Source organism: Methylotenera sp. G11 (assembly GCF_000799735.1).
Classification (GTDB): domain Bacteria; phylum Pseudomonadota; class Gammaproteobacteria; order Burkholderiales; family Methylophilaceae; genus Methylotenera.
Window position 1 is genome coordinate 1,555,577 of the sequence record NZ_JUHH01000001.1, and the last position, 57,671, is coordinate 1,613,247.

A 57,671-nucleotide genomic window follows, 5' to 3' on the forward strand; every position below is an offset into this window, starting at 1 on the left:
TAAATCCTAGCAACAAGTTTAAACCCTGTAAAGCAATTTCTTGTTTAATAAATTTAGTCATTTATACGCCACATTAAATTCACATGGAGGCTTCAGGCAATTTATAATGGCCGGATTGTATTTATTTAAATCCAGGAAACACGGAATTAAATCGGCGAGCAGGATGAACTACAGCCGTACCGGGCGTGTCCGTAGAGCATATATGCAAAAAGCGCGCACAACGCAGCAATCTGCCCGCATGGATAGCTAATTCCGCACTTCCTCAATGAAGAAATAAAACGACTCATGATACTGAACAAATGGTGGCACTATCTCGTAATGACCGCGATTGTCGGCAGCTTGTCCGTGCTGGCACTGATAGGCCTTGCCGCTGCGCTGATCTATCCTACCCTGCCTTCACTGGAAGCGCTGACCGACTACCAGCCGAAACTGCCGCTGCGGGTTTATTCCGAAGATGGCTACCTGATTGACGAATTTGGCGAAGAGCGCCGCGCTTACATCAAGATAGAACAGGTGCCGCAGAATATGAAAGATGCCGTGCTGGCGATTGAGGACCGACGCTTCTACCAGCATAGCGGTGTTGATTTCAAAGGCATCCTGCGTGCGATCAGGAACAACATCACCGGCAGGAGCCATGAAGGCGCCAGCACCATTACCATGCAGGTAGCCAAGAACTTTTTCACCACCCCCAATGGCAAGCGCACCATCATTACCAAGATCAACGAGGCGATGCTCGCTTTAAAAATCGAGCATACCTTGAATAAAGATAAAATCCTGGAGCTCTACATCAACCAGATTTATCTTGGCCAGCGCGCTTATGGATTTGCCGCAGCAGCACAGGTGTACTATGGAAAGCCATTGGATAAACTCAACCTTGCCGAATCTGCATTGCTTGCAGGTTTGCCTAAAGCACCTTCCGGCTACAATCCTTTCGTCAACCCCAAGCGCGCGATCACGCGTCAGCAGGAAGTCCTGCGCGATATGTACCGCTTCGGGTTCATCAAAGAACCGGTTTACCAGGCAGCCTTGAAGCAACCGTTGCGGTTTAAGGCATCAAAACAGGCGCGCGACCTGGCGGCAGACTATGTTGCGGAAATTGTACGCGAAAGCCTGTATGCACAATATCAGGATGACATCTACAGCAGCGGCCTGCGCGTTTACACTACGATACGCAAAGCCAACCAGGAGGCCGCCAATGCCGCCATCAGGGAAGGCGTTCTAGACTACGATTCACGCCACGGTTTCCGCGGCCCCGAAAAAACACTCAATCTTGCCAAGATTCTTGCTGAGAACCCATCCGACGGCCTGAACGAGGCGCTGGATGATTTTGATGAATCCAACGGTTTCATCCCGGCAATTGTGACCAGCCTGTCAGCCAAATCCGTGCATGTTCACACAAAATACGGTGATGATATTGAAATCAAAGGCAAGGGGCTGGCACTGGTTGCAAGGACGCTGAGCCAGAAAGACCCTGAGAAGGTTTTATTAAAAGCCGGTTCCGTGATCCGGGTCACCAGAAGCGCCGGCCAGAAAGACAGCGACGGCTGGAGGATCGTGCAGATGCCGCAGGTTGAGTCTGCCCTGATTGCATTAGACCCTGAATCCGGCGCAGTCCGCGCCTTGGTGGGCGGGTTCGACTTCAACCGCAACAAGTTCAACCATGTCACTCAGGCATGGCGCCAGCCAGGCTCAAGTTTCAAACCTTTCATCTACTCCGCAGCACTGGAAAAAGGTTTTACGCCGGCCTCCATCGTGGAGGACAGCCCACTGAACTTCTCAGCAAAAGAAACCGGCGAAAAAGCCTGGTCACCGCGTAATTTCGACAACACATTCGAGGGCCCGATACGTTTGAGGCAAGCCCTGACCAAATCAAAGAACCTGGTTTCGATCCGGGTGATACAGGCAATAGGACCAAGTTACGCACAGGACTACATCACCCGCTTCGGCTTTGCGGCCAAAGACCATCCGGCTTATCTCACCATGGCACTGGGCGCAGGTTCGGTAACCCCCTGGCAGATGGCAACAGCCTACGCCGTGTTTGCAAACGGGGGCTACCGCGTCAAACCCAACCTGATCACTAAAATCGTAGACCAGCAAGGCAAAGTCCTGGCAGAAACCAAATTCGTTAAAGCCGGCCAAGGCGCCCCCCGAGTCATTGATGCCCGCAACGCCTTTATCATGAATTCCATGATGCAGGATGTCATCAGGCGCGGCACTGCGACCCGGGCACTGCAACTGGGCCGCAATGACCTGGCCGGCAAGACCGGTACCACCAATGACCATTATGACGCCTGGTTTGCCGGATACAACCCGAAACAGGTGGCGATCGCCTGGGTCGGCTATGACAAGCCGCGCGCACTGGGCGGCAGCGAGACCGGCGGCGCTGCCGCACTGCCTATCTGGATCAAGTACATGGCAACCGCCTTAAGAGGCATGCCGGATGTGGAGCCGGTGGTTCCCGATGGCATCATGGCGCTCAGGGTCGACCCGGTGACCGGCGTACGTGCAGACAATGACGAAAACGGCATTTACGAATACTTCTATCATGAAAATCCACCGCCCGAAATCGAAGAACAGCTGCCGTCATTGTTTGATGGCCTGGAAAACCCGGAAGACACCTCCTTGAGTCAGGCACAGAAGTTATTGCAGCCTGAAATCGTATTGCCGCCTAAACCGGCAGCGGCCAAACCAGCGGAAAGCCAATCAAGAACTACGGAAATTGCACCCAGAAACCCACTGAATGCACATTAAGGTGCGCACTAAGGAATCAGTTGCAGCACTACCGGCGTATGGTCAGACGGGCGCTCGAGCTTGCGTGGCGCCTTGTCTATATATGCCTCGGCACAGCGTGATCTAAGCGCGTCGCTGACCAGGATATGGTCGATGCGCATTCCCAGGTCACGCCGGAAACCTGCCATGCGGTAATCCCACCAGCTGAAGCTCTTTTCCGGCTGGTCGAACAAACGAAAACTATCATGCAGGCCAAGCTGGATCAGCTGCCGGAATGCCTCGCGCTCCGGCGGGGATACCAGCACCTGCCCCACCCACGCGGCCGGGTCATGGCAGTCACGGTCTTCCGGTGCGATATTATAGTCGCCCAGCAGCAATAGCCTGGGGTGTGCAAGCAGCTCGGCTTTCAGCCAGTCATGCAGGGCATCCAGCCAGCGCAGCTTGTATTGATATTTTTCGGAGTCCAGCGCCTGCCCATTCGGGATATAAGCGCAGACCACACGCACATCACCGATGTCTGCGGCAATCACACGCTGCTGGTCATCGGCAAAACCCGGAATATTGCGCTGAACATTGGTGAGGGGATGTCGGCTGAGAATCGCTACCCCGTTATAGGTTTTCTGCCCGATATGCACCGCCTCGTAACCGGCTTCTTTTAATGCAGTGTAAGGAAACTTGCCATCTTCCTGCTTGGTTTCCTGCAGGCAAAGCACATCCGGCTGGGCTGCCTTCAGCCAATCCAGCACGTGCGGCAACCTCACGTTTAAAGAGTTAACATTCCAGGTAGCAAATTTCAAAACGGAAACCTCGGTAATTAATTATTCGTTAAAAATATTTTTTAGCCACAGATAAACACAGATCAACACGGATAAAAAAACCTAATTCAACGCTAGTAAGCCCTAATTTCGCCTTGCTTCTCAAAGTGAATCTCTGGGTTTTATCTGTGTGTATCTGTGTTTATCTGCGGCTAAATCAGGTTTTGATTTTTAACACTTTAAGCAATCATGCCACTGTGTCTCAGCAGGGCATCAATGCTTGGCTCGCGGCCACGGAATGCGGCAAACGATTCCATCGCGGAACGGGAGCCGCCTTTTGCCAGGATTTCCTGCCAGTAGCGCTGACCGGCCTCCCTCGATAGCACGCCGTCTTCCTCAAACATGCTGTAAACATCGGCAGACAGCACCTCGGCCCATTTATAGCTGTAGTAACCGGCAGCATAACCGCCCGAAAACACATGCGTGAAGTTATGCGGAAAGCGGTTCCATTTAGGCGGACGCACCACAGCGACTTCATCGCGCACAGACTCAATCAGGTCAAGCGCAGTCGTTGCCCCATGCGGGTCAAACTCGCTGTGCAGGCGAATATCAAACAGGGAGAACTCGATCTGGCGCACAGTCTGCATACCGGCCTGGAAGTTCTTTGCTGCCACCATCTTGTCAAAAAGCGAACGCGGCAATTGCTCACCGGTATCCACATGCGCCGTCATGTTGCGCAGCACTTCCCATTCCCAGCAGAAGTTTTCCATGAACTGGCTTGGCAACTCTACCGCATCCCACTCCACACCCTTAATGCCGGATACGCTGTAATCATCCACTTCCGTGAGCATGTGGTGCAGGCCGTGGCCAAACTCATGGAACATGGTCAGCACTTCATCATGCGTGAACAAGGCAGGTTTGCCGCCGACCGGCGCAGAGAAGTTACAGGTCAGATAGGCAACCGGCCTGGTCAGGCCGCCGGCTGATTTACGGCGCGTGATGGCTTCATCCATCCAGGCGCCGCCACGCTTGTTGTTGCGCGCATACAAATCCAGATAGAACTGGCCGATCAACTCGCCCTGCTCATCCTTGATATCGTAAAAACTTGCATCTTCGTGCCACACCGGCGCATCAGAACGGCTCACATGAATGCCGAAAATGGTTTCCACGACCTTGAACAAACCTGCCAGCACTTTATGCTCAGGAAAATACTGCTTCACTTCCTGGTCTGAAAACGCATATTTATCTTCACGCAGCTTCTCGGAAACATAGGACACATCCCAGGCTTGCATGTCAGTGATGCCAAGTTTGGCAGCGTATTCATCCAGCTCTATTTTATCCCGCAGCGCAAACGGCTTCGCCCTGGCGGCCAGGTCCTTGAGGAAAGACTCCACATGCTGCGCCGAGTCAGCCATTTTTGTCGCGATGGAAAGCTCTGCATAGTTATCAAAGCCGAGCAATTGTGCAGCTTCGTGCCGCAACTTGAGTATCTGCGCAATGACAGGCGTGTTATCCCACTCCGGTTTTGCGAACTCGGAAGCCCGGGTAGCGTAGGCACGGTAAAGCGTTTCACGTAATTCACGGTTATCTGCATATTGCAGTACCGGCAAATAGGACGGGAAATGCAAGGTGAATTTCCAGCCGGTCTTATCTTCCGCTTTTGCCGCATCGGCAGCGGCCTGCAGCACATCCTGTGGTATACCTTGCAAGGTTTTTGCGTCGTGTACGTACAAAGCATAATCATTGGTGGCATCCAGCACGTTTTCCTCGAATTTGGAGGAAAGTTTGGACAGCTCTTCCTGAATCTCCTTGAAACGCGCTTTCTGGCCGGCTGGCAACTCCGCACCGCCCAGACGGAAATCGCGCAATTCATTCTCAACGATTTTTTTCTGCGCCACCGTCAGCGTTTCAAACGCCTGGCTATTGCGCAAAGTGCGGAATTTGGCGTACAGGCGCTCATCCTGCCCCAGGTCCGCGTAAAAGTCCGTGAGTTTCGACAGGTTCTCATTGTAGGCCTCACGCAGCTCCGGGCTGTTCACGACCGCATTGATATGACCGACCTGCGACCATGCACGCGACAGGCGTTCTTCCATATCTTCCAGCTTGCTGGCGAAGTTATCCCAGGTCACGGCACCGTCACCCACGCTGCCATCAGCCGTGGCAAGCGCTTCGACTGTTTTTCTGGCATCTGCCAGCAGGCTGTCGATCGCCGGGGAAACATGCTCGGCTTTTACCTCATTGAATTTGGGTAAACCTGCAAAATGCAGAAGCGGATTATTTTCTGATTGTGAAATAGACACTGCGCGGAATCTTTCTGTTTAAAAACAAATGGGTCAAAGGTCTGGTGGGTTAAACGTCTAGTTGATTAAACGCAAGGTGAGCGGGTAACGGTAATACTCACCTTTACTGCTTGATATGGCGGCAATAATGCAGAAAACAATATTGAATACCCAAATCAGCCCCAATAATAAAAATCCGACCAATATGAAAACCAGCACATAAGCTGCAAACTGCGCCAGCAGCAGCGTGATCTGGAAGTTCAGGGCTTCTTTGGCCTGCGCTGCAATGTATTCACTGTCATTTTTCTTCAATAGCCACACCACTAATGACGGGATGAACGAAAACAATATGCCGCCCAGGTGGGTAATCGTCACAATGTTTTTATCGTCGTTGCTGGGCACAGTAATTTCAGTGGACATGTTTAAACCTTTTAAAGTCTGCAGTTAATAGCGAATGATGGGTTCAGCAAGCCGCAACGGCCATGAACCAGCTGCTATAAAGCCAGTGGTTAGTTGAGATTGATTTTATTGACTACAAGTTCAATTTTGTCAGAATCCGTCAAGCCAAGCACCTTGCGCGCCTGTCCGGACAGCTCGCTCAACTGGCTATGCAGAACCTGCTGCTTGATGCTTAGCACATGTGACGGGTGCATGGAGAACTGGCGCAAGCCCATTCCCAGCAACAGCTTGGTCAGCTTGGCATCACCCGCCATTTCACCGCATACGGAAACGGCTTTGCCCTGCTTTGCACCTGCTTTGATCGTCATGGAGATCAGCTTCAGCACTGATGGATGCATAGGGTTATACAGATGTGCTACAGCATCATCGGTACGGTCTATCGCCAATGTATATTGAATCAGGTCGTTAGTACCGATGGACAGGAAATCCAGCTCGTCGGCAAAAGCTTCGGCATTGATCGCCGCAGCCGGGATTTCGATCATGCCGCCAAGCTCGACGTTTTCATCGAACGGGATGTTTTCCTTACGCAGGCTTGCCTTGGCACGTTCAAGAAATACTTTCGTCTGGCGCAATTCCGAAAGCATGCACAGCATCGGGATCAGGATCTTGATTTTTCCGTAATGAGATGCCCGCAGCAATGCACGCAGCTGGGTATGGAAAATCTGCGGCTCGGACAGGCACAGGCGGATCGCCCGCAGCCCCAGTGCCGGGTTGGGTGAGTTCACCACCGTATCGGCATTCATCTGCTTATCCGCCCCCAGGTCCAGGGTGCGGATAGTGACTGGCGCGCCTTTCATGGCTTCTGCCACTGATTTATAAGCCTCGAACTGCTCTTCTTCATTCGGCATATCATGCCGGTTCATGAACAGGAACTCGGTACGGTACAGCCCGATGCCGGTCGCGCCGGAAGCCTTGACCGCTGCCACGTCTTCCGGCAGTTCGATATTGGCCATCAGCTCTATGGCCGTGCCGTCTATGGTCAGCGCTTTGGTGGTTTTGATGCGTTGCAGCTTTTGCTGCTCAAGTTCCCACTGTTCCTGCTTTAATTTGTACTCATCCAGAATCTCTTTGGATGGATTAACGATGACAACGCCCAGGTCACCATCAACAATGATGAGTTCACCATCATTGATCAGGTCACGCGCACGCTGCAACGCGACAATAGAAGGGATATTGAGGCTGCGTGCCAGGATCGCCGTATGCGAGGTTGCGCCGCCCACATCCGTGATGAACGCCGCGAACTGGTGCTGCTTGAATTGAATGGCATCCGCAGGGGAAACATCATGCGCAACCAGGATCAGTTTACGCTCCTGATGCAAGGCGCTGTTCTGCTGCTCGGTACTGAGCTGCGCCTGATGGCCAAGCAGCACCTTGATGATACGCTCAACAACCTGAATGACATCCTGCTTGCGTTCACGCAGGTAGCTGTCTTCAATCTGCTCGAACTGGTCGACAATGTCGTCCATCTGCAGCTTGATGGCCCACTCGGCATTGCATTGTTCATTCCTGATGATATTTTTAGGCACTTCAGACAGTGACTTGTCTTCCAGCATCAGCAAGTGTGTACCGATGAACGCAGCCAGCTCTGCCGGCGCATTCTTGCGCAGGCTGCCCTTGATCTGCGCCAGATCCTGCTTAACGGTGGTGATTGCGTTGCTGAAACGCTTTACTTCATCGTCAATCAAATGTTTGGGCAGCTGGTAATGCACCACTTCCAGCAATGCATTGGAAAGCAGGTGCGCATGGCCGATCGCAATGCCGCTGGAAACGCCTACACCATGAATACTGAAACTGGTCATTCGCCTTCGCCGAAGTAATTTTCAATCAACGCCGTCAATGCCTCGATCGCCTCAGCTTCATCGGCACCGCTGGCCTCCAGGGTAACAATCGCGCCTTTTGCCGCCGCCAGCATCATCACGCCCATGATGCTCTTGGCATTGACGCGGCGCCCATTGCGCTCAATCCACACCTCACTGGCAAACTTGCTGGCAGTTTGCGTGAGCTTGGTCGAGGCGCGGGCATGCAGACCCAGTTTGTTAATAATTTCCAGTTGCTTGCTAATCATATCAATCTGAATCCTGTTATTTAACGGAGCCTTGCTCGAAGCGCTCACAGCTTTCACGGTCAAACGCCACGACGCCTTCACGGCCTCCGCTCAAGGCTTTATCAACCAGCACCGGCAAAGGCTCCTGCCGATAGTTCATGACCCTGACCAGCATGGGCAGATTCACGCCAGCCACGCCTTCAACTACTCCCGGCTGCAGTATTTTAGTCACGATATTGCAAGGGGTGGCGCCATACATATCAGACAATACAAGCACGCCATCGCCGCTATTCACGCTCGCAACCAGTTCCATCGCCTTCGGAACGACACTGCCGGGGTCATCTTTACTGCTGACCGCGAGCGAGGCTATCTGCGGAGGGGTCTTGCCCAACATGTGGTTTGCACACTCCAGCAGGCTATCACCGAGCGTACCATGCGTAATCATTAAAATACCGATCATTGTTTATAAGTACCTAAATTTTATGGGCATCCCAATCCTGGGGACATCGCCAGGAAGAATCGGAAAACGCCCGGTTTGCTTTACTATTTGAGCTCCCGGTGCCTGGTCAGTACTTTCTGCTGCGACTGAAAATACTGGCTTAGCTGCTCGACCATGTAAACCGAGCGATGCTGGCCGCCGGTACATCCGATGGCGACGGTCAGGTAACCGCGGTTATCCATAATAAAACACGGCAGCCATTTTTCGACAAAAGCACGGATATCCGAAAGCATCTCCTGCACTGAATCATGCACTTCCAGATAAGCCTTGATCTGCTCGTCCTTACCCGTCAGCTCACGCAGGTTCGGGTCGTAATGCGGGTTAGGCAGGCAGCGCACATCGAATACGAAATCGGCATCCAGCGGTATGCCATGCTTGAACCCAAACGAAGTAAACAGCAAGGTCAGCCCCGCATGCTCGCTGGACACGACATCCTTGACCCAGCCGCGCAAGGTATTGGCACTCAGGTTGCTGGTATCAATCACATGCCCCAGGCTGCCGAGATTGCCCAGCAGTTCCCGCTCATAAGCAATACTCTCAGCCAGCGTAGTCGTATCTTTGCTTAACGGATGCTTGCGCCGTGTCTCACTGAATCGCTTTACCAGCGTTTCCACGTTAGACTCCAGATACAAAACGCGTGTGTCGACATTCTGCGATTTCAGCAGGGCGATATTATCCGGCAGCGATTCAATCGCGGCACTCCGACTGTCGATACTGATCGCGACCAGATGATGATGCACGGTCGTGAGGTGGTCTGACAGGCTGGGCAGCATGGTTGCCGGCAGGTTGTCGATACAGTAATAACCGCTATCTTCAAGCGCACGCAATGCGATACTCTTACCTGAGCCGGAAAGACCCGTCACAATGATCAGTTGCTTCATGTTATTAACTTAAAGTCGCTATCTGTTTTTTTTCATTTCACGCTGCTGGCGCTGGGTAAATTGCTTGGTTGCATTAATACCGCGCAATAATAACACGTGGTTGCGGATTGCAACTTCTACCAGTACCGCAATGTTGCGCCCGGCCGCGATCGGAATCTGCACCTTAGGCACTTTGACGCCCAGCACCTCTTCGTGCAGGGTTTTGATATTCAGCCTGTCAAGCAGCTGCGGTGCCAGTTTATCTGCCATTTCCAGCTGGATAATCAGGTCAAGCGGCTTGGTCGGCTTGACTGAATTATCGCCAAAGATGGCGCGGATATTCAGGATACCCAGGCCGCGCACCTCCAGAAAGTCCTGCAGCAAAGCCGGGCAGCGCCCTTCAACCCGCTCAGGTGAAATCCGGAAGAAATCTACGACGTCATCTGCAACCAGGCGATGCCCGCGTGAAATAAGCTCCAGAGCGAGCTCACTTTTACCGATAGCCGCCTCACCTTTAATCAGCGCACCAAAACCCTGCACCTCCATGAATACGCCATGCAGGCTGACAGATTCTGCCACTGCCTGCGCCAGGTAATGGCTCAGGAAATCCATCAGCGCAGGGCTGCGTAAAGTGGAGGTAAACAAGGGCGCGGCGTGCGCATCGGCAGCCGCCATAAGTGATTCCGGCACTTTTTCGCCGTTGGCAACGATCACGGCCGCCAGGTCGGTTGAGTACAGGTTCTCGATTGCACGTACTGCCTCGGTGGTCGGCAAGCTGCGTAAATAATCCATCTCGGCACAGCCCAGCACCTGGACACGGTTAGGATGCACGAAATTAAGATGGCCGATGAGTGCCAGTGATGGTTTTGTGACGGTTTCGCTAGTGAGAGTATTTGACCCGCCGTTCAGCCCTGCGATCCAATTGAGTTTGAGCTTGCGGCGGGTTTGTTTGAATAGCTCAGCGACGTTTATTTGAGCCATAAATGATGATTAAAACAAGACGTTAATTATTCAACATTCTGATGCTTAACGGCACCATTCGCTTTGTGGTGATCTGAATTCTTCTCTTTATGCCTCAACACCTGGCGGTCAAGTTTGTCAGTCAGCATATCAATTGCGCTGTACATATTCTCATCCTGACATTCCGCGTGTAAATCATTACCAGGAACATGCAGTGTAGCTTCTACCTTTTGGGCGAGCTTTTCAACACTCATGGTCACTTTGACATCGATCACATGATCAAAGTGATTACTAACTTTAGCCAGTTTGCTTGTAAGATAATCGCGCAATGCTGGGGTTATTTCTAAATGGTGACCAGTTAATTGTAAATTCATGACTTGCTCCTTTTGAAAATATTCTCAGGGCCTGAGCCGATCTGCTGAACCCGGAACCCATCGAACAATTTCAGTTTACTACGTTCATTTGCTTCTGTGGGATTGAAACAAAGAATTTTTTTATTTACGCTTTGAAGCGGTAAATTTATAGCGATTTTCTTAAACTGGCAGGCGCGATATTCAGTGATTCACGGTATTTCGCAATGGTACGGCGCGCCACCACGATACCCTGCTTTGCGAGCAAATCAGTGATCTGGTTATCGGAGTAAGGCTTTTTAGGATTTTCCTGTTCGACCAGTTTCCTGATCAGCGCACGAATCGCCGTGGCTGAACAGGTGCCGCCGCTGTCGGTCGCGACCGAGCTGCCGAAAAAATATTTAAGCTCGAAGATGCCGCGTGGCGTGAGCATGTATTTATTCGTCGTTACGCGGGAAATCGTCGACTCATGCAAACCCAGCTCATCCGCGATTTCGCGCAGCACCAGGGGCTTCATCGCCACCTCGCCATACTCCAGGAAATTACGCTGGCGGTCGACAATGGCCTGCGAAACACGCAGGATGGTTGAAAAGCGCTGCTGGATATTTTTGATCATCCATTTTGCTTCCTGCATCTGGCTTTGCAGGTACTGGCTGGAGCTATCGCGGTTACGTTTCAATATGCCGGCATAGAGCTGGTTGATCCTGAGCTTGGGAATCACGCTCTCATTCAGGCTCGCAATCCAGATGCCTTTGACTTTTTTCACGACCACTTCATGCTGGATATAATGCTCGGAACCGATGTGGCTGAAATCGGCTCCAGGCCTCGGATTCAGGCTGGTGATGACCAGCTGCACCTGCTTCAGCGTCTGTTCGTCACAGCCCAGCTCTTTACGCAGTTTGGCAAAATCGCGCGCGCCCAATGCCGGCAGGTGCTTTTCTGCCACCAGGCGCGCCAACGCCAGGTGCGGCGTATTTTCAGGCAAGGCATCAAGCTGCAGCAGCAGGCATTCGCTTAAATTGCGTGCACCGACACCCGCCGGATCAAGGTGCTGGATATGGCGCAGCGCCGTTTGCAGTTCCAGCGCGTCGATCTCCAGCTCCAGCGGCATTTCTTCTACGATCTCTTCCAAGGATTGTTCCAGGTAGCCATCATCATTGATGCTATCCACCAGCAGCAAGGTCAGCGTCTGGTCACGATCCGACAGCGGCATCAGCTTCAGCTGCGATAACAGGTGTTCGCGCAGGCTGATCTGCAATGTATCCTGCTGCTTGAAATCGCTGTCGTCATCCGCCGGCATATTATTCTCATCCCAGCGGCTACCATTGGAAAACACGTCAAATTCTTCATCGAATTCAGCAGAAAATGTATCGGAGAAATCTGCAGCACCCGGCTCGAAGTCGGAGGCTTCATCAAACTGCCCCGCTTCCGTAGTGCCGGACTCGCTGACGCCGGGCTGGAAGTCCTGGCCATTGAAACCGGCATCAAAATCACCTGCATCCGCATTGCCGGCAGCATCCTGCGCTGAAGCTGTCTGGCTGTCTGCGCCATTATTCAATGGCGAATCTTCCGCAGCCTGGTCTACAGGGTTGCCGTACTCGTCTTCGCTATCGTCACCACGCTCCAGCAGCGGGTTGGTTTGCATCAGAACGTCGATTTCCTGATTCAGCTCCAGCGTCGAAAGCTGCAACAGGCGAATGGCCTGCTGCAGTTGTGGTGTAAGGGATAAATTCTGGGAGAATTTGAGTTGTAAACCTTGCTTCATAAACGAAAATCTTTACCCAGATAAACTTCCCTGACGCTTTCACTTGCCACAATCTCGCTCGGGATACCGGAAGCGAACACATGCCCCTGATTGACGATATAAGCGCGATCGCAGATACCCAGGGTCTCACGCACGTTGTGGTCGGTGATTAATACGCCGATATTGCGTGAGCTCAAAAAACGGACAATCTGCTGAATATCAATCACCGCAATCGGGTCAATACCGGCAAACGGCTCATCCAGCAACACAAAGCTGGGGTCGGAAGCCAGGCAGCGTGCAATCTCCACACGGCGCCGTTCACCGCCGGACAGGCTGATCGCGATACTGTCACGGATATGCGTGATATGCAGCTCTTCCAGAAGTGATTCGAGCCTCTCCTGCATTGCTTCTTCAGAAATTTCCTGTAACTGCAGAATCGCCATGATGTTTTCAGACACGGTCAGCTTGCGGAAAATAGAGGCTTCCTGCGGCAGGTAGGACAAGCCCATTCTTGCACGCATATGAATAGGCATGCGGCTTAAATCCACGCCGTCCAGCAAAATCCTGCCTTCATCCAGGGGCACCAGCCCTACCATCATATAAAAGCTGGTGGTTTTGCCGGCACCGTTAGGCCCCAGCAGCCCGATCACTTCTCCGCTTTTTATCGTCAAAGAAATATCCTGCACCACGGTACGTGCCTTATAAGACTTGCGCAGATTCTCTACAACGAGTTCACTCATCACATGCTCTCTTTTATTTAAGCTGGGGGCTGACTTCTAAATTACGGCTCAAACGCATGTTTTTTACCGCCGGCGTCGCTGCACTGCCGTCTATCGAACTGACCTTGGCGCCAGGCTCCGCTGGTTTAGCAGGCGCAATGGTTTTTTTACCTTTAGGCTGGATAATGGCACGCACACGGCCGCCGGTACCGCCTGGCGTGCCAGCCTGTGAACCGCCGCCAATCACTTCTGCATATTCTGCATTGGCGTCATACATGATGTAATCGCCATGCACGATATCGGCACCGCGCTTGACCCAGGCCTTGGTGTAAAGCTGCACTTTATCCATGCGCCCATCGTATTCGATACGCTGCGCGCTGCCTTCCATATATTCGTTTTTACCTTCCATTTTCTGCTTGAAAGTGGTCGGGTTACCTAAAGACGTGCTGTGCTGGAACCCCTGGCTATCCTCACGCACGATCAGTTTATCTGCATGGATCACCAGCGTGCCCTGCGTCAGGATCACATTACCGCTGTAAGTACTGATCTGCTTGGAATCATCGACCTTGACGGTATCTGCTTCCAGGTCGATAGGTTTATCCCGGTCGGCCGCTTCAGCCATGGCGCGGCCTGACATACCTGACAATGACAGGCTCAGTACCGCGATTCCTATCATTAAATCTGGCCTTACTGAAAAATACGGCTTATTCATAGTGTCTCCGAATGCGCACATTGTTAGTGTTGGATTTATCCTGTTTAAGGGTTTTCTGCCCTGTATTCAACGGCTTGTTTTCACCGTTATGGTTTTTTTCCTGCTTGCCGGCCGCTGTTTTCTTGCCCGCATTGTCTGTTTGTGTCGATGTTGCCGCGCCCTTATCCATGACTGGCCTTTCATAATGCGCACGCACTTTATGCAGCAAAGTCACGGTATGCTGTTTCTTTTCATAAATCATGCCTGTCGCATAAATCACGGTTTTGGGAGCCTGCCGGATAACGACCGGCCGGTCTGTCGTCACCAATTCATCATTGGGCCTGATATTGAGGTAATCCGTTTCAACCGTCATTTCCCCTTTACCGGCATATGCCTGGCGCGTTACTTTCACATTATCAAGCAACTTGATTTCTTCACCATCGGTCGACACAAAACCGCGCAGCCCCTGCACCTCGGTGTATGGTTTGCCTATCGCGAACTGCGTATAGCGCGGCCGCTGCAGCTCTGTCGTATCATTGTCCGGGAAGTGCCGCATTTCCACCGCCGCCAGTTTGTAGCGCAGGTCGCCATTAATATCAGTCTGCGTAGTCACAAAATTGCTCATGATATAGTCAGGGTCATGGCGGCTACTGCCATCGAGCCTGGGTGCCGGCGGCTGCACTGACCGATTGATCCAGAACGTCAGCAACGCTAGCAGCATCAGCAATGCCAATGGAAATGTGATCGCAGCCTTGGTACCGAAATGCATCGTTATGCACCCGCTTCAATACAGCTGCGCATGTTGCAAAGGCACGCTACAAAACAACATTTTGAAAAAATCACTGGCATTGACATCTGCTTAACCTAATTGCTGATGTTTGCCTGTGTCAGGAATTGCGCCATCTGCGCATCAAACGTACCCTGCGCCTGCATGAGCAATTCACACACTTCACGCACCGCGCCGCGTCCACCTGACTTGTAAGTCACATAGTGCGCATGTTTCAGCAGCAGGGCCGGCGAATCCGGCACCGCAATTGCCAGCCCGCATTGCAGCATGGGCGGCAGATCCACGACGTCATCCCCCATGAAAGCACACTGGTCCGGCTGCAAACCGCTGGATTTCACCAGGTCGTGAAATGCCAGCAGCTTATCTTCAACACCCTGATAGAAATGAGCGACGCCGGTGGTCTCTGCGCGCTTCTTGACTACATTTGAAGTGCGCCCGGTAATAATGGCCAGTGAAACCCCGCTAGCCTTGAGCAGCTTCATCCCCAGGCCATCATGGGAATGAAAAGTCTTATACTCCTGCCCATCGTCGCCTATCGTCAGGCCGCCATCGGTCATTACACCGTCCACATCCAGGATCAGCAACCTGATTTTCTGTAACCGCTGGTTCAAATCAATATTATTATCTGTAACGCTCATCAAACCACCTTTGCCAGTAACAGGTCATGCATATTCAACGCGCCGACCAGGACACCCGCCCCGTCAACCACCAGGAGCCCGTTGACCTTGCATTGCTCCATCATTTCTACGGCAACCATCGCCAGCTCATCACTCAGAATCGTTTTAGGTTGCTGATGCATCACATCCTTGATGCTTGCAGCGGCAACATCAATGTTCTGCTCAAAGGCACGCCTCAGGTCGCCATCGGTAAATATGCCGACCGCTGCGCCGCGCTCGTCCACCACAGCCGTCAAACCCAGCCCCTTGCGCGACATTTCAAGCAGGCCTTCCGGCAGGGTTGCAGTGACGGGCACCTGCGGCACATCGGCACCGGCGCGCATCACATCGCTGACACGAACCAGCAACCGGCGCCCCAGGCTGCCGCCGGGATGGGAACGGGCAAAGTCTTCTGCGGTAAAATCACGCAGGTCCAGCACACACAATGCCAGCGCATCACCAAGCGCCAAGGCGACCGTAGTGCTTGAAGTAGGCGCCAATCCAAGCGGACAGGCTTCCTTCGCGACATGGGCGCTCAAATGTATATCAGCCGCTTTCGCCAGCGTAGAAGCATCATTGCCGGTGATGGCTATAATGGTTGCCCCCAGCCTTTTCAGCGGCGGCACGATCGCCAGTATCTCGTCGCTTTCTCCTGAGTTTGAAAGCGCGATCACGACATCACCGGCTGTAATCATGCCAAGGTCGCCATGGCTGGCTTCGGCCGGATGCATGAAAAACGCAGGAGTACCGGTACTGGCAAGCGTAGAGGCGATCTTACCGCCGACATGTCCGGACTTACCCATACCGCTCACAACCACGCGTCCCCGGCATTGCAGCACACACGCCACCGCATCGGCAAAACTCTGATCCAGCCGTTCTGCCAGCAGCTCAACCTCACGCGCTTCCAGCAGCAGAACCTCTTTCGCCAGTTGGAGCGTTTTATTCCGGTCTACAGCCTGATTCATCGTTTGCAGCGCTTCAGGCTGCCGGTCAGGCATGATGTGGTTACTTGATAATGGCATTCGCTATGTTTTATTAAAAGCTAAAGGGTTGCTGCTGACACTTTATAAGGATTCAAATCGAAGAAAGTTAACGGCTATTTACGGCTAGTATAAAAGGGAATTATCAAGTTATAAAGCCTCACAGCGCATTAATAACAATTTTTTTAGGCAAAATGCACAAAAAATCCCCGGATGGGCACAGATTTTGCTAACGATCTTTGCCGGCAGGCCGTGCCAGCGGTAAAGGCGCAACCCCAAACCGCCTGATAAAAAAATTTCTATGTCGTGCGCCGATATGAAACAATATGGGAATATCTTTATTCATTCATACTGCAAAACGGAACGAGACACCCATGATGCAAGACGCCGACGACGCCGTTAATGACCATGCAGGCAACACGGCACAGGCCGAATGATCAAAGCGACCCAATAAGAAAAATAATTAATTAATCCTGTAGCGCCATAAGAATATGTTCAACACATTACCGTTAATTCTGATACTGCTGATTAGCTCGGTATTTGCCGTGGCATTATTCCGTGCATTCAACTTGCCGGCAATGCTTGCCTATTTCCTGGTGGGATTGGCATTAGGCCCGCATACTTTCGGCCTGCTGCCGGATAGCGAGGCCAACCGCGAATTTGCAGAATTCGGCATCGTATTTTTAATGTTCAGCATTGGCCTGGAGTTCAGCCTGCCGCAGCTGTATGCGATGCGAAAGAAAGTATTGGGGCTGGGCGGCGGCCAGGTGCTGATTACGCTCATGCTCACCATGGTCATTTCCAAACTGGCGGGGCTAAGCTGGGCAACGGCATTCGTGATCGGCGCCGCTTTAGCCATGTCATCCACGGCCATTGTTTCCAAGATCCTGGCCGAACGCATCGACCTGAACTCCCGCCACGGCCGGCTGAGTATCGGCGTACTGCTGTTCCAGGACATTGCAGTCGTTCCCATGCTGGTACTCATCCCGGCGCTGGGCATCGCCAATGCGAACCTGATGGATGTGCTGGGCCTGGCGTTACTGAAGGCGATTGCAATGCTATTACTGCTGTTCACTATCGGCAAATGGCTGATTAACCCGTGGTTCAACCTGGTTGCCAGCCAGCGCTCGCGCGAACTGTTTGTCATGAACGTGCTCATGGTGACTTTGCTGCTGGCGTTTGCGACCAAACTCGCCGGCCTGTCCTATGCGCTCGGCGCCTTTATCGCCGGCATGCTGATTTCAGAAACCAAGTTCAGGTACCAGGTGGAATCCGACATTTCGCCATTTCGCGATATTCTGCTGGGTCTGTTCTTTATCAGCGTCGGCATGCTCATCAATATGCAGCAGATTTATGACCATGCCGGACTGATCGTGCTGATCCTGTTCGGCTTCATCCTGTTTAAGGCGCTCATCGTGGCTGCGGTCGTACGCTTCTTCAAATACGAGGCTGGCGTAGCCATCCGCACCGCACTGATCCTGGCGCAGGCAGGTGAATTCAGCTTTGTGATTCTGGCACTGGGTGCCGAACATAAACTGATCAGCGGCGTGGCACTGCAAGCCGTGCTTGCTGCATCGCTGCTATCGATGGTGATCGCACCTTTCCTGATCCAATACAACGGCAGGATAACAAGGCGGCTGGTCGGCAGCTACACACGCAACAGCGGCAAAGTGGTAGAGGAGATTGAAGAAGCAGGCCGGCATCTGCATGACCACGTCGTGATTTGCGGCTATGGCCGCAGCGGCCAGTACCTTGGGCGCTTTCTGCGTGAGGAAAAAATCCCTTACATCGCACTGGATATTGACCCGGCACGGGTTCTGGAAGCCGCCGCAGCTGGTGAAAACGTGATGTTTGGCGACGCCGCAAGACGGGTTGTGCTTTCAGCTGCCGGCTGCGCGCGCGCCAAAGCACTGATCATCAGTTATGCCGACAATCGTGCCGCGATGAAGATCCTGCATATCGCTCAGGAAAGCTACCCGCATGTACCCGTCATCGTGCGCACCGTGGATGATTCGCACATGGAACAACTGCGTGCGGCCGGGGCAGCCGAAGTGGTGCCGGAAATACTCGAAGGCAGCCTCATGCTGGCCTCACACGCGCTGATGCTGCTGGGTGTGCCGCTCAACCGCGTAGTGAAGCGCATTCGCTTATTCCGTGAGGAACGCTACAAACTGTTCAAAGGCTATTTCCACGGCGCTTCGGATACCGACAATGAAGACCTCGAAAAACAGCAGGTGCGCCTGCATTCAGTGATTATCACCAACAGTGCGTTTGCGATTGGCAGAAGCCTTGCCGATATGCAGCTGGATGTTTTTGATGTTGAAGTCAAAGCCATTCGCCGCCCCAATTCAAATGGCGCAGAGCTATCGACCAATAGCCTGCTTGCCGAAGGCGATGTCATTGTATTGCTGGGCCAGACCACCGGCCTGGCCAATGCCGAGAATGCCTTGCTGATCGGGCGTGTAGCAACCAAGTAGATCCCAATTATGACTAAACATGTAATGATTATCGGCGGCGGCATCGTAGGCTGCATGACCGCCATTGAACTTGTAAACCGTGGCCATCGCGTCACGATCGTGGAGCGCAACCAGATAGCCAGCCAGACCTCGGGTGAGTCTTCATGGGCTGGCGGCGGCATTATTTTCCCGCTGTTGCCCTGGCAATACTCTGATCCGGTCAACGCGCTGACGCGCCATGGTGCTGATTTTTACCGCGAGTTCACCCAGAAACTGCTGCGCGAAACAGGCCTGGATGCAGACTTTGCACAGTCAGGCTTTCTGCTGCTACCGGAATTTGATACCAACGCCGCACTGGCCTGGTGTAAAAAATACGGGGTTGAAGCCCGGCCAGCCAAGGCTGCCGATTACAGCGTACAGTCGCCGAGCGGCAATTATGCACTGTGGCTGCCAGGGGTATGCCAGATCCGCCCACCATACCTGATGCAGGCAATGCGCAAATGGCTGGAGCAGAACAACGTAACCATGCTGGAACATACGCAGCTGGTGCCGCTGCAGGAAACCGGAGAACTCAATGAATGGCAGACCACTAGCGGCGAAAAACTGAGCGCGGACCAGTTCGTCGTGACCTCAGGCGCCTGGAGCTTTGACCTTTTAAAAGAAACCTCGTCCAAACTCAATATCAAGCCGATGCGCGGCCAGATACTGCTTTACAAACCAGAGCAGAATCTCAGGCAAATGGTTTATCGCGAAGGCTTTTACATGATACCGCGCCTTGACGGCCACCTGCTCGCCGGCAGCACACTGGAAGATGTAGGTTTTGATAACGGCGTGACTGAAGCCGTGCGTGAAGAATTGCGCATCAAAGCCGAAGCCATCATGCCGGAGCTGAAGCGGCAGCCGATCATCAAGCACTGGAGCGGGCTGCGCCCCGGCACGCCGGAGAACCTGCCGACAATCAGCGCGCACCCGTCCATTAAAAACCTGTACCTGAATACGGGACATTTCAGGTATGGCCTGACCATGGCACCTGCCAGCGCCAAGCTGATTACCGCGCTGATGGCCGGAGAGACGCCGCAGATTGACCCGGCACCATACACCTGCGCCAGCTGAATCCTGCACCGACAGTACCGGGCATCGCCATATTGATAAAGGTGAATGCAATCTTTTTATGCATTTACCTGTACGTGGATTTTAACCATTGGTAAAATGGTATGTTGACTCAATTATTTCCAGGAATTCAAGGCTTTCCAAGCCCGGGAAGCCCAAGTTCGGAAAGCCGGCACATAGATTAGGATGTTACATGCTGTTAATGATAGATAACTACGATTCGTTCACCTATAACTTGGTGCAGTACCTGGGTGAACTCGGCCAGGACGTGCTGGTATACCGTAACGATGAAATTGACCTCGCCAAAGTGGCGGAACTCAAACCTGACCATATCGTGATCTCTCCCGGGCCATGCACACCGAATGAGGCCGGTATCAGCGTGCCCCTCATCAAAGAATTCGCGGGCAAAATCCCATTATTAGGCGTATGCCTGGGCCACCAGAGCATAGGCCAGGCATTTGGCGGCAATATCGTTCATGCAAAACAGCTCATGCACGGTAAAACCTCGCTGATCTACCACAACGATGTCGGCGTATTCAAAGGGCTGCCCAACCCTTACACCGCAACACGCTATCACTCACTGGTCATCGAAAAGGAGTCGTTGCCGGACTGCCTCGAAATCACAGCATGGACAGAAGATGGCGAGATCATGGGTGTGCGCCACAAAACGCTGGCGGTGGAAGGCGTGCAATTTCACCCCGAATCCATACTGACTGAATATGGCCATGAGCTTTTGAATAATTTCTTGCAATCCAATTAATTTCCGAAAGCTATCGTCAAAGTGAATTACCCGCAAATCCTCAATCGGCTTATCGACGGCCAGAACCTGAGTTTTGAAGTCATGCAGGATGTGATGCATCAGGTCATGTCCGGCGCACTGACGCCGTCGCAGATTTCCGCCCTGCTGATAGCGCTGCGCATCAAAGGTGAATCTGTCGATGAAATCGCGGCGGCGGCCAGCGTCATGCGCGAACTCTCAACCAAAGTGAACGTAGAAGCATCAAGGCACCTGATCGATACCTGCGGTACCGGCGGCGACGGCATCCAGACTTTCAATGTTTCAACCACCAGTGCCTTTGTCGCGGCAGCTGCCGGTGCAAAAGTCGCAAAACATGGCGGGCGTTCCGTTTCCTCGGTCTGCGGCAGCGCAGACGTACTTGAATCGCTGGGCGTCAGCGTCAGCCAGACACCGGAACAGGTAGCCGGCTGCATTAACAGCATCGGCCTGGGCTTCATGTTCGCCCCCAACCACCATAGCGCAATGAAACACTCAGCCCCGGTGCGTAAAGAACTCGGGGTGCGCACCATGTTTAACCTGCTGGGGCCATTGACCAACCCCGCGCGCGCCAAAAACCAGCTGCTGGGCGTATTTTCGGCCAGCCTCACCGGCAAGCTCGCGCACGTCCTGAAGCAACTGGGCAGTGAGCATGTCATGGTAGTGTGCGGTGCTGACGGCATGGATGAAATCTCATTCACCGGCGATACCTATGTCGCTGAACTGAAAAACGGCACTGTGCAGGAATATGTAATCAATCCGCAGCAGTTCGGCATGCGCTTGCATGAATTAAGCAGCATCAAGGTCGCTGATGCCCAGCAATCCAAAGCCATGGTGCTGGAAGTACTGTCGGGGAAAGCCGGCGCTGCCAGGGATATCGTGCTGCTGAATGCGGGCGCAGCCATTTACGTGGCAGGTCTGGCGCCATCGTTGCAAGACGGCATCGCCACTGCGGCAAGCATGATCGATAGCGGCAAAGCGATGCAGAAACTACAGGAACTGGTGTCGCTGACCAAGGCATGAGCGCATACCTGAAACACTTCCTTGCGGCACTCTATCTGGCATTGGCGCTGTGCGCCTGCAGCCAGCCGGATGCCAGTAACGCACAACAGCCCACGCGTGCCGATGCAGTAGCCGTTGCCGAAACCAGCAACGCCGCACTGGAACAGGCGTTCGAGGCCAGGAAAAGCAATGTCCAGCTTGGTGGACACGGTGTTGTAGTCAAGCTGCTGAAAGATGACGACAAAGGCTCACGGCACCAGAAGTTTCTGGTAAAAATCAACGCGCAGCAGACATTGCTGTTTGCGCATAACATCGACCTGGCGCCACGCGTACCGTTACAAGCCGGCGATGAAATCAGCTTTTACGGTGAATATGTATACAATCCCAAAGGCGGCATCATGCACTGGACACATCACGCGCCGCGAGGTGACCACATAGCGGGCTGGATTATGCACAATGGCCAGAAATACCAGTAAAAGTCCTCCAGCAACTGAAACAGTATTTATCAATAGTGAAACCAAACCATGTCAGACATACTGAATAAAATCATTGCCACCAAGGCCGTTGAAGTTGCGGCGGCAAAAGCACAGAAGCCGCTTGCCGAAATGCAGGCAGCAGCCCTCTCCGCGCCTGCGCCGCGTGACTTTGTGGGCAGCATCCGCAGCAAGATTGCCGGCAATCAGTCTGCCGTGATTGCAGAAATTAAAAAGGCGAGCCCGTCCAAAGGCATCATCCGTGAGGATTTCAGGCCGGCAGACATTGCAAAGAGCTATGAACAGGGTGGCGCAGCCTGTTTGTCAGTACTTACTGACATTGAATATTTCCAGGGCTCTCCGGAATATCTGAAACAGGCACGCGCGGCTTGCAGCCTGCCGGTATTACGCAAAGATTTCATGATAGACCCATACCAAGTCTATGAAGCCCGTGCAATGGGTGCCGACTGCATCCTGCTGATTGCCGCCGCGCTTGACCTGGCGACTATGCAGCAACTGGAAAAAGTCGCCCACGCATTAGGCATGGCGGTACTGGTGGAAGTGCATAATGGAGAAGAACTGGATCTTGCCTTGCAGCTGGAAACACCGCTATTAGGCATTAACAACCGAAACCTGCGTACTTTTGAAGTCACGCTGGACACCACCCTGGGCTTGCTGGCACGTATCCCGAACAACAAGATCGTGGTGACGGAATCCGGTATTTTCACTGCTGAGGACGTAGCGCTGATGCGTAAAAATAACGTACATACCTTCCTGGTGGGCGAAGCGTTCATGCGCCAGCCGGAACCAGGTGCTGAATTAGCGAAAGTGTTTGCCTAACACAACTCAGGCAATCTAGAAAATAAGGAATCGATTATGAGCTACCCATATTCACGTCCGCGCCGCATGCGTAAAAACGAGTTCTCACGCCGCCTGATGCGTGAACATGTGCTTACCAGCAACGACCTGATCTATCCGGTATTCGTACTGGATGGCGAAAACCGCACTGAAGAAGTGGCATCCATGCCAGGCGTAAAACGCCAGAGCATCGATGTACTGCTGAAAACTGCCGCCGAGTGCGTGCAGCTTGGCATCCCGGCGATTGCACTGTTCCCGGTAGTGGATAGCCAGTACAAAAGCCTGGACGCTGCCGAAGCATTCAACCCGGATGGCCTGGTACAGCGCACCGTTACCGCATTAAAGGCCGCCTACCCCGAACTGGGCGTGATTACGGATGTGGCACTTGACCCGTACACAACGCATGGCCAGGATGGCCTGATTGATGAATCCGGCTATGTACTCAATGATGAAACCATCGAAGTGCTGGTCAAACAGGCCATCTCCCACGCCAATGCAGGCGCTGACATTGTCGCCCCTAGTGACATGATGGACGGGCGCGTAGGCCAGATTCGCGAGGCGCTGGAAAGCACCCGCAACATCCACACCAGGATCCTCGCTTATTCGGCAAAATACGCCTCAGCATTTTATGGACCTTTTCGTGACGCTGTCGGTTCTGCCGGCAACCTGGGCAAAGGCAATAAATACACCTACCAGATGGACCCTGCCAACAGTGATGAAGCCATGCAGGAAGTGGCACTGGACATTTCCGAAGGCGCTGACATGGTCATGGTGAAACCGGGCATGCCATACCTGGATATTGTACGCCGCGTTAAAGACGAATTCGGTGTACCGACTTATGCCTACCAGGTGAGCGGTGAGTATGCCATGCTGAAAGCAGCCGCACAGAACGGCTGGCTGGATGAAAAATCCTGCGTAATGGAAAGCCTGCTTGCCTTTAAACGCGCCGGTGCAGACGGTATCCTGACCTATTTTGCCATGGACGTGGCACGCTGGCTAAAAGCCGCCTGATGCATACTGCTTGCCGCCAGGGGTTCTGACAGCAGAGTCCCCTGGCAGCTCGCCCTGGCAACTATAGTTCAATATAGTTCAATCCTGTCGCCCCAGCAGGGCCTTTACCCCTTCAATATCCATCCTGTCGGCATTACTGCCATCGGCAGCGCGCTTGGTTGCGACCCGGATATCATCAACATCAAACACACTGAGCCTGATTAAACCTTTTTCGGTTTCCAGCGTAAACACAGGCACCGTCTTGCGGCTATCCCCTTTTTTATCGCGTTTGCCGTCATTCATGATGCGGTAGGATTTTTCATTCACATCAAACGGGATTTTCTGGTTGAGCAGAAACATTTCCACATCTTTCACGCTATCTGCAAACAGGTGGATATGGGTTTCAGACATTAATCCGGCGGTGCCATCCAGCACGGCTCCGGTTAAATGCGGATTGAATCTTGCCAGCAGCTGCATGGTGAACAAGGCATTCATTCTCAGGTCGTACAGGTTTTCGGGCTGCGCTTCACTCAGAAACAAAGCATGATAGAGCTTGAGCTCTTCTTCAACCTCTGCATTGGACGGCATGATGCTGTTATCAACAGCGCCCAGCTGCCGCCCTGCTTTCTTTTTCGCATAGCCAAAGTCAGAAACACCGTCTTCTGCCATCATACGTGCTGCCTGCTGGGCGATAAGCTGTCGCAAGTGCTGCATATTTTCTCTTGCCATTTTGATTACACTCTTTTTAACGTACCTGGCAGTTCATAGCCCGGCTGGTAAGCCTCCGGCAATATCACTGCAGACAGTTGCATCCAGTTTGCCGCCGGCGCTGAAAGCTGAACACCCTCTGCCGCTAATTTTAAGACTAACCCTTGATCTTGATATCAAGCTGTTTAAGTTTTCGATATAAATGCGTGCGCTCTAAACCGGCAACTTCTGCAAGTTTACTCATGTTTCCGGCAACATTTTTGATATGGTAGCTGAAATAAAGGCGTTCGAACTCATCGCGGGCTTCACGCAAAGGCTTATCAAAGGCACTTTCCATGATTGCCGGCAGCGCATTCGGCGCTGTCGTTTCAAGCTTGGCCTGCAAATGCGCTTCCCCGAACTGGGTCAGCACACGCGTGACGTCATCCAGCGTTATTTTGTCACCCAGGCTGGTTTGTATCAGGTTGCGGATAACCGTATCCAGCTGGGCAATATCGCCCGGCCACGCTGCATTACGCAATGCATTCAAAGCGGCGACATCAAATTCGCAATAGGGTACGCCGGCAAGCTCGAATTGCAGGTTGGCAATCGCCACGGCCAGGTCAGGAATATCCTCCTTATGCTCCTCCAGTGCCGGCACCCGCAGCGAAACCGCTGACAGCAACTGCAGCAGATTGTGGTCAAACAAGCCTTCGGCCTGCTGTTTCGGAAGGTTCTCACTGGTGGCGCACACCACACGCACATTGTATTTTTCGGATTTGGTAATGAGCAGCAGCAGGCCTTTCTGCTCGGTTTTGTTTAGCTCGGAGACTTCACTGATATACAGCACGCCATCGCGCACCTGTTCAAGGATATCCAGCGGGGCTAATACCAGCTGGCCAAATTCCGTCAGGTGCAGCCACGGGGTGTTGGCCATCTGCAGGAAGCGCGCGCATAACTCGGCACCGCAGCCTTTGGAGCCGATCAGCAGCACCGGGCTTGGCCCATGATTGACGCTGGATGCGATCTTTTCGAGGCGCTCTTTCAGGGCGGTAATAATCTGGCTTTTGCCCAGATTAGCCAGGCTCATTTCAGATTTAGGCAGCTGCTCGCTGTGTTTCAGTGCATTGGCTACGGTCTTGAGCAGCTTTTGCAGCGCGATGGGCTTTTCCAGGAAATCAAATGCACCGATGCGCGTTGCCTCAACAGCTGTATCAATCGTACCGTGGCCTGACATCATGACCACCGGCATCGTCAGCAGCCCGCCGTTAGCCCACTCTTTAAGCAAAGTGATCCCGTCACAATCAGGCATCCAGATGTCCAGCAGGACGACATCCGGGCGATCGTGCAGACGCATGGCACGTGCCGCCGCCGCATTCTCCGCCAGATCAACCCGATAACCCTCATCCTGCAGAATATCCCGCAATAGCTCACGAATACCGATCTCGTCATCTACGACTAATATATGTTTTGATGCCATGTTGTATATCTATCTAGCTCTCAAGTTAAATCAAATTTTCTGCTGTTTCGATCAATAACGGAATGCTTATCGTCACAGCTGCCCCCGTTGCCGTACCATCATTAGCGCCTACATTCTCTACCCTGATACTGCCTTTGTGTTCCTCGACGATCTTTTTCACGATCGCCAGGCCCAGGCCGGTACCATGCGGCTTGCTGGTCATATACGGCTCAAAAATATGCGGCATCATATCGGCCGCAAATCCGCCGCCATTGTCCTGTATCGTCAACACCAGCATGCCATTCACATTCTCCGTAGAAACATAAATAACAGGGGATTGCTTATCCGCCAATGCATCCTGTGCATTCTGCAGCAGATTATGCAATACCTGTCGCAACATTGTGCTATCCCCTTTAATAGTGCATGCCTGCGTTGTTAAATGCTGCTCCATTTTGATTTTAGGCAGGTCGTAAAGTGACATCACTTCACGGATCAGCATATTCAAATCCAGTTTATCCAGATGCGGCGCCGGTGAACGTGCGTACTCACTGAATTCATTCACCATTTTCTTCAATGCATCCACCTGGTTCACGATCGTTTCCGTAGAGCGTTTCAGCATTTTCGCGTCATCATCTTCCAGCTTATCGTGCAGTTTGTGCGCCATGCGCTCTGCCGAGAGCTGAATCGGCGTCAGCGGATTCTTGATTTCGTGTGCCAGGCGCCTGGCCACCTCACCCCAGGCCGCATCACGCTGCGCCTGCACCATCGCGGTTGCATCATCGAACACTGCGACATAACCGCCATCCGGCAAGCGCGTACCGCGCAGTGTAATGATCTGCTTGCCCTGTGCCGTCGCTATCTCGATCTGCGTTTGCGAATCTTCTTTCTGTGCGTTTTTCTGGCTGGCATCCTGCTGGCTGTTCAATGCGATCGCCTGGAAAAAATTCGCCAGCTGTGCCTGCTTCGCAATAATCATATCCGGGGTGAAGCCGACGTAGCTCTCAAGGGAAACACCCAATATATGGACTGTCGCTTCATTAAAAGTACGCAGCTCGCCGCGTTCGTTCAATGCCAGCACACCGGATGACAGGTGTGCCAATATCGTTTCAAGATACCCACGCGCCGCCTCAACCCGCGCACGGTTCCTGTCAGCAGCTTTTCTTGCATCGCCGAGCTGCTGGGTCATACTGTTGAATGACTGTACCAATACCCCAAGCTCATCTTTACCATGCGCCGGCAGGATAATATTGTAATCCCCGCTCGCAAGCGCCCGGGTACCTTCCGCCAGCACCGTCAGGGGCGCCGACAGCCGGCGGCTTAACACAAACGCGATCGCTACCGCCGTAAACATTGCCAGCATCATGACCAGCGTCAGCGTCAGCGCAAATACTTCCCTCAAGGCAGTACGGCTATAGGATAACTGCTGATAATCCTGATAGACATCCTGCACGGCTTCAGCCGTGGTAGCGAGCGATTTCGGCACGGGCTGCAGCAATTGCAGGATACGAGTCTCACCCGCAATATCCTGTACGCTGATCGGCACCAGGACCCGCAGATACAAACCTTTTCCCGCAATCGGCTCGATATTGCCGTAAATACGCTGCCGCGCCTGCCTGAGCTGCGTTACGCTCGGCAGCTCAGGCAGGAAACTGCTTGAATCACTGCTGGACACCGACAGGATGCGGCCTTGCGGCGTCAGTAAGGTCGCATCCTGAATGCCGCTCTTTTCACGCAGATCATTGAGCAATGTGAAATGCGTGGTCGCCGGCTGAAAAGCAAGGCTGGCAGCCATGCCCTCGCCTTTTTCCTTCACATCCGCCAGCATGATATCGAGTGCCGTGCGCCCCAGGTTCAAGCCACCTTCCAGCGCCGACTCTACCTTGACGTTGAACCATGACTCGATCGAGCGCGTCAGGAAATTGACCGACACCATGTATACAATCAATCCCGGAATAATCGCCATCAGTGCAAATGATCCTAGCAGGCGCAGCGTGAAACGGCTGCCGATCACACGCTCGCGGATATTGCGATACAGGCTGAAAAGCTGATAACCGATCAGAACCAGCAGCAGCAGCGCCAATGCAATATTCAAAGAAACCAGCAGGGTGTAATACTCACCCGACGCGGCAGTATTGGCGCTGGCATTCGAAAGCAAATACAGCAGCACCGCACCTAGTAATGCACTGATATATACGATGTATTTCATTTAAATATATTCGGTGACCATTCAAAACGCTGCGAACTCATTTTCCAGTCACTTGACCCCATACCTTCCACTTGCAACGCTTTAGGCAACTTCTTGTGATCAAGGCGCATCAGCAGCACCGCTGTATACGGCTCATTTTTCTCCACATCGTTTTTTTCAAATACTTTCATATCCTGGATGATGGACAGATCTTCTATTGCCGCATCCAGGCTGGCATATGTTCGCTGCTGCTCGTTACGGATCACGATGTACTGCCGTGATAAAGCGTGATAACTCAGACTCACCTGCTGCACCGTGGTGGCCACTTCATCATCAAACCAATATTTGCGCGGTGAAAGCAGCTGGAATTCGATCAGGAAATTAAAGGTAAATCCTTTGAGAATCGCTTTTTCCATCTCGGGGCTGAAATTGATCTCGACATCGGCATTCAGCAATACCTCATCTTCGTATGTGATCAGGTTCGCACTCCTGATCTGCAGGCTATTGCCTGCTGCCTGCGCAACGTCTACGAACAGCAGCAGGCCAAGGGCAAAAAACAGGTGCTTAATTTTTTTGCAGTAGTGCATAGAAAAAGCCGTCATGCGCGGTTGAAGGAATCAGCTGACCATTCAGCTGACTGAGGTTTGCGAAAGAGTCTACAGGCAAGGGCAGCTGCTTTGCATCAGGATGCTGTAATAAGAAATTATCCACTTGTTTTTGATTTTCTTCATTAAATACAGAGCATGTCACATAAAGCAATTTACCGCCTTTTGCCAACAATTGCCATAAATTAGGCAAAATTTTAGCTTGCTGCGCAGCAAAAGAAGCCACATCAGCTTCGCGGCGCAGCCATTTGATATCGACATGCCTGCGCACAATGCCTGATGCAGTGCATGGCACATCAGCCAGAATCCTGTCGAAGGGCTTGCCGTCATACCAATCGGCAGATGAGGCGTCCGCCGCCAGCAGATCAGCATTCAATTTCAGGCGGCCAAGATTTTCCTGCACACGCTGCAGCCGCCCGGCGTCACTATCCATAGCGGTCAGGTGCACATCCGCCAGTTCCAGGATATGTCCGGTTTTACCCCCGGGCGCGCAGCACGCGTCCAGCACACGCAAACCGGGCGTAATATCAAGCAGGCTTGCAGCCAGCTGTGCACCATAATCCTGCACGGAGACAATACCGTCACTAAACCCCGGTATCTTATCCACGCCTGACGGCCTGGCCAGCACTACGGCCTGGCCTCCGATATGGCTGGCCTCGATGTCCTGGCGTTCCAACAGCTGTAAATACTCTTCGATACCAATCTTTCCGGTATTGACACGCAGCGTCATGGGCGGATGCTGATTGCCGGCAAGCAGCATGGCCTGCCAATGGTCAGGATATTGTGTCCTGAGTTTGTTGATCCACCATTGCGGATATGAATAAACCGCTACTTCAGTTTTGGCGAGGCGGGCTGCGAGTTCATCTTTTTTACGCAGGAAATTACGCAGAATGGCATTGACCAGCCCCTTTGCCCAGTGCTTGGGCGCCGGTTTCCTTAACTGACTTACTGCATGTACAGCCTGGTTCACCACAGTGAACGCATCGGCTTTATCATGCAATAACTGGTAAATTGCAACCAGCAGTAAAGTATAGATGCGGTCATCGCTTAACGGCTTCTCAAGCAGGCAGGTCAAATATGCATTGGCTTCCCCATAAAAGCGCAATGTGCCATAGCTTAAATCTGCCGCAGCGCCCCGCTGCTGCGGAGTAGCGTCCGGAAAAAGCGTCAATGCCGCCGGTAGCGCGAGTGTTAGGTTGCGGCCGGACAAAACCTGGTTGACTGCATCAGCAGCGATTTGTTGGGAAATATACAAAATAGATTCTGACCATAAACGCTAAAGCCCGATTTTACTTGATAACGGTCATAATAGGGATAAGCTGTTAAGCACCTGTCATCGCAATCATCATTACAATCGTTAAATCACATTCAATCAACAAGGAGTTTGTCATGAATAGCACGCATGTTTTAAAACGTTTAGTGTTTTCTGGGTTATTACTTGCGGCCACCGGTTCAGCACTGGCTGCTGATGTCGGCGTTTCGATCAGCGTCGGCCAGCCCGGATTCTACGGCCGCATCGACATTGGCGATTACCCCTACCCTCAGCCTCGCCTGATATACAGCAACCCGATTATCGTACATCGCCATGCTGATGTATATTACGAACCGCTTTATTTACGCGTACCGCCCGGCCATGCCAAGAACTGGAAACGTTATTGCGGCCGCTACAACGCCTGTGGCCATCCGGCCTATTTTGTCCAGGATAGCTGGTACCGCAATGAATATGCACCTATGTACCGTGAACGGCACGGCGGCTACTACGGCCGGGATAACGACCGTTATGGACGTGACCATGACCGCTATGACCGCGACCACGATCGTTACGACCGGAGAGATGACCGCCGAGACCGCAATGACGACCGCCGCGGAGACCGCGGCCACGGCAACGATAACGGAAGAGGCGATAACGGCAGACGCTAATAACGGCAGAGCTAGCAACGCCTTATGACGCAGATGGCCTCCGGGTTTCCCTGGAGGCCATCTGTTTATATCTGTATTCTGAATTAGGATATCTTGAATACTTTAACTTGAAATACTCTAATAGAGATTTGCCAACTGCATCAACTTGGCTATACGCTCCTCGGTTCTCGGGTGCGTACTGAACAGGCTGTCAAACGAACGTCCGGATAATGGATTGATAATCATCATCTGTGCAGTTTCCGGGTGAGCCTCTGCTGTTTCATTCGGGATCCGGTGTGCATAATTATGGATTTTTTCAAGCGCGCTTGCCAGTGCCTGAGGGTCACGGCAAATTTCAGCCCCGCCCCTGTCGGCTTCAAACTCGCGCGAGCGGGAAATCGCCATCTGAATCAGGGATGCCGCCAATGGTGCAAGCAGCATCACCAGGATACCGATCACAGGATTCACGTTACGCTCGCCGTTTTCATGATGTCCACCGCCAAACAGCATGCCAAACTGCGCAATAGATGCAATGGCACCGGCCACCGTTGCCGAAATGGTGGAAATCAGGGTATCCCTGTTTTTAACATGCGCCAGCTCATGCGCCATCACGCCGCGCAGCTCTCGCTCGCTCAGGATCTGCATGATGCCTAGCGTGGCAGCTACCGCCGCATTCTCGGGATTGCGCCCGGTAGCAAAAGCATTCGGCTGAGTTTCATTGATGACATAAACCTTAGGCATCGGCAGCTGCGCATTCTCTGCCAGGGATCTGACCATCTGGTAATAATTCCGGAATTGCACGTTGTCTGCCGTGATTTCTTCGGCGCCATACATTTTCAGCACCGCTTTATCGGAGAACCAGTAAGCATATACATTCATTGCAGCGGCAATGACCAAAGCGATCAGCATGCCACCCGCCCCGCCCAGGGCAGCGCCCACCAAGCCGAACAGCGCCACGATGGCGGCCATCAATATCGTTGTTTTAAACCAGTTTCCTAACATGTTTCATCCTTGCTTAAATAACGCATTTACAGCCTTTAAGATGATGTCGTGCCGTAAAAATTCAAGTGGCATTGCCTACTCGGAATCAAACACATCCCCTGCTTTCAAATGATGCCCCTGCACGAAAGCCTGCGCATCCATACGCTTGCCGCCGGGAGCCTGCAACTCCATCAGGTTCAGCACGCCTTGTCCGCACGCCACCAGTAAACCGCCCTGCACACTGATGACCTCTCCGGGTCTGGCGCTGACCGGCTTTTCCATCTTGTATTTTTCCAGGTCGCATTCAGTTGCCATCCAGATACGGCATACATCATCCCTGAGTTTGCTCTGTGCTACCGGAAACGGGTTAAATGCGCGGATCTGGCGCGATAGCTCTGCCGCACTTTTCTGCCAGTCAATCGCAGCTTCCGCTTTTTCCAGCTTATGGGCATAAGTGACCAGGCTTTCATCTTGCGGCGTGCTCGGCAACAGGCCATTCGCCTCCAGATCGCGCATAGCCTGCACCATCAAGTCCGCACCGGTTCTGGCCAGTGCATCATGCAGGCTCTGCGTCGTATCCGCCGCCCCGATCGGGATTACGCCCTTGCTGACCATAGCCCCTGCATCCAATGCGGGCACCACTTCCATAATGGTGACACCGGTTTCCACATCCCCGGCCAATATGGAACGATGGATAGGCGCTGCGCCGCGCCAGCGCGGCAGTAATGAAGCATGGATGTTATAGCATCCATGCACAGGCATATTAAGTACGCTGGTGGGAATGATCAATCCATACGCCGCTACGATCATGACATCGGCCTGGCTGGCCGCTATCTGTGCCTGCACTTCCTGCGGTTTGAGGCTGACGGGCTGGAACACGTGCAGATGATGCTGTTCCGCCAGAACCTTTACCGGGCTGGGTTTTAGTTTCATACCACGGCCAGCCGGGCGGTCAGGCTGCGTGAGCACCATGACAATTTCATGTCCGGCGGCAATCAGTGCTGCCAATGCCGGCACTGCGAATTCAGGCGTACCTGCAAAGATAATCTTCAATTTTATTCTTTCAAATTTCAGTCAGGCACTTTCATTAATACATCAGCTGCATACATACACGACTCAAGGCAGCGCAAACATGCGCGCAAATGAATAAGCAGGCAATGCTCGCAACAGATGTATTATGGAAGGGCCGCTTCAGTTACATGGGGGTTGGTCGGGAGTTACATAGGCCGATTGCGCTGCTGTTTCAGCATCTTGTTTTTAATGCGGGTCCGTTTCAGCGGCGACAGGTACTCGACAAATACCTTGCCTAGCAAGTGATCCATCTCATGCTGAATGCACACACTCAATAAACCATGGGCTTCCAGCTTGAAGGTCTCGCCTTTTTCATTCATGGCTTCAACGACGACTTTCTCCGCCCTGGTGACACTGTCGTAGATACCGGGCACAGACAGGCACCCCTCTTCGTAGACCTGTTCGCCATCTTTTTCAAGAATCCTGGGGTTAATAAAAACCTGAAGCTGGTCTTTGGTTTCACTGATGTCGATAATCAGCAGCTGTATGTGATGATTGACCTGGGTAGCAGCCAGGCCTATGCCGGGCGCCGCATACATGGTCTCTGCCATGTCGTCGATCAAGCGGCGCAACGATGCATCAACCTCTTTGACCGGCTTTGCCACAGTATGCAGCCTGGGATCGGGATAATTAAGAATATCTAGAATTGCCATAAAAACTCATTTATCTATATTAGAACCAGATTTATTAGAACCTGATTTAAAACTTCAACGTGATTAAGACATAAATTGTTTATTAATGTTCAGCTTTTTCCATAAAAGCTTGATTGCTGAATGAATTACGTGATAGATTTAACCTAATTTCGCGATTAATGTGCTGATTGCCAGGCATATAATCGCATGCTTCTTAATGCATTTAGTCTGAGGTCATCTATATTATGTTTCGCAATATTATAACGCTGCTCACGTTTTGTTGCTTAAGCTTCCACCTCAACGCGCAAGAAGTCGAACTCAAGAAAAACCATCCTGAACGGCATGTTGTTGTCAAAGGCGACACGCTGTGGGGAATTTCATCCAGATTCCTTAAAGACCCATGGCTGTGGCCTAAAGTCTGGAAGCTGAATCGTTCACAGATCAAAAATCCTCATTTAATTTACCCCGGCGACGTTGTATTCCTGGATTACAGCAGCGGCAAACCGGAATTGAAACTGCTGCGTGAAACCATCACCCTGCAGCCGGGTGCGGTTGAAGAGCCATTGCAGAAATCCGCTGTACCGACGATCCCGCTGAATGTGATCGCCCCATTCCTGAGCCAGCCGCTTGTCATTGAGAAAGATCAGTTGGCAAACTCGCCAAGAATTATTGCCGGACAGGATAACCGCGTAGTGCTGAGTACGGGTACAAAAATCTACATCAACAAAATTGAAGAAGAAGATGGCCTGAACTGGTTTGTTTACAGGCCAGGCCAGACACTGACCGACCCTGACAGCAAGGAAGACCTGGGCGTAGAAGCAACTTACCTTGGCGATGCCAGAATGACCCGTTACGGGGAACCGGCATCTGCCGTGGTGACAAAAGCCAAAGAGGAGATCTTCATTAAAGACCGCCTGGTACCTGCCGGCGATGAAGCCGTGACCAACTTCGTACCGCACGCGCCTGATGCAGACATCAGGGGCCGCATCATCAAGATTTACGGCGGCCTGGCTGAGGCCGGACCGGAAAGCATCGTTGCCATCAGCCGCGGCGCAGCCGATGGCGTGGAAATCGGCCATGTACTTGCGATCAACCGCTATGGCCGGGTCATCAAGGATCCGGAACCAAGCAAGGAATCGGCTGATGCCAAAACAAAACTCAAAGAACTGAACTTTGATGTATCAAACGATGCAGATGGGAAACCCATCGTTAACTTCGAGAAAAAAGCTGAGAAAAACGATGGCCTGGCGCTTGAACCAGGCATGATCAAACTGCCGGATGAACGCGTTGGCTTGCTGATGGTATTCCGTGTGTTCGACCGCGTTTCTTACGGCCTGGTGATGCAGGCGTCTGAACCGATCAATAATAAAGACGCCGTACAGACCCCTTGATTCCTGACAATGGCTAACCACAGTGCGGTGATTGAAGAAAAACTGCTGTGGATTAGCCTGGGCGGCATTCCAGGCATAGGCTCACAAACTTTCTGCCAATTACTCAAAGCCTTTGGCAGCCCTGAAAATATTTATGCCGCCAGCTCCAGGCAATTACGCGAAATCGTCAGCGAAAATATCGCAAACGAAATTGTACGCGGTCCTCAGCAAGACAGTCTATCACAGGCCACGCAGTGGCTATCCCAGCCAAATAATCACCTGATTACACTCGCCGATGCGGAATACCCGAGATCGCTGCTGGAAATTGCCGACCCTCCGCCCTTTTTATATGCCAAAGGCAAGCTCGCCTTACTGAACCAGCCCGCCATTGCCATTGTCGGCAGCCGTAATGCCAGCGTACAGGGTGAGAAAAACGCCGAGGCTTTTGCTTTTGACCTATGTGCCTATGGCTTGTGCATCGTGAGCGGGCTGGCGCTTGGTATTGACGGCGCGGCGCATCGCGGCGCGTTGCGGGCAAAAGGCTCAACCATTGCCGTAGTGGGCACCGGCCTGGATATTGTCTACCCGGCTAAACACCGCGAACTGGCTCACCAGATCGCAGAACATGGCCTGATCATTTCTGAATTCGACCTCGGCATGCCATCCAGGCCACAGAACTTCCCTAAACGGAACCGCCTTATCAGCGGCCTGAGCCTGGGCTGCCTGGTGGTTGAAGCCAATCTGCAAAGCGGCTCTCAGATAACGGCCAGGCTTGCCTCCGAACAAGGCCGCGAAGTTTTTGCCATTCCCGGCTCCATACATTCGCCCATGTCAAAAGGCTGCCACCAATTGATCAAGCAAGGCGCCAAACTCGTAGACTGCCTGCAGGATATTACCGAAGAACTGAACTTGAGCCGCAACATGCCATCTGAATTAATATCAGGCGATGCTGCTGACCCAGCCCATTCGATTAAGAATGCAGCAGGCAATGCAATCCTGGAGGCGATGGGTTATGACCCGATCACATTGGATAACCTGGTGACACTAAGTGGCTTGACGGTGAGCGATGTTTCATCCATGCTAATGTTACTAGAGCTTGAAGGCAAAGTTACCAGCCTGACAGGAGGTCAATACCAGAAAATTATGTAGTTTTTAATTCCTGAAGTTTGCATAAACCATCTCACTTAATGAAACACTGATTAATTGAGCAAGCGGGATGAAGTGCAATTCGCATGCATAGCCATTTAATCAGCGTTTTCTGAAAGTTAATAATAATTTAAAGGAAAACATCATGTTTGAAGTACTGGTTTATATGTTCGAAAACTACATTGATACTCAGTTCAGACCTGACGATAACACGCTTTCTAGGGAGTTATCCGCCGCAGGATTTGACGAAGAAGACATCAACGGCGCATTTCACTGGTTTAACCAGCTGGAGTCTTCCGCTAAGAAACCTGAATTATTCACGCATGCGCAGCATGCCAACACCCGCATCTTTACCGAGCCGGAACTTAAAAAGATTTCCGGTGAAAGCATCGGTTTCATACTATTCCTGGTGAATGCCGACATACTCAATTCAGCGCAGCGTGAACTGGTGATAGAACTTGCCATGAGCCTGCCACAGCCTGAGATCAGTGTCGAAGAGATGCGCTGGATAGTGCTGATGACAACCTGGGGCGCCAGCAAAACCGGCCCGGACAAAACCAAAGAATACCTGTTCATTGAAGATGTGCTGCTGAATAAAGAAAAACCGACCTTGCACTAAGTGCAGGCCGGTCTTTTCAGCACCAGAACCTATTGGCACGCAAACCAACAGGACCGGAATTAATCAGCCGCTGCCGAGATGTTATTGATAATCGTCGCAATGGTTGCGGACTGGTTGAGCGTGTAAAAATGCAGGCTGGGCGCACCCCCGGCCAGAAGCATTTCACATAACTCACTCACTACATCCACGCCTAAAGCACGCAGCGACGCCATATCGTCACCATATTCCTCAAGGCGCATTTTCAGCCAGCGTGGGATTTCCGCACCGCAGATGCTTGAAAAACGCGCCAGTTGCGTGATGTTATAAATTGGCATCACACCCGGCACAACAGGTATCGTGATGCCGATTTCGTCACACTGATCCACAAACCTGAAATAGGCATCCGCATTATAGAAATACTGGGTAATCGCTGAATTTGCACCGGCATCCATTTTGCGCTTCAGGTTAAGCAGGTCAGCCGCCGGCGTTTTAGCCTCCGGGTGGAATTCCGGATAGGCAGCGACTTCGATGTGAAAATAATCACCGGTTTCCGCACGTATAAATTCCACCAGTTCCGAAGCGTAGCGGAAATCGCCAGCGCTCACCTCACCGGATGGCACATCCCCGCGCAGCGTCACCAGGCGCTTGATGCCATGGGCCTGATAAGCCTGCAGCAAGTCACGGATCTCAGCCTTGCTGGAGGAAATGCAGGAGATATGCGGCGCAGCCTGGTAGCCTTCACGCTGGATCTCCAGCACGGTTTCCATAGTGCGGTCACGCGTGGAACCACCTGCACCGAATGTTACAGAGAAAAACTCAGGATCGAACTTTGCGAGCTCTTTGCGTGTTTCGCGCAGCTTTTCTATGCCCTCAGCCGTTTTTGGCGGAAAAAACTCAAAACTGACCTCAAACTCTTGATTAGGGGTTTTCATATTTGGTTCATCTCATTTATTTTAATAAGCACTGATTAAATAGCCGGGCGAGATCAAGGTGTAGCGGCAGCAAACATTCATCGACGGCTCATTTGTCATCTATCAGCAAGGCTGACAATAACCAGGTAAATACACTGTACAGCAAGGCGCCGATGATTCCGGCCATCAGGGTTTTAACCTCGAACCCTTCCAGCCAGGCGCCCACAGCGTAAAACAATACGCCATTAATCACCAGGATAAACAAACCCAGTGTCAGCACTGTGATCGGCAGCGTCAGCAGCACCAGAACCGGCCTGACCAGCATATTGACCAAACCGATCACCAGGGCCGCAATCAGGGCTGCCGCAAAGCCAGCCACATGAATATCCGGTACGAAATATGCCACTGCAAATAACGCAAGCGCGTTTAACAGCCAAACAAGTAACAGCTTCATGTGGTGACTCCTTTTTAACTGCTTGCCAACAACTTAATCCATCACGGCCAGATTAATAGCGATAGGTATCCGGCTTGAATGGGCCTTGCTTCTGCACACCGATGTATGCTGCCTGCTCATCGGTCAATGTAGTGAGCTGCGCATTCAGTTTTTTCAACTGTAACACAGCCACTTTCTCATCCAGGTGTTTCGGCAATGTATATACGCCTACCGGGTATTTATCCGTTTGCGTGAACAGCTCGATCTGCGCAATGGTCTGATTGGCGAACGATGAACTCATCACGTAACTTGGGTGGCCTGTACCGCAGCCCAGATTCACCAAACGCCCCTTTGCCAGCAGGATGATTTTTTTGCCATCAGGGAAAATCACATGGTCAACCTGCGGTTTGATTTCATCCCACTCGTATTTCTCAAGTGACGCCACGTCGATTTCATTATCAAAATGGCCGATGTTGCATACAATGGCCTGGTCTTTCATTTTAGCCATATGGTCATGCGTGATAACGTGGTAGTTGCCGGTTGCCGTCACGAAAATGTCGCCGTGTTCGGCCGCATACTCCATGGTGACTACGCGGTAGCCTTCCATTGCCGCCTGCAATGCGCAAATCGGGTCAATCTCAGTCACCCATACCTGTGCGGAAAGTGCGCGCAGCGCCTGGGCAGAGCCTTTACCCACGTCACCATAACCAGCCACTACTGCAATCTTACCTGCCACCATCACATCCGTTGCACGCTTGATCGCATCCACTAATGATTCACGGCAGCCATATAAATTATCGAACTTGGACTTGGTCACCGAGTCATTGACGTTAATGGCAGGGAAAGCCAACTTGCCTTCTTTGTGCATCTGGTACAGACGATGCACGCCGGTCGTGGTTTCTTCAGTGACGCCTTTGATTTGCGCGAGGCGTGTTGAGTACCATGCCGGGTCCTGCTGCAATTTTGCCTTGATCGCTGCGAACAGGCAGGTTTCTTCTTCTGAAGTCGGGTTGGCAATGACGGATAAATCTTTTTCTGCACGTGTACCCAGGTGCAGCAGCAAGGTTGCATCGCCGCCGTCATCCAGAATCATGTTGCTGAACACCGGTTTACCATCTTGGCCATCAGCCCATTCAAAAATACGGTGTGTGTAGTCCCAGTATTCAGTCAAGGTTTCGCCCTTGATCGCAAACACCGGCGTTCCGCCGGCAGCAATCGCGGCAGCTGCATGGTCCTGCGTCGAGTAGATGTTGCATGACGCCCAGCGTACTTCAGCGCCTAAATCCTTCAGCGTTTCAATCAGCACGGCGGTCTGGATTGTCATATGCAGGCTGCCGGTGATACGGGCGCCTTTAAGCGGTTGCGCTTTTGCATATTCCTGACGGATTGCCATTAAGCCTGGCATCTCGGTTTCGGCAATGGCGATTTCCTTGCGGCCAAAAGCTGCCAGGTTAATGTCAGCCACAATGTAATCTTTGCCTGTATTGTTAGTATCAGCAGTCACAGTATTCATGTTGATTTCCTTGAATTGTGTGACCGGGGGGAAATGGGGGAACTGCCTGACTAAACTTATCTCACCCGTATCCCGTGCCCGGCACGGTTAATATTGGTGAGCGTCGTTTAAAACATTTTCTGAGCCTAGGAGACTGCACAAAACACAGCTCTCGCAACGCTCCTCAGAAGTGGAGGTGGATTATACGCGATATTGTTTCAACCACCAACACCGCAACAGAATGAATATAAAAGGGTTTTTAACCCCTGAATATCCATTCCGGTTTTACATTTCTTACAAGCCTGCAGCTGCCCGTAACGCAGCGGCTTTGTCTGTAGCTTCCCAGCTGAACTCTGGCTCATCACGGCCAAAGTGGCCATAAGCAGCCGTTTTACTGTAAATCGGGCGCAGCAGATCAAGCATTTTCACGATGCCTTTCGGGCGCAAGTCAAAATGTTCTTTTACCAATTGCGTCAGCACTTCGTTCGATACCTTGCCGGTGCCGTAGGTTTCCACCATGACAGAAGTCGGCTGTGCCACGCCAATCGCATAACTGACCTGTACCAGGCAGCGTGTTGCCAGACCTGCCGCCACGATGTTTTTAGCGACATAACGGCCTGCATAGGCTGCGCTGCGGTCCACTTTTGACGGATCTTTGCCTGAAAATGCACCGCCGCCATGCGGCGCTGCTCCGCCATAGGTATCTACAATGATTTTACGGCCGGTTAAGCCGCAGTCACCTTGCGGGCCGCCAATGACAAAACGGCCGGTCGGGTTCACCAGGAACTTAATATCGCCTTTGATCAGTTCACCTGGCAATACCGGTTTGATGATTTCTTCAATCGTGGCTTCACGCACCTGCTCCAGAGTCATCTCCGGTGCGTGCTGTGTAGAAACGACCACAGTATCGATTTTATAAGGTTTGCCATCAACGTACTGCACGGTGACTTGTGATTTCGCATCCGGGCGCAGCCATGGCAAGCGGCCATCTTTGCGCAACTGTGCCTGGCGCTCCATCAAACGGTGGCTTAACCATATTGGCAAAGGCATTAACTGCGGTGTTTCATCGACCGCATAACCGAACATCAAGCCCTGGTCACCGGCTCCCTGATCGAGTGGATCGTCATGTGCGCCATCAACACCCTGGGCAATATCCGGGGATTGCTTGTCATACGCCACCAGAACCGCGCAGCCTTTGTAATCAATGCCGTAATCCGTATTGTCATAGCCGATGCGCTTGATCGCATCGCGTGCCACCTTAATGTAGTCGACATTAGCCGTTGTAGTAATCTCGCCAGCCAATACGATCAAGCCGGTATTGGCCAAGGTTTCTGCCGCCACACGGGCAGTCGGGTCTTGGGTTAAAATGGCATCCAGAATGCTATCGGACACTTGGTCGGCTAATTTGTCCGGATGTCCTTCAGAAACAGATTCCGATGTAAAAAGATATTCGCTCATTGATCGCCTTGGAATAAAAAATTAAGAAAATACTTACTAAAGGCTGAAGCAAGTATTGAAGAAAATGAATTGTACACGAATTGAAACCCGCGCCAGAAATTTAAGTTGTTAAAATCCAATGATGTACGCTAAATACAGTGAGATTGCGTGCGCATTTAAAATATAGCCGCAGCGTAGTCATGCAGCCCAGGAATATATTGATACAGGAATGTATTTATAGAAGTGCCCTTCGATTTCTCTTACAATAAGAAAATGACACAGACCATTCAATTTACCAAGATGCAAGGCGCCGGCAATGATTTCATTGTCATTGATGGCATCAGCCAGGCTATCCGGCTTTCACCTGACCAGATCAAAGCACTGGCTCACCGCCAGTTCGGCATCGGTTTCGACCAGCTGCTGCTGGTTGAAAGCTCCGAAGTTGCCGATTTCAAATACCGTATTTTCAATGCAGATGGCAGTGAAGTTGCGCAATGCGGCAATGGCGCACGCTGCTTTGTGCGCTTCGTATCCGACCAGCATTTAACAGACAAACGCGAGATCAGCGTTGAAACTGCGAGCGGCATCATTACGCCAAAACTGGAGAATAACGGCTTGGTCACGGTCAACATGGGCGCCCCCAGGCTGGCACCACAGGAGATCCCTTTCGTTGCCGACGCCATCGCCACCACCTATCAACTGGATGTTAACCAGCAGCAGATAGAGATTTCTGCGATTTCCATGGGCAACCCGCATGCCGTCCAGGTGGTGGATGACGTTGAAACAGCCCCGGTAACTGCACTGGGCAGCCAGATTGAAGTACATCCACGTTTTCCGGAACGGGTGAATGCAGGATTCATGCAGATCATGGATGCGCACCATATCAAACTCAGGGTATTCGAGCGCGGCAGCGGCGAAACCCTGGCCTGCGGCACCGGCGCCTGTGCCGCAGTTGTTGCCGGCATACAGCGCGGATTGCTGCAATCACCAGTACGCGTGAGCGCTCGCGGCGGCGAGCTGCACATCGCATGGCAAGGCGGCAATACTCCGGTGATGATGACTGGCCCGGCAGTGAAGGTATTTACAGGTGAAGTAGACCTGGCGCCGTAAAATTAGAACCTTGAACCTGGCTTGCAAGCCAGGCCGTTTAATCAAAGCATACCCCTACCAATTAAGGCATTTCGAACATGACCACAACCCACGAAGAGAGCCCGGCGGCTCATGATGAAATTTCTGCCGAGCAGGTGGCAGCCTACCTGCGCAGCCATCCGAAATTTTTCGAGCAGCATACAGGCTTGCTGACTGAGATCACCTTGCCAAGCCCACACGGCAGTGGCGTCATTTCTCTCGGTGAACGCCAGCAGCTTGCACAGCGCGACAAGATCCGTGTGCTTGAATCATTGATGGACCAGATGATCGTGAATGCCGAAGATAACGAAGCAACCAGCCTGAAAGTCCACAATTTCTGCCTGAAGCTGCTTGAACAGCAAAGCTTCAGCGCATTAAAACTGTCAATCGGTGAAACGCTGCGCTCAGACTTTAATGTCACCGAGTCGCTGATCCGTATCTGGGTAAAACCCAGCAACAGCGCAATTGCCAATGATGCAGTGTTTACGCACGTCAGCGATGAGTTCAATGACTGGATTATTTCACTCCAGAAGCCGCACTGCGGCGGCAGGCCACAAGCTGCAGGCAACCTGCTGGATAACAGCCTGCAGTCATTTGCCTTTATCCCGCTCTATAAGAATGCGGCCGACCCGCATGCGTTCGGGGTTCTGGTGCTGGGTGCTGAAGACCCGCAGCGCTTCAAGGCGGACATGGGAACACTCTATATCGAGCGCATCGGCGAATTGATTGCGGCTGCGCTGCTGAATCACTTATTCACATTGAATTTCTAGGGTATGAATTTCCAGCCTTTATGAACCAATCAGCCGACCTTCAAGCATCCACTGCCACGGGAGTGTGCATTGCGTTATCTGGACGATTACATTCAGCACCTTACTTTTGAACGCGGCCTGAGCGCCCTCACCTGCAAAAACTATACGCGGGATGTTGAGCTGTTTGCATCGCTGATTGAGGACGCTGATCTAAACTCCGTCAACACACAGCAAGTAAGACGCATGATCGCAATCCTGCACAGCCGCGGCTTGAGCAGCGCAAGCATCGCGCGAGCCCTTTCTGCCTGGCGCGGTTTTTATGACTATTTGATCCAGCATCAAGGGTTCACGCAAAACCCGGTCAACGGGTTGCGCGCACCCAAGGCCGCCAAGACTTTGCCGCAGGCGCTGTCTGTAGAGCAAGCCGTCAAGCTGGTAGATATTCAGGGAGACGGCATACTCGATGTACGCGACCATGCCATTCTGGAGCTGTTCTATTCATCCGGCCTGCGCCTGGCTGAGCTGGTTAACCTGGACATCGGCATGCTGGATTTTTCCGAAGGCACCGTCACCGTCACGGGCAAAGGCAATAAAACCCGCATCGTACCGCTGGGGAGCCATGCAGCGAGTGCATTACAAACCTGGCTGCAGCAACGTGCCGGCATCAACACTGACGATAAAGACCAGAACGCCGTTTTTGTGACGCGGCAAGGCCGCAGGATTACAGCGCGTGCCGTTCAATACCGCGTGAAGTCATGGGCCATCAAACAAGGCATCAACACCGACATGCACCCCCACCTGCTGCGTCACAGCTTTGCAACGCATGTCTTGCAGTCAAGCCAGGACCTGCGTGCAGTGCAGGAGATGCTGGGACATGCCAACATCAGTACTACCCAGGTTTATACGCATCTGGATTTTCACCATCTGGCAAAAATTTATGATGCAGCACACCCAAGAGCCAAGAAAAAATGACCATCTGGATTTTGGCTACCGCCGCAGCTTGCGCTGCTTAACCTGAAGGTTAGCGTTCGCCGCAACTCGCAAGCTCGTTGTCACCATCTGGCAAAAATTTATGACGCAACACACCCAAGAGCCAAGAAAAAATAGCTTGATTTGCAATAATACCCGACTAAAATACACTGTTATAATGACAGATTAACCACAACCATCTTTTCACGAATTTAAAAGGATTATCATGGAACACCAATTACCTGCATTACCTTATGCAAAAAATGCATTAGCTCCACATATTTCTGAAGAAACTTTCGAATACCACTACGGTAAACATCACCAGACTTACGTTACCAACCTGAACAACCTGATCAAAGGTACCGAGTTCGAAAATGCAGGCCTGGAAGAAATCATCAAGAAATCTGCCGGTGGCATTTACAACAACTCAGCCCAGGTCTGGAACCACACTTTCTTCTGGAACAGCATGAAACCAAACGGTGGCGGCGCTCCTGCCGGCGCATTGGCTGATGCCATTAACGCTAAATGGGGTTCATTCGATGAATTCAAAAAAGCTTTCCAGGCTTCAGCGGTCGGCAACTTCGGCTCAGGCTGGACATGGCTGGTTAAAAAAGCTGACGGTTCAGTAGATATCGTCAACATGGGCCCGGCTGGCACACCACTGACAACCGGCGACAAAGCGCTGTTGACGATCGACGTATGGGAACACGCTTACTACATCGATTACCGCAATGCACGCGCCAAATTTGTTGAAGTATTCCTGGCTTCTTTAGCTAACTGGGATTTTGCATCAGCAAATTTTGCTTAATAAGCAAGCCATGTATTAGGCGATAATAAATACGTAACTTACAAAAGCCCTGGATTCCTGATCCGGGGCTTTTTCTTTGCGTGTATTTGCATATGCAAACTGCGTTACGAGGGCGGTAACAGCGCATCCCTTGCGTAGATGCCGACAGTACCGTCAAGGTATGGCTGGACAAAGTCTGCATGGCCATGACCCAATTGCACTTTGTCACCCGGCCTGACATAGAAAATGATGCGTCCACCGGGATGTGCATCGAACCATGCTGCAAATTGATCAGCGCGCGTCACTTCCACCGCCTGTCGCAGACGTCCGGCAAACTGGTATTGACCATGATATTTGCCATCATTTGCCAGCGGCACTCCGGCATCCTGCAAGGCCTTGATTTTTGCACTGATAGGACGAATGTCGTACGCAAGCCCCGCAGTATGGATTACGGAAAAATGCAGGATCAATACCATAGCCATGCCCACCGACGCCGACAGCCAGACCTCCCGCTCCATGCCCCCGGATTTCCACATCAGGGAAACGCCGCCGCACAGCAGCAGCGCCACACCGCTCCAGGCGGGAATATGCAGCACCCACTCAGCCATCTTTGCAGAATTGTACCAATGCGGCACAAGCAGCAGCGCAAGGCCTGTCAGCATCACTGAAACGGCAACCCCTGCCCTTGCCGCACGGCCTGGTACAGTTTCCAGCTTGCCAAGCCCGTACGCGGCCAGCAAAGCGAATGCCGGAAAAATTGGCAGCAAATAATGCACCTGCTTGCCGCTGATGAAAGAAAATGCAATAAACACCGGGATTGCCCAAGCCAGGCAAAAGCGCACGCCGGTATCATCATAATGATTCCGCAACCTGCCCATTGCGCCCCAGATACCGCCCCACAACAGCCACGGGAACAGCAATATGGGCAGCAATAGGGTATACCACCAGAACGGGCGCTGATGCGCGAATGAATTCACCATGCGATCTGCAGTCTGCCCCCAGAATATTGCATGCTGATAAGCCTCACCGCCGCGCAATCCGGCAGGAATCGCCCACAGCAAGGCAATCGCCGCCCCCATGACGACTGCCCCCAGCATGCTCACGTACCAGCGGCGCCAATCCATATCCGGCCGCCTGCCCCACCACGGTGCAAGTACAGCCACCGGCAGAATCTGCAGCAGTATGGTCGGCCCTTTCGCAAGCAAGCCCAAGCCAATGGCGGCACCAACCAGCAGCCAGCCCAGCGGGCCAGGACGCTGCCAGGCCAGCAGCAGGCTCGCCATGCCTAAAAGCGTAAAAAATGCCACCATCATGTCGAACATGGTTGCCGTGGAATACATCATCCAGAGCAGGCTGCCGAATAGAATCACAGCTGCCATCCGGGCGACCATATGGCTAGCAGGCCAAAGCAGCCTGGCGACATATGAGGTCATGAAAACCGACATCAGGCTGAAAAAAAATGGTATCAGGCGCGGCCACCAGTCATTGACGCCAAAGATAGCCCAGCCCATATTCATGAACCAGAACAACAGCGGCGGCTTATCGCTGTAAGGGTGGTCATTCAGGAAAGGCACCAGGAAATCACCGCGCAGCCACATATTCCAGGCCACTGTGACGTAGCGCGTTTCATCAATAGGGATAAAATAGCGGCTGGACAGAGAAACGGCGATCAATGCAAGCCATATGAATAATATGCCAAGTGTATGACGTGAATTTATATTCATTTATACCGCTTTAACTTAAGTTATTGATAAGCATGTTACGCGCCGCCATGCATTCACCATGACCTGGATTTAATATTTTTAAGGTTATAGCATTGGCAATGCATTCTAGCAGCGTATTGTGAAAGCTATTCTACAATCAAATCCACGTGCCGATAAATCTTTAATCTACCCAGACCAAAATAGAGTTAATTTGCGGAAAAACAGCCAGGCATGACGATGCCGCTGCCTAAATAAAGGCAGGCGGCATGCTGCAGAAATCAACCTGTCGTCGTTAAATGTTCCGACTAGCGAGCATTGAAAATTTAAGGGCTGAGAACTTTAAGTAGCGGGTTAATGACCAGGACTTATTTCTTTTTCGTATTGATCTGGTTGCCTATGACGCCACCAACCGCTGCGCCGCCCACGGTGCCCAGGGCGCTGCCGCCTGTAAGCACTGCGCCGCCCACTGCACCGATGCCCGCACCTATGGCGGTGTTTTTATCGCGGGTAGACATATTGCTGCATGCTGTCACCCCCAGAAATACGATGGTCAGTAGTGAATACACAATGGTTTTTCTCATGGTCTTTTGCATGGCTTTCATTTCGATACCCTACTTTCTGTTTGTTGTACATGACTGCAGGAGTATTAAATCCTGCATCGCCACAAGTTAGAGGGGTATATATTCGTTTAGTTGCAGCACCAAGCCACGTCGCATCATCCTAGCCGGCCTTCGCCGTGTTGGTGCGCGCCGCATGCAGTTTTCTATAACTGTCGATCAGGCGGTGGTGCCTGTCCAGCCCTTCCAGTTTCATGCTGGTTGGCGTCAGCCCGAAGAAGCGCACGCTACCGTCGACTGAACCCATGACTGCATCCATGCGGGCATCACCGAACATGCGGCGGAAATTGACCTCGTAGTCGTCGAGTTCGAGGTCATCATCCAGCAACACCTCCAGCACCACATTCAAGGCCTGGTAAAACAATCCGCGCTCGACCGTGTTGTCGTTGTACTGCAGGAAGGCGCCCACCAGCTCATGCGCCTCGTCAAACTGCTGCAAGGCAAGATGAATGAGCAGCTTCAGTTCCAGCACTGTGAGCTGGCCCCAGGCCGTATTCTCGTCAAACTGGATGCCGATCAAGGTGGCAATGTCGCCGTAATCATCCAGCTCGTTATTCTCCAAACGCTCAAGCAGTGCTTCAAGACCCGTATCGTTCAGTTGATGCAGGTTCAAAATGTCAGTACGGAACAGCAGTGCTTTGTTGGTGTTATCCCAGACCAGGTCTTCAATCGGGTAGATTTCCGAATAGCCCGGCACCAGTATCCGGCAGGCAGTCGCGCCCAGCTGGTCATACACCGCCACGTAAGCTTCTTTGCCCATGGCTTCGAGTATGCCGAACAAGGTCGCGGCTTCTTCGGCATTGGAGTCTTCACCCTGGCCAGAGAAATCCCACTCCACAAAATCGTAATCCGCTCTGGCGCTGAAAAAGCGCCACGACACAATGCCGCTGGAATCAATGAAGTGTTCAACAAAGTTGTTGGGTTCAGTCACGGCTTCGCTGGCAAAGGTAGGCTGGGGCAAATCGTTCAGGCCTTCCAGGCTGCGCCCTTGCAGCAATTCCGTGAGGCTGCGTTCCAGCGCCACTTCCAGGCTTGGGTGTGCGCCGAATGAAGCAAACACGCCACCTGTACGTGGGTTCATCAAAGTGACACACATCACCGGATAGATTCCACCCAGCGATGCATCCTTGACCAGCACCGGAAAACCTTGCGCTTCCAAGCCCTGAATGCCGGCCACAATGCCTGGGTATTTCGCCAGCACTTCCTGCGGCACATCAGGCAGGGCGATCTCACCTTCAAGAATTTCGCGTTTGACCGCCCGTTCGAAAATCTCCGACAGGCACTGCACCTGCGCTTCATGCAACGTGTTGCCGGCACTCATGCCATTGCTGACATAGAGGTTTTCCACCAGGTTGGACGGGAAATACACGACCTCGCCATCCGACTGGCGTACAAACGGTAGCGAGCAGATGCCGCGTTCGGCATTACCAGAGTTTGTGTCTATCAGGTGCGAGCCGCGCAACTCGCCATCAGGGTTATAAACTTGCAGGCAGTACGCATCAAGAATCTCTTTCGGCAGCGCATCTTTGCGGCCGGGCTTGAACCAGCGCTCGTTCGGGTAATGCACGAATTCGGCATTCGCGATGTCTTCGCCCCAGAATGCACCGGCGTAGAAATGGTTGTTGCTCAGTCGCTCGATATACTCGCCCAGAGCCGACGCCAGCGCACTTTCCTTGCTTGCGCCTTTTCCGTTAGTGAAACACATCGGCGAATGTGCATCGCGGATATGCAGCGACCATACATTGGGGATGATATTACGCCAGGAAGCGATCTCGATCTTGATGCCCAGGCTCGCCAGCAACCCCGACATATTGGCAATGGTTTGCTCCAGGGGCAGGTCTTTGCCGGTGATATAGGTACTTGTTTCAGTAGCCGGGTTCACCGCCAGCAAGGCCTGCGCATCGGCATCCAGGTTTGCGACTTCTTCAATCACGAACTCTGGCCCGGTTTGCACCACTTTCTTGACCGTACAGCGGTCTATGGAGCGCAGGATGCCCACCCGGTCTTTATCGGAGATGTCTGCCGGCAGCTCGACCTGAATCTTGAAAATCTGCTGGTAGCGGTTCTCCGGATCAACGATATTGTTGTGCGAAAGGCGGATATTCTCGGTAGGGATGTTGCGCGTGTCGCAGTACAACTTCACGAAATAAGCCGCACACAGGGCCGATGATGCCAGAAAGTAATCAAAGGGGCCGGGAGCCGAGCCGTCGCCCTTATAGCGGATAGGCTGATCGGCAATCACCGTGAAGTCATCGAACTTGGCTTCAAGACGTAACTTGTCGAGAAAGTTGACCTTAATTTCCATGGGGAAGGATTCCAAAAATGCTGCAAAAAATGATGAGGGCGCTATTATCCCTCACCACGTCGATTCCGTGTAATACATCAATAATTTACACAAAACCTTTACACAAACACTGCGGATAAACCGCCAGGGAATCTTCCGGGGTGCTGCTGTTTTTATTGCCCCTGCTTATGCTGGCTGCGGCAATGACATGCTGAGCACACCCATGCACACAAGCAATTCAATCACTCCATGATGCTGGCGCGTTTTTTCTTATCGCGATGTATGAACATCAGGTTGCGTACGTATACGAAGGTGCCGGGCAACTGGCCAAGGATAATGACCGGCTCCACCCTGTGAATGCCATAAGCCAGCACGACAAGCCCGCCAATCAGGCTTAGATACCAGAAACTCTCGGGGATAACACTTTTCTGATGTTTCTCACTATGGATCCATTGCACAATGAACCGCATCATAAACATGGACTGGCCTAATAAGCCGATGACCAGCCAGATTAAATCCACTGTGTTCATGCCCGTGAAGTATTTGCCCCACTCTGAAGTAAGGTGGCTAAGGTAGTAGCCTAATCCGTGATGCATCGCTATTCCTCGCTTACTATTGGGCGTTTAGCACGGCGCAGCAGCCAGAGCATTCCGACCAGGTCAACAATGCCGACCATCAAACGATCAATCGTTCCGTATTTTGACTGGCCATGTTCCCGTGCCCGATGATGTACGGGTACGGATACCACGCTGCCTCCGCGGCGCTGAACGAGCGCAGGAAGAAACCGGTGCATATGGTCAAAATACGGCAGGTCGAGAAAAGCGTCGCGCCTGATCAGCTTCAGCCCGCAGCCGGTATCCGGGGTTGAGTCATTGAGCAGGCGTGAACGCACACCATTGGCAATGATAGAGGAAACACGTTTAATCCAGCTATCCCGCCTTGCATGGCGACGATTGCCGCCTACAAGGTCAACGCCTTCCTTCAGTGCTGCGATCAGCACTTTAATATCCCCCGGGTCATTCTGGCCATCGCCATCCATAGTGACGACCCAGTCACCTCTTGCCGCTTTCACCCCGGTACGCAGCGCCGTGCTCTGGCCGCAGCTTTTTGCATGGTGAATCACCCTGAGCCTGCTGCTTTGTGATCTGGCTTCAGCCAGACGGCTTGCCGTATCATCCGTACTGCCATCATTCACATATACGATTTCAAAATTCACTGTTGCGGCCAATGCCTGCTCTATTTCCTGAATCAAAGGCACGATGTTTTCCGCTTCGTTATGCACGGGGATCACAACACTAAGTAAATTGATAGGTTCATTCATGTTCTGCACTCATAAAATTATTAAAAACATCTCACTGCCACGCAACGATATAGCTACTTTCATCACGGCATCATACTCTCTGCAATACCGATTCAGTGACAAGCCGAACCGAAGCCGAACACGGCCAACCTGCCGTTTTTCTTAAGGTAGGGCTTGAACTCTTTCACCAGACACTTTGCCTGCGGCTGGATCCTGGCAATATGCGAATCTTCAACCAGCAGCAGTGCATTACTTGCTTTCAGCGATTCAAGCTTTGCATCGTCAACGACTGGGATATTGCGGTTGGCATAATAAATCAGCCTTTCATCCAACTCTGCATAGCCGTAAACCTGGGTATTATCCGCATTCGCGGCGAACCAGTCTTTGATTAATGGCAAAGCTTCATAGCGGTAATGAAACATCCTGGCTTCTGCAACAGCGTAAAAAGCGGCATAACCCGCCGGCAGCAGGATACCGGCAATAAGCAGGCACCGCCGCAGGCGCGGGCCGGCATTAGCAAGCAACTCTCCCAGCCGGCTGCCGAGCAGAACAGCCAACAGGGGATAAACCGGCAGCAGATATTTGGCATGCTTATCGCTGAACGCCGTATAGATCAGGAAAGGCACAATAAACGCAATGCACAGGGAAAGCGTCACCGTGTTTGTTTTCCAGCGACGCCATACGGCAAGCGGCGCAATCAGCAACAGTAAACTCGCAGGGAAGAAATCTCCAACCAGCCATAACAGGTAGTTATAGACAGGCTCTCCCGCCGTGCCGTAAACCTTGTTGACCATATCCTTATGCACGGTCGCACCCCAGATGTCGACCCCCATATGCCAGGTGACCGCCACATACCATGAAGCACCCACCAGCAGGAAAATAAGCCAGCCCAGCGGGTCACGCAGGGCCTGCCACTGGCGCGGCTGGCGCTGGTACAAGGCGTCAATCAGAAGCGGCAGGGTGACGAACAAAAGCGCTATCGGGCCTTTTGCCAGCACAGCGGCACCCAGCAGGAAATAACTCAGCAGCAGCCACTGGCGGCCGGCATTTTCGTGCGTGTATTTCAACGCAGACAACAGCGCGCTGAAACAAAGTGCCGCTAACAGCATTTCGATGCCCGCCCTGCGGCCAAGCATCGCAAATCCTGCATTTGCGATCAGCAGTTGCAGCGTAAACAGGGCTGACCAGGCGCCAAATTGACGCAGCGCATAACGGTAAGCCAGAAGCGCAATCACCGCTGCAGATAATGCTGACGGAATACGCACAGTCCATTCAGTCACCGCACCGGACAGATAAGAGGCTGCGGCGGCAGCCCAATAGATCAAAGGGGGTTTGGTGATATAAAGCTCGCCATTCAGCTTAGGCAACAGCCAATCGCCGTCGGCGATCATATTGGCAGCCGGCACGGCACGGCGGGCTTCGTTAAAGGTCAGCAGGGGCAGATCACCCAAGCCCCAGAAAAAGACCAGTGCCCCGAGCAGCAACGTCAGCGACAGCAGTATGACAAACAAAGGCTCCCGATATACATCGGCATGCTGTGGTTTCATTGATCCAATTCCTTTACGCAACTTGTCCCCAGACCGGTGCAGCTCCTGTCGGTTTCATCGTGTTATCGGGGTTGATTGGAGTGTAATAAACGGAGCGAGAAGGTTCATGCAGGGCGGCAAAGGGAATAACAGGCACCGCAAACAGCAGCGCTGGCATTAACTTTTGCTTATCAAGCATGGCAGAAAACCCGGTCAGTAGATTTTTTATCATTTTTTTGGTAACAAACATGGGTTAGAGTGATATATATGCGGATTATAATAAACCAAATTAAGTGGATTTATAGGGCTCGTTCCATGAAAATCTCAATCGGCAGTTCATGATGAATGAGCATCCACAGCGTGTGATCAGTGCAATTGTCCATGCTGCACGTTACAACTTTATTGCCAAAGCAATAACAAGGCCAACTCTTGGCAATATTACTGCAAAGGGCGACATGCGAAATTTATTCGGGAGTGATTAATTGAAAGTTCTTGTAACCGGGGCAGCAGGTTTTATCGGCATGCATGTTGCCCGCATCCTGCTGGATCGTGGCGACGAAGTCATCGGCATTGATAACCTGAACGACTATTACCTGCCCCAGCTCAAGCAAGACCGCCTTGCACAACTGCGGGACCATGCGCATTTCAGATTTGTTGAAATGGATATCTCGGATACCGACGCCATCAACCAGCTGTTCAAATCCGAAAACTTCCAGCGCGTCATTCACCTGGCAGCCCAGGCTGGCGTACGCTACTCCCTGAGCAATCCATCGGCATACATCCAGTCCAACCTGCTTGGTTTCGGCAACATGCTTGAGGCTTGCCAGAAGAACCGGATCGAACACCTGGTTTATGCAAGCTCGTCCAGTGTTTACGGCAGCAACAGCAATATGCCCTTCTCGGTACATGATAACGTAGACCACCCTTGCAGCCTTTACGCTGCAACCAAGAAGGCCAATGAGCTCATGGCGCATGCCTACAGCCATCTGTATGCACTGCCTACAACCGGATTACGCTACTTTACGGTATATGGCCCGTGGGGGCGGCCGGACATGTCGCCCTGGCTGTTCACATCGGCCATACTGGAAGGCAGGCCGATCAATATCTTCAACCATGGCGACATGCTGCGCGACTTTACCTACATAGATGATATTGCAGCCGGTACCGTAAAGGCGATGGACCGTATCGCGCAACCCAACCCGGGGTTCGACACCGCAAATCCTGACCCAGCCTCCAGCACGGCGCCCTACCGGATATACAACATCGGTAACCAGCAGCCGGTAAAACTGATGACATTTATTGAAATCCTGGAAAAAAACCTAGGCATGCAGGCAATCAAGAATTTCATGCCCATGCAGGCAGGTGACGTACTTGCGACCTGTGCAGATGTAGATGACCTGAAACGGGATGTTGGCTACGAACCCAGCACCAGGCTGGAAGACGGCCTGCGAAACTGGGTTGAATGGTATCGCACGACACATTACTGATTTTTTGGTGATAGCCAGCATCATTGCAAACGCTCATCAACAGCCTGCGCCAGGGCGCTGCCATTGAACCCGCTGCTGATTTATGCGCAAATTTTGTATGAATCCCGGGCTCAGCTGGGTGAAACCATTCAAAATTTGCATGGTGCCATACACGGGATATCCAGCATTCGCATTAGAATCAACCACTTAATAAATGGGAACGTAATTTGCAACCTATTGTTCTGCGAATAACAGAATAGTAAACGTCCCTGAAATGCCATTAAACCCAAGCAGCCTGACTAAAGATTCAGTCCTGAATATTTTTAAAACTTCACAAGTACCTGTCATTTTACTGGTAACGGTATTTATCATGCTGACAGGTAACCACGCCCTGTTCAAAGGCATTTTCAAAATATATCCGCTCACGGTCGCGAACGCCCCTTTCCTCACTTCACTTGCTTTATTCTTCACAGCGCTGACCGCAATGTTCTTTCTGGCGGTCTGCCATGGCAAGGCAACAAGGTGGGTACTGGCTTTGTTCCTGGTGATCGCATCGCAATCAGCATACTATATGGATCACTTTGGCGTGATCATTGACACCGTCATGATCGACAATGTGATGCAGACGAATGCACATGAGTTTGCCGGCCTGATCACGCCGGCCCTGATCATGAACACGATACTCTTTGGGTTGATACCTGCCTCCCTGGTGCTTAAATTCACCCCCCGCATGACAGATGCCAGGCTGGAAACCAAAGCCCGGGTACGTGCACTGGCTTTGTCTTTCATATTGATTATTCTGCTCATCGTGCCTTTTATTGCGGGTTACACTTCTTTCATCCGCGAGCACAAGATCGTAAGGTTTTCGGCAAACCCCACCTATACAAGCTATTCAGCGATCAAGTATGTGACCCAGCAATTCAGCATTTCAAAAAACACGGTACTCCACAAGACTGCTGAAGATGCCGTTCTGTTAGACCCGCCCACCAGCAAGAAAGAACTCATCATCATGGTAGTGGGAGAAACCGCCCGCGCAGACCGCTTCTCCCTGAATGGCTATCACAGGGACACCAACCCGCTGCTCGCCAAGGAAAATATCGTCAACCTGAGCAATGTCACCGCATGCGGCACATCAACAAGCGTTTCGGTTCCATGCATGTTCTCATCATTAGGCCGCAACAAATACGATAAGGAAACGGCGCTTGAACAGGAAAATATCCTGGATGTGCTTGCCAAGAACGGCATTGAAATCTTGTGGCGGGACAACAACTCGGATTCCAAAGGCGTCGCCACCAGAATGGTGTATGAAGATTTTAAAACGCCTACCCACAACCCTGTGTGTGAAGGTGAATGCAGGGATATCGGCATGCTGAGCGGATTGGACAAGTACATCGCATCCCATAAAGATAAGGATATGCTGATTGTGCTGCATCAGATGGGCAACCACGGCCCCGAATATTACAGAAGGTATCCAAAAGAATTTGAACGCTTCAAGCCAGCCTGCCAGACAGGCGAACTGAGGGACTGCACGCAGCAGGAGGTGAATAATGCCTACGACAATGCAATTCTGTATACAGATTATTTCCTGTCGGAAGTCATTCATTTCCTGAAGAAATATGACGATCATTATGAGACTGCCATGCTCTATGTGGCGGACCATGGCGAATCTCTCGGCGAGCACGGTATTTATTTACATGCCGCGCCATATATCATCGCGCCGAAAGAGCAGACGCACGTGCCTGCGATTCTCTGGATGGGTCAGAATTTTGAATATCAGGCAAAAGACCTGACGCCATACAAAGACTACGCATTCAGCCATGATGACGTATTCTGCACGCTGCTCGTGGCTTATGAGATCGAATCCAAGACCTGTGCAGCCAAAAATGGCCTGCTCGCAAGAAACCACAACCTGAAATCTTATGCCGGCAACTTAAACACACCTGTGCCTGTCCCCGCTGTTTCGCTTGCGGACAGGCCTCAGAAACCTATCTGATTCGAACAGTGCTGAACCGGGCTTTGGAACGGCGCTTGTAAAATCAAGCAGTTTTATCGTGCAGATTAAAACCATATCGCTGTCAATCATATGGTTTTGAATGCGCTGGCGCTGAATCAGGTCACCCTGAATTTGAGCATCGTGAAAACTTCCGCCTGCACCAGCCATAAACCGCTTGCCTGCTGCAGCCATTTTGCCGCATACACGCCACCCGCTATGACGGTCTGCTGCCCCGCCGTGTACTTGCCTGCCCAATAGCCATGCTCTTGGGCAGCGCCTGACTGCCCATTCAGGCGAACGGCCTTCGTGTGCCTTCGGTAAACCACAACTGGATCCTGCGCAAAGGTATCGTGCCAGCGCTTGCGCTGCTCCTCAATGCCGTGAGACTGAAGCCCGCGCGCTGTCACTACATGGTAATCCTGCGTAAGAAATGTACAGATTTCATCCGCATTGCGCCGCAATATTGCCTCGTTATATCGCTGGCGTGCAGCCTTGATTGAAGTGATGTACTCAGATGGATGCAATCGACTCATGGTATCGACTCATGGTACAGTTCCCTGGCGGGTCATTTTTCGCATACTGAACCTGCATACGTTACAGGCTGCGCGCATGGTGCGCACAGCCTGCGATGCATTCCAGACAGATGGTTAAATCGTTTTAGAATGTACGTTTGATATAACCGATAAAGCGGTCATTACCGGTTTCCCAGCCTTTGGCATCCACATACCAGCTGTCACTGGCATTGGTCGTGGTGTAGTTGACACCAGCGTTCCAGCCTGTCGTGCCGGCAATCGAGAAGTCTTTGTTGACGCCTACCAGCCAGTCCGTGTAGTTGGCCTGTGAGTAGTTATGTACCGTCTGGCGGCCTACATGCAAAGCCAGGTTCAGGTCCGCGACCGGGAGTTTGTAGTTGAAGTTGAGTTCCGTGTAGCCGGATCCGCGTGTGTCTCCGTTGCCAAGCAGTCTGTCGTTGAGGCCGAAGAAGTTGGTGACGGCATAGGAGTGCTTGAGCGTGAAGTATTTGTAGGTCAGCGCTGCATTCAGTTCGGTGGTGTTAGGTGAGCCGCCTTTGTTGGCTGTGCCGGCACCTGGGTGGTTGCTGTCCGGGTAGAAGAACTGCAGGAAGCCGACGTTGATGCTGAGGTCATCAGTCAATGGACGCAGGTAGCCGCCATAGACGTCGACTTCTACCGTGTTGCCGTAGAGGGCTTCATTATTGACATTAGTACCCCAGACGCCGAGGTAGAAGCCGCTGCTATGTGAGTAGTCAATGCCGCCTTGGACTGCGCCGCGTTCTTTAGTATAGGAAATGCCGCGGAACGTGTAGTCGGTGAAGAAACCGATGTTGGTGGTCAAGGTGTGCGGTGACGCTGGCGCTGCTGCCGGTGCCGCGGCTTCTTCCGCTGCGTTGGCAAGTGGCACGCTCAATACGGATGACAATAAACCGGCCAGTAAAACTGGCTTCATAAAAGTACTCATTAGACCCCCTTAAGTTAATCAAAAATTAATAATATTTACCCAAATTAAACAATAACATAAATCATTCAATTTATTCATAAAATTAAATTAAATTTAACATTGTGAAATAAGTGGTGTGGCAAACCTGCAACAAAGCCTGGGCCGTCACACACGCGACGGCAGGCAGCTAATTTTGCCGCTGGGCTGCCAGGCAATCAGCCTGCGCTGAAAGCGACAAACTCACTGACCTCAAGCCCGAAACCGGCCATGCTTGGCATCTTGCGCGGCTCTGCCATCAGCCGCATTTTCACTACGCCCAGGTCACGGAGTATCTGTGCACCGATGCCGTAATCCTTAAGTGTGTGCTGGTGACTCACAGCCTGGTCTGCCGATTTGATGGCATGCACGACATCTTCGCTTTTTTCTTCGCGCCTCAGCATGACAATGATGCCGGCACCTTCTGCGCTGATCAGCCGCATGGCATGAGACAGGCTCCAGCTATGGCCTTTGCTGCTGGCATCCAGCAGATCGAACACCGATAAAGGTTCATGCACACGTACCAGCAGGCTGTCATGGGCGGAAACATCTCCTTTTACCAGCGCCAGATG

56 protein-coding genes and 1 riboswitch (1 of these 57 cut by a window edge) are annotated in these 57,671 nt (G+C 52.2%); of the genes, 19 read left to right on the forward strand and 37 right to left on the reverse strand.

Features of this window, described 5'->3' with window-relative positions:
* Positions 1 to 285: 285 nt before the first annotated feature.
* Positions 286 to 2,751 carry a penicillin-binding protein 1A gene (locus tag GQ51_RS07165; RefSeq protein ID WP_052177747.1) on the forward strand — a complete coding sequence of 822 codons (2,466 nt, stop codon included), beginning with the start codon at positions 286 to 288 and terminating at the stop codon, positions 2,749 to 2,751.
* 8 nt (positions 2,752 to 2,759) lie between these two features.
* On the opposite strand, the gene xth is transcribed toward GQ51_RS07165, so the two are convergent.
* The 15 genes from xth to GQ51_RS07240 all read right to left on the reverse strand — a co-directional run bounded on the left by xth (position 2,760) and on the right by GQ51_RS07240 (position 16,498).
* Positions 2,760 to 3,527, reverse strand: coding sequence for an exodeoxyribonuclease III (gene xth, locus GQ51_RS07170; protein WP_047551596.1), 768 nt, complete (start codon positions 3,525 to 3,527; stop codon positions 2,760 to 2,762).
* A 197-nt stretch (positions 3,528 to 3,724) separates the two neighbouring features.
* On the reverse strand, positions 3,725 to 5,785 hold the full coding sequence (locus tag GQ51_RS07175) for a M3 family metallopeptidase (RefSeq protein WP_052177748.1): 2,061 nt from the start codon (positions 5,783 to 5,785) through the stop codon (positions 3,725 to 3,727).
* Between the two features lie 57 nt (positions 5,786 to 5,842).
* A complete protein-coding gene (locus GQ51_RS07180; RefSeq protein ID WP_047551599.1) occupies positions 5,843 to 6,184 on the reverse strand; it encodes a DUF4870 domain-containing protein in 342 nt (113 codons plus the stop codon).
* Positions 6,185 to 6,273: 89 nt separating this feature from the next.
* Complete coding sequence (ptsP, locus tag GQ51_RS07185) at positions 6,274 to 8,022, reverse strand: phosphoenolpyruvate--protein phosphotransferase (protein ID WP_047551602.1); 1,749 nt, start codon at positions 8,020 to 8,022, stop codon at positions 6,274 to 6,276.
* Positions 8,019 to 8,288, reverse strand: coding sequence for an HPr family phosphocarrier protein (locus GQ51_RS07190; RefSeq protein WP_047551605.1), 270 nt, complete (start codon positions 8,286 to 8,288; stop codon positions 8,019 to 8,021). The genes ptsP and GQ51_RS07190 overlap by 4 nt, the downstream gene beginning before the upstream one ends.
* Before the next feature lie 16 nt (positions 8,289 to 8,304).
* On the reverse strand, positions 8,305 to 8,727 hold the full coding sequence (locus GQ51_RS07195) for a PTS sugar transporter subunit IIA (RefSeq protein WP_047551608.1): 423 nt from the start codon (positions 8,725 to 8,727) through the stop codon (positions 8,305 to 8,307).
* Between the two features lie 83 nt (positions 8,728 to 8,810).
* Entirely contained in the window at positions 8,811 to 9,647 is an 837-nt protein-coding gene (gene rapZ, locus GQ51_RS07200) for an RNase adapter RapZ (RefSeq protein WP_047551610.1), read from the reverse strand.
* Between the two features lie 18 nt (positions 9,648 to 9,665).
* Positions 9,666 to 10,607 carry an HPr(Ser) kinase/phosphatase gene (gene hprK / locus GQ51_RS07205; protein ID WP_047551612.1) on the reverse strand — a complete coding sequence of 314 codons (942 nt, stop codon included), beginning with the start codon at positions 10,605 to 10,607 and terminating at the stop codon, positions 9,666 to 9,668.
* A gap of 26 nt (positions 10,608 to 10,633) precedes the next feature.
* On the reverse strand, positions 10,634 to 10,960 hold the full coding sequence (gene hpf / locus GQ51_RS07210; RefSeq protein ID WP_047551615.1) for a ribosome hibernation-promoting factor, HPF/YfiA family: 327 nt from the start codon (positions 10,958 to 10,960) through the stop codon (positions 10,634 to 10,636).
* Positions 10,961 to 11,105: 145 nt separating this feature from the next.
* Positions 11,106 to 12,701, reverse strand: a complete 1,596-nt coding sequence (locus GQ51_RS07215) for an RNA polymerase factor sigma-54 (RefSeq protein WP_047551618.1) — start codon at positions 12,699 to 12,701, stop codon at positions 11,106 to 11,108.
* Positions 12,698 to 13,420, reverse strand: coding sequence for an LPS export ABC transporter ATP-binding protein (lptB, locus tag GQ51_RS07220; protein WP_047551622.1), 723 nt, complete (start codon positions 13,418 to 13,420; stop codon positions 12,698 to 12,700). The genes GQ51_RS07215 and lptB overlap by 4 nt, the downstream gene beginning before the upstream one ends.
* Before the next feature lie 13 nt (positions 13,421 to 13,433).
* A complete protein-coding gene (gene lptA, locus GQ51_RS07225; protein WP_052177864.1) occupies positions 13,434 to 14,075 on the reverse strand; it encodes a lipopolysaccharide transport periplasmic protein LptA in 642 nt (213 codons plus the stop codon).
* Between the two features lie 28 nt (positions 14,076 to 14,103).
* Positions 14,104 to 14,859: an LPS export ABC transporter periplasmic protein LptC gene (gene lptC, locus GQ51_RS07230; RefSeq protein WP_047551625.1), complete on the reverse strand. Its 756-nt coding sequence runs from the start codon at positions 14,857 to 14,859 to the stop codon at positions 14,104 to 14,106.
* A gap of 95 nt (positions 14,860 to 14,954) precedes the next feature.
* Positions 14,955 to 15,515, reverse strand: coding sequence for a KdsC family phosphatase (locus GQ51_RS07235; protein ID WP_047551628.1), 561 nt, complete (start codon positions 15,513 to 15,515; stop codon positions 14,955 to 14,957).
* Positions 15,515 to 16,498, reverse strand: coding sequence for a KpsF/GutQ family sugar-phosphate isomerase (locus tag GQ51_RS07240; RefSeq protein ID WP_047554017.1), 984 nt, complete (start codon positions 16,496 to 16,498; stop codon positions 15,515 to 15,517). Before GQ51_RS07240 ends, GQ51_RS07235 begins: the two co-directional genes overlap by 1 nt.
* Before the next feature lie 506 nt (positions 16,499 to 17,004).
* Here GQ51_RS07240 and GQ51_RS07245 point away from each other — a divergent pair.
* The 7 genes from GQ51_RS07245 to hemB all read left to right on the forward strand — a co-directional run bounded on the left by GQ51_RS07245 (position 17,005) and on the right by hemB (position 24,198).
* A complete protein-coding gene (locus GQ51_RS07245; protein ID WP_047551631.1) occupies positions 17,005 to 18,990 on the forward strand; it encodes a cation:proton antiporter in 1,986 nt (661 codons plus the stop codon).
* Between the two features lie 9 nt (positions 18,991 to 18,999).
* The gene (locus GQ51_RS07250) at positions 19,000 to 20,082 is read left to right on the forward strand and encodes an NAD(P)/FAD-dependent oxidoreductase (protein ID WP_047551634.1); all 1,083 of its coding nucleotides are present in this window, start codon (positions 19,000 to 19,002) and stop codon (positions 20,080 to 20,082) included.
* Positions 20,083 to 20,272: 190 nt separating this feature from the next.
* Entirely contained in the window at positions 20,273 to 20,839 is a 567-nt protein-coding gene (gene pabA / locus GQ51_RS07255; RefSeq protein WP_047551637.1) for an aminodeoxychorismate/anthranilate synthase component II, read from the forward strand.
* Positions 20,840 to 20,860: 21 nt separating this feature from the next.
* Complete coding sequence (trpD, locus tag GQ51_RS07260; protein ID WP_052177749.1) at positions 20,861 to 21,877, forward strand: anthranilate phosphoribosyltransferase; 1,017 nt, start codon at positions 20,861 to 20,863, stop codon at positions 21,875 to 21,877.
* Complete coding sequence (locus GQ51_RS07265) at positions 21,874 to 22,332, forward strand: DUF3465 domain-containing protein (protein WP_047551643.1); 459 nt, start codon at positions 21,874 to 21,876, stop codon at positions 22,330 to 22,332. The genes trpD and GQ51_RS07265 overlap by 4 nt, the downstream gene beginning before the upstream one ends.
* Positions 22,333 to 22,380: 48 nt before the next feature.
* On the forward strand, positions 22,381 to 23,169 hold the full coding sequence (gene trpC / locus GQ51_RS07270) for an indole-3-glycerol phosphate synthase TrpC (RefSeq protein WP_047551649.1): 789 nt from the start codon (positions 22,381 to 22,383) through the stop codon (positions 23,167 to 23,169).
* A gap of 36 nt (positions 23,170 to 23,205) precedes the next feature.
* Complete coding sequence (gene hemB / locus GQ51_RS07275; RefSeq protein ID WP_047551651.1) at positions 23,206 to 24,198, forward strand: porphobilinogen synthase; 993 nt, start codon at positions 23,206 to 23,208, stop codon at positions 24,196 to 24,198.
* 78 nt (positions 24,199 to 24,276) lie between these two features.
* On the opposite strand, the gene GQ51_RS07280 is transcribed toward hemB, so the two are convergent.
* From GQ51_RS07280 to rsmB, 5 genes are all read right to left on the reverse strand, one after another.
* Positions 24,277 to 24,906 (reverse strand): hypothetical protein, encoded by a 630-nt coding sequence (locus tag GQ51_RS07280; protein ID WP_047551655.1) that lies wholly within the window; start codon positions 24,904 to 24,906, stop codon positions 24,277 to 24,279.
* A gap of 136 nt (positions 24,907 to 25,042) precedes the next feature.
* Complete coding sequence (locus GQ51_RS07285) at positions 25,043 to 26,344, reverse strand: sigma-54-dependent transcriptional regulator (protein ID WP_047551658.1); 1,302 nt, start codon at positions 26,342 to 26,344, stop codon at positions 25,043 to 25,045.
* A 25-nt stretch (positions 26,345 to 26,369) separates the two neighbouring features.
* Positions 26,370 to 28,529: a sensor histidine kinase gene (locus GQ51_RS07290; protein WP_047551660.1), complete on the reverse strand. Its 2,160-nt coding sequence runs from the start codon at positions 28,527 to 28,529 to the stop codon at positions 26,370 to 26,372.
* Positions 28,526 to 29,095 (reverse strand): DUF4390 domain-containing protein, encoded by a 570-nt coding sequence (locus GQ51_RS07295; protein WP_047551663.1) that lies wholly within the window; start codon positions 29,093 to 29,095, stop codon positions 28,526 to 28,528. Before GQ51_RS07295 ends, GQ51_RS07290 begins: the two co-directional genes overlap by 4 nt.
* Complete coding sequence (gene rsmB, locus GQ51_RS07300) at positions 29,073 to 30,368, reverse strand: 16S rRNA (cytosine(967)-C(5))-methyltransferase RsmB (RefSeq protein ID WP_047551666.1); 1,296 nt, start codon at positions 30,366 to 30,368, stop codon at positions 29,073 to 29,075. The genes GQ51_RS07295 and rsmB overlap by 23 nt, the downstream gene beginning before the upstream one ends.
* A 134-nt stretch (positions 30,369 to 30,502) precedes the next feature.
* Here rsmB and GQ51_RS07305 point away from each other — a divergent pair, with 134 nt between their 5' ends.
* On the forward strand, positions 30,503 to 31,033 hold the full coding sequence (locus GQ51_RS07305; protein ID WP_047551669.1) for a hypothetical protein: 531 nt from the start codon (positions 30,503 to 30,505) through the stop codon (positions 31,031 to 31,033).
* Between the two features lie 117 nt (positions 31,034 to 31,150).
* Here GQ51_RS07305 and htpX read toward each other — a convergent pair whose 3' ends face one another.
* The 3 genes from htpX to def form a co-directional block, all read right to left on the reverse strand.
* Entirely contained in the window at positions 31,151 to 32,014 is an 864-nt protein-coding gene (gene htpX / locus GQ51_RS07310) for a zinc metalloprotease HtpX (protein WP_047551672.1), read from the reverse strand.
* 75 nt (positions 32,015 to 32,089) lie between these two features.
* Entirely contained in the window at positions 32,090 to 33,046 is a 957-nt protein-coding gene (fmt, locus tag GQ51_RS07315; RefSeq protein WP_047551675.1) for a methionyl-tRNA formyltransferase, read from the reverse strand.
* A 164-nt stretch (positions 33,047 to 33,210) separates the two neighbouring features.
* Positions 33,211 to 33,717: a peptide deformylase gene (def, locus tag GQ51_RS07320; protein ID WP_047551678.1), complete on the reverse strand. Its 507-nt coding sequence runs from the start codon at positions 33,715 to 33,717 to the stop codon at positions 33,211 to 33,213.
* A 224-nt stretch (positions 33,718 to 33,941) separates the two neighbouring features.
* Here def and GQ51_RS07325 point away from each other — a divergent pair, with 224 nt between their 5' ends.
* The 3 genes from GQ51_RS07325 to GQ51_RS07335 all read left to right on the forward strand — a co-directional run bounded on the left by GQ51_RS07325 (position 33,942) and on the right by GQ51_RS07335 (position 36,831).
* Positions 33,942 to 35,087, forward strand: coding sequence for a LysM peptidoglycan-binding domain-containing protein (locus GQ51_RS07325; protein ID WP_047551681.1), 1,146 nt, complete (start codon positions 33,942 to 33,944; stop codon positions 35,085 to 35,087).
* 9 nt (positions 35,088 to 35,096) lie between these two features.
* Positions 35,097 to 36,215, forward strand: a complete 1,119-nt coding sequence (dprA, locus tag GQ51_RS07330; protein WP_047551684.1) for a DNA-processing protein DprA — start codon at positions 35,097 to 35,099, stop codon at positions 36,213 to 36,215.
* Between the two features lie 142 nt (positions 36,216 to 36,357).
* Complete coding sequence (locus GQ51_RS07335; RefSeq protein WP_047551687.1) at positions 36,358 to 36,831, forward strand: DUF494 domain-containing protein; 474 nt, start codon at positions 36,358 to 36,360, stop codon at positions 36,829 to 36,831.
* A 59-nt stretch (positions 36,832 to 36,890) separates the two neighbouring features.
* On the opposite strand, the gene metF is transcribed toward GQ51_RS07335, so the two are convergent.
* The 4 genes from metF to metK form a co-directional block, all read right to left on the reverse strand.
* Positions 36,891 to 37,742, reverse strand: coding sequence for a methylenetetrahydrofolate reductase [NAD(P)H] (gene metF, locus GQ51_RS07340; RefSeq protein WP_047551690.1), 852 nt, complete (start codon positions 37,740 to 37,742; stop codon positions 36,891 to 36,893).
* 88 nt (positions 37,743 to 37,830) lie between these two features.
* Positions 37,831 to 38,175, reverse strand: coding sequence for a phage holin family protein (locus tag GQ51_RS07345; protein WP_047551693.1), 345 nt, complete (start codon positions 38,173 to 38,175; stop codon positions 37,831 to 37,833).
* Between the two features lie 52 nt (positions 38,176 to 38,227).
* On the reverse strand, positions 38,228 to 39,667 hold the full coding sequence (gene ahcY / locus GQ51_RS07350; protein ID WP_047551696.1) for an adenosylhomocysteinase: 1,440 nt from the start codon (positions 39,665 to 39,667) through the stop codon (positions 38,228 to 38,230).
* 91 nt (positions 39,668 to 39,758) lie between these two features.
* Positions 39,759 to 39,838, reverse strand: a riboswitch (S-adenosyl-L-homocysteine riboswitch).
* Positions 39,839 to 39,940: 102 nt separating this feature from the next.
* Positions 39,941 to 41,104, reverse strand: coding sequence for a methionine adenosyltransferase (gene metK / locus GQ51_RS07355; protein ID WP_047551699.1), 1,164 nt, complete (start codon positions 41,102 to 41,104; stop codon positions 39,941 to 39,943).
* A gap of 252 nt (positions 41,105 to 41,356) precedes the next feature.
* On the opposite strand from metK, the gene dapF reads away from it, so the two are divergent.
* The 4 genes from dapF to GQ51_RS07375 all read left to right on the forward strand — a co-directional run bounded on the left by dapF (position 41,357) and on the right by GQ51_RS07375 (position 44,737).
* Positions 41,357 to 42,193: a diaminopimelate epimerase gene (dapF, locus tag GQ51_RS07360; protein WP_047551702.1), complete on the forward strand. Its 837-nt coding sequence runs from the start codon at positions 41,357 to 41,359 to the stop codon at positions 42,191 to 42,193.
* A 77-nt stretch (positions 42,194 to 42,270) separates the two neighbouring features.
* The gene (locus GQ51_RS07365) at positions 42,271 to 42,981 is read left to right on the forward strand and encodes a DUF484 family protein (protein WP_052177750.1); all 711 of its coding nucleotides are present in this window, start codon (positions 42,271 to 42,273) and stop codon (positions 42,979 to 42,981) included.
* 69 nt (positions 42,982 to 43,050) lie between these two features.
* Positions 43,051 to 43,932, forward strand: a complete 882-nt coding sequence (xerC, locus tag GQ51_RS07370) for a tyrosine recombinase XerC (RefSeq protein WP_047551705.1) — start codon at positions 43,051 to 43,053, stop codon at positions 43,930 to 43,932.
* Positions 43,933 to 44,155: 223 nt separating this feature from the next.
* On the forward strand, positions 44,156 to 44,737 hold the full coding sequence (locus GQ51_RS07375; protein WP_047551708.1) for a Fe-Mn family superoxide dismutase: 582 nt from the start codon (positions 44,156 to 44,158) through the stop codon (positions 44,735 to 44,737).
* 104 nt (positions 44,738 to 44,841) lie between these two features.
* Here the strand turns inward: GQ51_RS07375 and GQ51_RS07380 are convergent, their stop codons facing one another.
* The 7 genes from GQ51_RS07380 to GQ51_RS07410 all read right to left on the reverse strand — a co-directional run bounded on the left by GQ51_RS07380 (position 44,842) and on the right by GQ51_RS07410 (position 52,396).
* Positions 44,842 to 46,440 (reverse strand): ArnT family glycosyltransferase, encoded by a 1,599-nt coding sequence (locus GQ51_RS07380; RefSeq protein ID WP_047551711.1) that lies wholly within the window; start codon positions 46,438 to 46,440, stop codon positions 44,842 to 44,844.
* A gap of 344 nt (positions 46,441 to 46,784) precedes the next feature.
* Complete coding sequence (locus GQ51_RS07385; protein ID WP_200884405.1) at positions 46,785 to 47,021, reverse strand: glycine zipper 2TM domain-containing protein; 237 nt, start codon at positions 47,019 to 47,021, stop codon at positions 46,785 to 46,787.
* 118 nt (positions 47,022 to 47,139) lie between these two features.
* Complete coding sequence (locus tag GQ51_RS07390; RefSeq protein WP_047551714.1) at positions 47,140 to 49,341, reverse strand: OsmC domain/YcaO domain-containing protein; 2,202 nt, start codon at positions 49,339 to 49,341, stop codon at positions 47,140 to 47,142.
* A gap of 221 nt (positions 49,342 to 49,562) precedes the next feature.
* Positions 49,563 to 49,916: a lipid-A-disaccharide synthase N-terminal domain-containing protein gene (locus GQ51_RS07395; protein WP_081987117.1), complete on the reverse strand. Its 354-nt coding sequence runs from the start codon at positions 49,914 to 49,916 to the stop codon at positions 49,563 to 49,565.
* 2 nt (positions 49,917 to 49,918) lie between these two features.
* On the reverse strand, positions 49,919 to 50,641 hold the full coding sequence (locus tag GQ51_RS07400; RefSeq protein WP_047551720.1) for a glycosyltransferase family 2 protein: 723 nt from the start codon (positions 50,639 to 50,641) through the stop codon (positions 49,919 to 49,921).
* Positions 50,642 to 50,733: 92 nt separating this feature from the next.
* On the reverse strand, positions 50,734 to 52,167 hold the full coding sequence (locus GQ51_RS07405) for an ArnT family glycosyltransferase (protein WP_052177751.1): 1,434 nt from the start codon (positions 52,165 to 52,167) through the stop codon (positions 50,734 to 50,736).
* Between the two features lie 13 nt (positions 52,168 to 52,180).
* Complete coding sequence (locus GQ51_RS07410; RefSeq protein WP_047551724.1) at positions 52,181 to 52,396, reverse strand: hypothetical protein; 216 nt, start codon at positions 52,394 to 52,396, stop codon at positions 52,181 to 52,183.
* 91 nt (positions 52,397 to 52,487) lie between these two features.
* Between GQ51_RS07410 and GQ51_RS12565 the strand changes: the two genes are divergently transcribed.
* The 3 genes from GQ51_RS12565 (at position 52,488) to GQ51_RS07420 (ending at position 55,605) form a co-directional block, all read left to right on the forward strand.
* The gene (locus tag GQ51_RS12565) at positions 52,488 to 52,628 is read left to right on the forward strand and encodes a hypothetical protein (protein ID WP_235276185.1); all 141 of its coding nucleotides are present in this window, start codon (positions 52,488 to 52,490) and stop codon (positions 52,626 to 52,628) included.
* Positions 52,629 to 53,633 (forward strand): NAD-dependent epimerase, encoded by a 1,005-nt coding sequence (locus tag GQ51_RS07415; RefSeq protein WP_047551728.1) that lies wholly within the window; start codon positions 52,629 to 52,631, stop codon positions 53,631 to 53,633.
* Positions 53,634 to 53,886: 253 nt separating this feature from the next.
* Positions 53,887 to 55,605 carry a phosphoethanolamine transferase gene (locus GQ51_RS07420; protein WP_052177752.1) on the forward strand — a complete coding sequence of 573 codons (1,719 nt, stop codon included), beginning with the start codon at positions 53,887 to 53,889 and terminating at the stop codon, positions 55,603 to 55,605.
* Positions 55,606 to 55,721: 116 nt separating this feature from the next.
* Here the strand turns inward: GQ51_RS07420 and GQ51_RS07425 are convergent, their stop codons facing one another.
* From GQ51_RS07425 to ribBA, 3 genes are all read right to left on the reverse strand, one after another.
* On the reverse strand, positions 55,722 to 56,138 hold the full coding sequence (locus tag GQ51_RS07425; RefSeq protein ID WP_081987118.1) for a YybH family protein: 417 nt from the start codon (positions 56,136 to 56,138) through the stop codon (positions 55,722 to 55,724).
* 124 nt (positions 56,139 to 56,262) lie between these two features.
* On the reverse strand, positions 56,263 to 57,072 hold the full coding sequence (locus tag GQ51_RS07430) for a TorF family putative porin (protein WP_047551734.1): 810 nt from the start codon (positions 57,070 to 57,072) through the stop codon (positions 56,263 to 56,265).
* A gap of 206 nt (positions 57,073 to 57,278) precedes the next feature.
* On the reverse strand, positions 57,279 to 57,671 hold the final stretch of the coding sequence (gene ribBA / locus GQ51_RS07435; RefSeq protein WP_052177866.1) for a bifunctional 3,4-dihydroxy-2-butanone-4-phosphate synthase/GTP cyclohydrolase II. It continues 666 nt past the right edge of the window; 393 of the gene's 1,059 nt are visible here — the last part of the coding sequence; the start codon falls outside the window, past its right edge — the gene reads right to left on this strand; it ends in the stop codon at positions 57,279 to 57,281.

Excerpts from the sequence above, each read along its gene's own strand:
- GQ51_RS07245 (WP_047551631.1), top strand. The coding sequence starts at position 17,005 with ATGTTCAACACATTACCGTTAATTCTGATACTGCTGATTAGCTCGGTA.
- GQ51_RS07285 (WP_047551658.1), bottom strand. The coding sequence starts at position 26,344 with ATGGCATCAAAACATATATTAGTCGTAGATGACGAGATCGGTATTCGT.
- lptB (WP_047551622.1), bottom strand. The coding sequence starts at position 13,420 with ATGAGTGAACTCGTTGTAGAGAATCTGCGCAAGTCTTATAAGGCACGT.
- dapF (WP_047551702.1), top strand. The coding sequence starts at position 41,357 with ATGACACAGACCATTCAATTTACCAAGATGCAAGGCGCCGGCAATGAT.
- GQ51_RS07165 (WP_052177747.1), top strand. The coding sequence starts at position 286 with ATGATACTGAACAAATGGTGGCACTATCTCGTAATGACCGCGATTGTC.
- GQ51_RS07195 (WP_047551608.1), bottom strand. The coding sequence starts at position 8,727 with ATGATCGGTATTTTAATGATTACGCATGGTACGCTCGGTGATAGCCTG.
- dprA (WP_047551684.1), top strand. The coding sequence starts at position 35,097 with ATGGCTAACCACAGTGCGGTGATTGAAGAAAAACTGCTGTGGATTAGC.
- rapZ (WP_047551610.1), bottom strand. The coding sequence starts at position 9,647 with ATGAAGCAACTGATCATTGTGACGGGTCTTTCCGGCTCAGGTAAGAGT.
- pabA (WP_047551637.1), top strand. The coding sequence starts at position 20,273 with ATGCTGTTAATGATAGATAACTACGATTCGTTCACCTATAACTTGGTG.
- metF (WP_047551690.1), bottom strand. The coding sequence starts at position 37,742 with ATGAAAACCCCTAATCAAGAGTTTGAGGTCAGTTTTGAGTTTTTTCCG.
- GQ51_RS07395 (WP_081987117.1), bottom strand. The coding sequence starts at position 49,916 with ATGCATCACGGATTAGGCTACTACCTTAGCCACCTTACTTCAGAGTGG.
- GQ51_RS07325 (WP_047551681.1), top strand. The coding sequence starts at position 33,942 with ATGTTTCGCAATATTATAACGCTGCTCACGTTTTGTTGCTTAAGCTTC.
- GQ51_RS07295 (WP_047551663.1), bottom strand. The coding sequence starts at position 29,095 with ATGCACTACTGCAAAAAAATTAAGCACCTGTTTTTTGCCCTTGGCCTG.
- GQ51_RS07420 (WP_052177752.1), top strand. The coding sequence starts at position 53,887 with ATGCCATTAAACCCAAGCAGCCTGACTAAAGATTCAGTCCTGAATATT.
- hemB (WP_047551651.1), top strand. The coding sequence starts at position 23,206 with ATGAGCTACCCATATTCACGTCCGCGCCGCATGCGTAAAAACGAGTTC.
- GQ51_RS07385 (WP_200884405.1), bottom strand. The coding sequence starts at position 47,021 with ATGAAAGCCATGCAAAAGACCATGAGAAAAACCATTGTGTATTCACTA.
- GQ51_RS12565 (WP_235276185.1), top strand. The coding sequence starts at position 52,488 with ATGAATGAGCATCCACAGCGTGTGATCAGTGCAATTGTCCATGCTGCA.
- GQ51_RS07215 (WP_047551618.1), bottom strand. The coding sequence starts at position 12,701 with ATGAAGCAAGGTTTACAACTCAAATTCTCCCAGAATTTATCCCTTACA.
- GQ51_RS07265 (WP_047551643.1), top strand. The coding sequence starts at position 21,874 with ATGAGCGCATACCTGAAACACTTCCTTGCGGCACTCTATCTGGCATTG.
- GQ51_RS07240 (WP_047554017.1), bottom strand. The coding sequence starts at position 16,498 with ATGAATCAGGCTGTAGACCGGAATAAAACGCTCCAACTGGCGAAAGAG.
- GQ51_RS07250 (WP_047551634.1), top strand. The coding sequence starts at position 19,000 with ATGACTAAACATGTAATGATTATCGGCGGCGGCATCGTAGGCTGCATG.
- GQ51_RS07280 (WP_047551655.1), bottom strand. The coding sequence starts at position 24,906 with ATGGCAAGAGAAAATATGCAGCACTTGCGACAGCTTATCGCCCAGCAG.
- GQ51_RS07405 (WP_052177751.1), bottom strand. The coding sequence starts at position 52,167 with ATGAAACCACAGCATGCCGATGTATATCGGGAGCCTTTGTTTGTCATA.
- GQ51_RS07335 (WP_047551687.1), top strand. The coding sequence starts at position 36,358 with ATGTTTGAAGTACTGGTTTATATGTTCGAAAACTACATTGATACTCAG.
- lptC (WP_047551625.1), bottom strand. The coding sequence starts at position 14,859 with ATGCATTTCGGTACCAAGGCTGCGATCACATTTCCATTGGCATTGCTG.
- ahcY (WP_047551696.1), bottom strand. The coding sequence starts at position 39,667 with ATGAATACTGTGACTGCTGATACTAACAATACAGGCAAAGATTACATT.
- GQ51_RS07305 (WP_047551669.1), top strand. The coding sequence starts at position 30,503 with ATGAATAGCACGCATGTTTTAAAACGTTTAGTGTTTTCTGGGTTATTA.
- GQ51_RS07180 (WP_047551599.1), bottom strand. The coding sequence starts at position 6,184 with ATGTCCACTGAAATTACTGTGCCCAGCAACGACGATAAAAACATTGTG.
- GQ51_RS07430 (WP_047551734.1), bottom strand. The coding sequence starts at position 57,072 with ATGAAGCCAGTTTTACTGGCCGGTTTATTGTCATCCGTATTGAGCGTG.
- ptsP (WP_047551602.1), bottom strand. The coding sequence starts at position 8,022 with ATGACCAGTTTCAGTATTCATGGTGTAGGCGTTTCCAGCGGCATTGCG.
- trpC (WP_047551649.1), top strand. The coding sequence starts at position 22,381 with ATGTCAGACATACTGAATAAAATCATTGCCACCAAGGCCGTTGAAGTT.
- GQ51_RS07290 (WP_047551660.1), bottom strand. The coding sequence starts at position 28,529 with ATGAAATACATCGTATATATCAGTGCATTACTAGGTGCGGTGCTGCTG.
- GQ51_RS07375 (WP_047551708.1), top strand. The coding sequence starts at position 44,156 with ATGGAACACCAATTACCTGCATTACCTTATGCAAAAAATGCATTAGCT.
- GQ51_RS07400 (WP_047551720.1), bottom strand. The coding sequence starts at position 50,641 with ATGAATGAACCTATCAATTTACTTAGTGTTGTGATCCCCGTGCATAAC.
- def (WP_047551678.1), bottom strand. The coding sequence starts at position 33,717 with ATGGCAATTCTAGATATTCTTAATTATCCCGATCCCAGGCTGCATACT.
- hprK (WP_047551612.1), bottom strand. The coding sequence starts at position 10,607 with ATGGCTCAAATAAACGTCGCTGAGCTATTCAAACAAACCCGCCGCAAG.
- metK (WP_047551699.1), bottom strand. The coding sequence starts at position 41,104 with ATGAGCGAATATCTTTTTACATCGGAATCTGTTTCTGAAGGACATCCG.
- GQ51_RS07190 (WP_047551605.1), bottom strand. The coding sequence starts at position 8,288 with ATGATTAGCAAGCAACTGGAAATTATTAACAAACTGGGTCTGCATGCC.
- GQ51_RS07365 (WP_052177750.1), top strand. The coding sequence starts at position 42,271 with ATGACCACAACCCACGAAGAGAGCCCGGCGGCTCATGATGAAATTTCT.
- GQ51_RS07235 (WP_047551628.1), bottom strand. The coding sequence starts at position 15,515 with ATGAGCGTTACAGATAATAATATTGATTTGAACCAGCGGTTACAGAAA.
- lptA (WP_052177864.1), bottom strand. The coding sequence starts at position 14,075 with ATGATAGGAATCGCGGTACTGAGCCTGTCATTGTCAGGTATGTCAGGC.
- hpf (WP_047551615.1), bottom strand. The coding sequence starts at position 10,960 with ATGAATTTACAATTAACTGGTCACCATTTAGAAATAACCCCAGCATTG.
- GQ51_RS07410 (WP_047551724.1), bottom strand. The coding sequence starts at position 52,396 with ATGTTTGTTACCAAAAAAATGATAAAAAATCTACTGACCGGGTTTTCT.
- htpX (WP_047551672.1), bottom strand. The coding sequence starts at position 32,014 with ATGTTAGGAAACTGGTTTAAAACAACGATATTGATGGCCGCCATCGTG.
- GQ51_RS07425 (WP_081987118.1), bottom strand. The coding sequence starts at position 56,138 with ATGAGTCGATTGCATCCATCTGAGTACATCACTTCAATCAAGGCTGCA.
- GQ51_RS07380 (WP_047551711.1), bottom strand. The coding sequence starts at position 46,440 with ATGAATATAAATTCACGTCATACACTTGGCATATTATTCATATGGCTT.
- GQ51_RS07390 (WP_047551714.1), bottom strand. The coding sequence starts at position 49,341 with ATGGAAATTAAGGTCAACTTTCTCGACAAGTTACGTCTTGAAGCCAAG.
- GQ51_RS07345 (WP_047551693.1), bottom strand. The coding sequence starts at position 38,175 with ATGAAGCTGTTACTTGTTTGGCTGTTAAACGCGCTTGCGTTATTTGCA.